General features: G+C 63.6%; 43 protein-coding genes, 1 pseudogene and 1 riboswitch (1 of these 45 only partly in view). Of the genes and pseudogenes, 32 read left to right on the forward strand and 12 right to left on the reverse strand.

The window, feature by feature from the left end; all coding sequences use genetic code 11:
- Positions 1-97 carry the end of a 16S rRNA (guanine(966)-N(2))-methyltransferase RsmD gene (gene rsmD / locus AB0N72_RS12670; RefSeq protein ID WP_363930723.1) on the forward strand. The gene continues 470 nt to the left of window position 1, outside the view, so 97 of the gene's 567 nt are visible here — the last part of the coding sequence; the start codon falls outside the window, past its left edge; it ends in the stop codon at positions 95-97.
- A gap of 21 nt (positions 98-118) precedes the next feature.
- On the opposite strand, the gene AB0N72_RS12675 is transcribed toward rsmD, so the two are convergent.
- A complete protein-coding gene (locus AB0N72_RS12675; protein WP_363930724.1) occupies positions 119-907 on the reverse strand; it encodes a fused MFS/spermidine synthase in 789 nt (262 codons plus the stop codon).
- Positions 904-2,157 carry an aminotransferase class I/II-fold pyridoxal phosphate-dependent enzyme gene (locus tag AB0N72_RS12680; protein ID WP_363930725.1) on the reverse strand — a complete coding sequence of 418 codons (1,254 nt, stop codon included), beginning with the start codon at positions 2,155-2,157 and terminating at the stop codon, positions 904-906. Before AB0N72_RS12680 ends, AB0N72_RS12675 begins: the two co-directional genes overlap by 4 nt.
- Before the next feature lie 35 nt (positions 2,158-2,192).
- Between AB0N72_RS12680 and coaD the strand changes: the two genes are divergently transcribed.
- The 8 genes from coaD to AB0N72_RS12720 all read left to right on the forward strand — a co-directional run bounded on the left by coaD (position 2,193) and on the right by AB0N72_RS12720 (position 8,486).
- Complete coding sequence (gene coaD, locus AB0N72_RS12685; RefSeq protein WP_363930726.1) at positions 2,193-2,693, forward strand: pantetheine-phosphate adenylyltransferase; 501 nt, start codon at positions 2,193-2,195, stop codon at positions 2,691-2,693.
- Positions 2,694-2,858: 165 nt separating this feature from the next.
- Positions 2,859-3,386, forward strand: a complete 528-nt coding sequence (locus AB0N72_RS12690) for a YceD family protein (RefSeq protein ID WP_079582429.1) — start codon at positions 2,859-2,861, stop codon at positions 3,384-3,386.
- Positions 3,387-3,419: 33 nt separating this feature from the next.
- Positions 3,420-3,623, forward strand: a complete 204-nt coding sequence (rpmF, locus tag AB0N72_RS12695) for a 50S ribosomal protein L32 (protein WP_011775139.1) — start codon at positions 3,420-3,422, stop codon at positions 3,621-3,623.
- 23 nt (positions 3,624-3,646) lie between these two features.
- Complete coding sequence (rnc, locus tag AB0N72_RS12700; RefSeq protein WP_363930727.1) at positions 3,647-4,357, forward strand: ribonuclease III; 711 nt, start codon at positions 3,647-3,649, stop codon at positions 4,355-4,357.
- Positions 4,358-4,363: 6 nt separating this feature from the next.
- Positions 4,364-5,323: a bifunctional DNA-formamidopyrimidine glycosylase/DNA-(apurinic or apyrimidinic site) lyase gene (gene mutM / locus AB0N72_RS12705; protein ID WP_363930728.1), complete on the forward strand. Its 960-nt coding sequence runs from the start codon at positions 4,364-4,366 to the stop codon at positions 5,321-5,323.
- A 108-nt stretch (positions 5,324-5,431) separates the two neighbouring features.
- On the forward strand, positions 5,432-6,151 hold the full coding sequence (locus tag AB0N72_RS12710; RefSeq protein WP_363930729.1) for a hypothetical protein: 720 nt from the start codon (positions 5,432-5,434) through the stop codon (positions 6,149-6,151).
- A gap of 86 nt (positions 6,152-6,237) precedes the next feature.
- Entirely contained in the window at positions 6,238-7,461 is a 1,224-nt protein-coding gene (locus tag AB0N72_RS12715; protein WP_363930775.1) for an MFS transporter, read from the forward strand.
- Positions 7,458-8,486 (forward strand): hypothetical protein, encoded by a 1,029-nt coding sequence (locus AB0N72_RS12720; protein ID WP_363930730.1) that lies wholly within the window; start codon positions 7,458-7,460, stop codon positions 8,484-8,486. Before AB0N72_RS12715 ends, AB0N72_RS12720 begins: the two co-directional genes overlap by 4 nt.
- 9 nt (positions 8,487-8,495) lie before the next feature.
- Here the strand turns inward: AB0N72_RS12720 and AB0N72_RS12725 are convergent, their stop codons facing one another.
- Complete coding sequence (locus AB0N72_RS12725; protein WP_363930731.1) at positions 8,496-13,412, reverse strand: DUF4082 domain-containing protein; 4,917 nt, start codon at positions 13,410-13,412, stop codon at positions 8,496-8,498.
- Between the two features lie 346 nt (positions 13,413-13,758).
- On the opposite strand from AB0N72_RS12725, the gene smc reads away from it, so the two are divergent.
- Both smc and ftsY read left to right on the forward strand, forming a co-directional pair.
- Positions 13,759-17,334 carry a chromosome segregation protein SMC gene (smc, locus tag AB0N72_RS12730; RefSeq protein ID WP_363930732.1) on the forward strand — a complete coding sequence of 1,192 codons (3,576 nt, stop codon included), beginning with the start codon at positions 13,759-13,761 and terminating at the stop codon, positions 17,332-17,334.
- Positions 17,335-17,354: 20 nt separating this feature from the next.
- Entirely contained in the window at positions 17,355-18,560 is a 1,206-nt protein-coding gene (ftsY, locus tag AB0N72_RS12735) for a signal recognition particle-docking protein FtsY (protein WP_363930733.1), read from the forward strand.
- Here the strand turns inward: ftsY and AB0N72_RS12740 are convergent.
- Complete coding sequence (locus tag AB0N72_RS12740; protein WP_363930734.1) at positions 18,553-19,776, reverse strand: MFS transporter; 1,224 nt, start codon at positions 19,774-19,776, stop codon at positions 18,553-18,555. The genes ftsY and AB0N72_RS12740 overlap by 8 nt on opposite strands.
- A 262-nt stretch (positions 19,777-20,038) precedes the next feature.
- Between AB0N72_RS12740 and AB0N72_RS12745 the strand changes: the two genes are divergently transcribed.
- Positions 20,039-21,370 (forward strand): ammonium transporter, encoded by a 1,332-nt coding sequence (locus tag AB0N72_RS12745; protein ID WP_363930735.1) that lies wholly within the window; start codon positions 20,039-20,041, stop codon positions 21,368-21,370.
- Positions 21,367-21,705, forward strand: coding sequence for a P-II family nitrogen regulator (locus tag AB0N72_RS12750; RefSeq protein WP_017199639.1), 339 nt, complete (start codon positions 21,367-21,369; stop codon positions 21,703-21,705). Before AB0N72_RS12745 ends, AB0N72_RS12750 begins: the two co-directional genes overlap by 4 nt.
- Positions 21,706-21,786: 81 nt before the next feature.
- Here the strand turns inward: AB0N72_RS12750 and AB0N72_RS12755 are convergent, their stop codons facing one another.
- Complete coding sequence (locus tag AB0N72_RS12755) at positions 21,787-23,187, reverse strand: glucose-6-phosphate dehydrogenase (protein ID WP_363930736.1); 1,401 nt, start codon at positions 23,185-23,187, stop codon at positions 21,787-21,789.
- A gap of 170 nt (positions 23,188-23,357) precedes the next feature.
- Between AB0N72_RS12755 and ffh the strand changes: the two genes are divergently transcribed.
- Positions 23,358-24,938 carry a signal recognition particle protein gene (gene ffh / locus AB0N72_RS12760; RefSeq protein ID WP_363930737.1) on the forward strand — a complete coding sequence of 527 codons (1,581 nt, stop codon included), beginning with the start codon at positions 23,358-23,360 and terminating at the stop codon, positions 24,936-24,938.
- 82 nt (positions 24,939-25,020) lie between these two features.
- Positions 25,021-25,743, forward strand: a complete 723-nt coding sequence (locus tag AB0N72_RS12765; protein WP_363930738.1) for an alpha/beta hydrolase — start codon at positions 25,021-25,023, stop codon at positions 25,741-25,743.
- Here AB0N72_RS12765 and thiC read toward each other — a convergent pair.
- Positions 25,726-27,546: a phosphomethylpyrimidine synthase ThiC gene (gene thiC, locus AB0N72_RS12770; protein ID WP_363930776.1), complete on the reverse strand. Its 1,821-nt coding sequence runs from the start codon at positions 27,544-27,546 to the stop codon at positions 25,726-25,728. The genes AB0N72_RS12765 and thiC overlap by 18 nt on opposite strands.
- A riboswitch (TPP riboswitch) is annotated at positions 27,542-27,649 on the reverse strand. It overlaps the preceding gene by 5 nt.
- Before the next feature lie 85 nt (positions 27,650-27,734).
- Between thiC and AB0N72_RS12775 the strand changes: the two genes are divergently transcribed.
- The 17 genes from AB0N72_RS12775 (at position 27,735) to AB0N72_RS12855 (ending at position 41,135) form a co-directional block, all read left to right on the forward strand.
- Positions 27,735-28,817 (forward strand): amidohydrolase family protein, encoded by a 1,083-nt coding sequence (locus tag AB0N72_RS12775; RefSeq protein WP_363930739.1) that lies wholly within the window; start codon positions 27,735-27,737, stop codon positions 28,815-28,817.
- Between the two features lie 76 nt (positions 28,818-28,893).
- Complete coding sequence (locus AB0N72_RS12780; protein WP_363930740.1) at positions 28,894-29,766, forward strand: VOC family protein; 873 nt, start codon at positions 28,894-28,896, stop codon at positions 29,764-29,766.
- A 118-nt stretch (positions 29,767-29,884) separates the two neighbouring features.
- Positions 29,885-30,322 carry a hypothetical protein gene (locus AB0N72_RS12785; RefSeq protein ID WP_363930741.1) on the forward strand — a complete coding sequence of 146 codons (438 nt, stop codon included), beginning with the start codon at positions 29,885-29,887 and terminating at the stop codon, positions 30,320-30,322.
- 237 nt (positions 30,323-30,559) lie between these two features.
- Entirely contained in the window at positions 30,560-30,982 is a 423-nt protein-coding gene (gene rpsP / locus AB0N72_RS12790; protein WP_018776208.1) for a 30S ribosomal protein S16, read from the forward strand.
- Between the two features lies 1 nt (position 30,983).
- Positions 30,984-31,226, forward strand: coding sequence for an RNA-binding protein (locus AB0N72_RS12795; RefSeq protein ID WP_011775119.1), 243 nt, complete (start codon positions 30,984-30,986; stop codon positions 31,224-31,226).
- A 126-nt stretch (positions 31,227-31,352) separates the two neighbouring features.
- On the forward strand, positions 31,353-31,907 hold the full coding sequence (rimM, locus tag AB0N72_RS12800; RefSeq protein WP_363930742.1) for a ribosome maturation factor RimM: 555 nt from the start codon (positions 31,353-31,355) through the stop codon (positions 31,905-31,907).
- Positions 31,908-32,708: a tRNA (guanosine(37)-N1)-methyltransferase TrmD gene (trmD, locus tag AB0N72_RS12805; RefSeq protein WP_363930743.1), complete on the forward strand. Its 801-nt coding sequence runs from the start codon at positions 31,908-31,910 to the stop codon at positions 32,706-32,708.
- Positions 32,709-32,972: 264 nt separating this feature from the next.
- Positions 32,973-33,326: a 50S ribosomal protein L19 gene (gene rplS / locus AB0N72_RS12810; RefSeq protein WP_014922079.1), complete on the forward strand. Its 354-nt coding sequence runs from the start codon at positions 32,973-32,975 to the stop codon at positions 33,324-33,326.
- 81 nt (positions 33,327-33,407) lie between these two features.
- Complete coding sequence (gene lepB, locus AB0N72_RS12815; RefSeq protein WP_363930744.1) at positions 33,408-34,085, forward strand: signal peptidase I; 678 nt, start codon at positions 33,408-33,410, stop codon at positions 34,083-34,085.
- A complete protein-coding gene (gene lepB / locus AB0N72_RS12820) occupies positions 34,086-34,949 on the forward strand; it encodes a signal peptidase I (protein WP_363930745.1) in 864 nt (287 codons plus the stop codon).
- A complete protein-coding gene (locus AB0N72_RS12825; protein WP_363930746.1) occupies positions 34,949-35,725 on the forward strand; it encodes a ribonuclease HII in 777 nt (258 codons plus the stop codon). The genes lepB (AB0N72_RS12820) and AB0N72_RS12825 overlap by 1 nt, the downstream gene beginning before the upstream one ends.
- An 89-nt stretch (positions 35,726-35,814) precedes the next feature.
- Positions 35,815-36,159, forward strand: a complete 345-nt coding sequence (locus tag AB0N72_RS12830; RefSeq protein WP_018776202.1) for a DUF2469 domain-containing protein — start codon at positions 35,815-35,817, stop codon at positions 36,157-36,159.
- Between the two features lie 111 nt (positions 36,160-36,270).
- A complete protein-coding gene (locus AB0N72_RS12835) occupies positions 36,271-36,636 on the forward strand; it encodes a YraN family protein (RefSeq protein WP_363930777.1) in 366 nt (121 codons plus the stop codon).
- Positions 36,637-38,178, forward strand: coding sequence for a YifB family Mg chelatase-like AAA ATPase (locus AB0N72_RS12840; RefSeq protein ID WP_363930747.1), 1,542 nt, complete (start codon positions 36,637-36,639; stop codon positions 38,176-38,178). It abuts the gene before it with no gap.
- Between the two features lie 37 nt (positions 38,179-38,215).
- Positions 38,216-39,406, forward strand: coding sequence for a DNA-processing protein DprA (gene dprA / locus AB0N72_RS12845; RefSeq protein ID WP_363930778.1), 1,191 nt, complete (start codon positions 38,216-38,218; stop codon positions 39,404-39,406).
- A 61-nt stretch (positions 39,407-39,467) separates the two neighbouring features.
- Positions 39,468-40,394: a tyrosine recombinase XerC gene (locus AB0N72_RS12850; protein WP_363930748.1), complete on the forward strand. Its 927-nt coding sequence runs from the start codon at positions 39,468-39,470 to the stop codon at positions 40,392-40,394.
- 237 nt (positions 40,395-40,631) lie between these two features.
- Positions 40,632-41,135: a DUF3145 domain-containing protein gene (locus AB0N72_RS12855; RefSeq protein WP_018776197.1), complete on the forward strand. Its 504-nt coding sequence runs from the start codon at positions 40,632-40,634 to the stop codon at positions 41,133-41,135.
- Between the two features lie 132 nt (positions 41,136-41,267).
- Here the strand turns inward: AB0N72_RS12855 and fabF are convergent, their stop codons facing one another.
- From fabF to AB0N72_RS12885, 6 genes and pseudogenes are all read right to left on the reverse strand, one after another.
- Positions 41,268-42,503 (reverse strand): beta-ketoacyl-ACP synthase II, encoded by a 1,236-nt coding sequence (fabF, locus tag AB0N72_RS12860; RefSeq protein ID WP_363930749.1) that lies wholly within the window; start codon positions 42,501-42,503, stop codon positions 41,268-41,270.
- A gap of 128 nt (positions 42,504-42,631) precedes the next feature.
- Positions 42,632-42,877: an acyl carrier protein gene (locus AB0N72_RS12865; protein WP_011692310.1), complete on the reverse strand. Its 246-nt coding sequence runs from the start codon at positions 42,875-42,877 to the stop codon at positions 42,632-42,634.
- A 114-nt stretch (positions 42,878-42,991) separates the two neighbouring features.
- Complete coding sequence (locus AB0N72_RS12870; protein WP_363930750.1) at positions 42,992-44,053, reverse strand: beta-ketoacyl-ACP synthase III; 1,062 nt, start codon at positions 44,051-44,053, stop codon at positions 42,992-42,994.
- Positions 44,050-44,979 (reverse strand): ACP S-malonyltransferase, encoded by a 930-nt coding sequence (locus AB0N72_RS12875; RefSeq protein ID WP_363930751.1) that lies wholly within the window; start codon positions 44,977-44,979, stop codon positions 44,050-44,052. The genes AB0N72_RS12870 and AB0N72_RS12875 overlap by 4 nt, the downstream gene beginning before the upstream one ends.
- 88 nt (positions 44,980-45,067) lie before the next feature.
- Positions 45,068-46,312 (reverse strand): helix-turn-helix domain-containing protein, encoded by a 1,245-nt coding sequence (locus AB0N72_RS12880; RefSeq protein ID WP_363930752.1) that lies wholly within the window; start codon positions 46,310-46,312, stop codon positions 45,068-45,070.
- A gap of 183 nt (positions 46,313-46,495) precedes the next feature.
- Positions 46,496-47,461: pseudogene (locus AB0N72_RS12885) on the reverse strand (pyruvate dehydrogenase (acetyl-transferring), homodimeric type); the annotation flags it as partial.

Consider the following 47,461-nt stretch of genomic DNA (forward strand, 5'->3'; position numbering starts at 1 on the left):
TTCCCGCAGTCCCGAACCTGAGTGGCCGGAAGCCTTGGAGTGTTTCGCCGACAAGAAGTACGGCGAAACGAAGCTCTGGTTCGCCGAACCTGCCTAGCCTTATGCCTCCAATGCGCTGCTAGTCGCTGATTCCGTCCAGGTCCACGCCCTGGAGGACGCTTGCCGGGTGTGGTCCCCGGTTCAGGAGTTCCGTTGTCCATTCCGCGGGCCATGGCTTGCGGGTGCCAACCAGGATGATGTTCCCCGGATAACGGCCTGCGAACATCCCGGTTTCCGCGAAGGCGGCGACGTCAGGCATGGCCTCCCGCAGCGCCGCTACCTGGCTGCGGACAAGGGTAAGGGCAGGTTCGTCACCCACGTTGACTATCAGGACGCCATGGGGAGACAGCCGGGCGGCAGCCTCGTCATAGAACTCCCGGCAGGCGATGTGCGCAGGCGCCTCTGGCCCGGAGAAGATGTCAAGGATCACGACGTCGAACCCGGGTTCGGTGGGCAGCTCCGCCAACGCGTCGCGGGCGTCGCCGATGTGGGTGTTCAGCTTTGTCCCTGCAGGCATGGGCAGTTTTTGGAGGACAAAATCCAGGAGCTCGCGTTCCAGTTCAACGGCGTACTGTTCGGAGCCGGGCCGTGTGGCTTGGATGTAGCGGGCCAGCGTGAGTGCTCCGGCGCCAAGATGCAGGGCCCGGATAGCTTTACCGGGTTCGGCGGCCAGATCCACCACGTGGCCGATCCTGCGTAGATATTCGTAAAAGATCTCGGCAGGTTCTGCCAGGTTGACGTGGGATTGTTCAGCGCCGCCGATGCTCAGGATGAAACTGCCCTCCACCAGGGGATCCGGTTCGATGGTGGCGTGCTGGCCTGTGGTGCGCAGGAAGCGCGCGGAATGACCGGGATCCTGGGGTTTCACAGCCGGTCCCTGAGCGTGGCAAGGCGTCCGGCCGCATCTTCGAGGACATCGATCTTTTTGCAGAACGCAAACCGCAGCAGGCTCCGGGTGCGTTCGGCACCTTCCGGATGGCAGAAGACGGGAACCGGGATGGCGGCCACGCCAACAAGTGCGGGCAGGCGCCTGGCGAGGTCGACGGAGTCCCGGATGCCCAGTGGCGAGGTATCGACGTTGATGAAGTAGGTACCGCTGGGGTTGTAGACGCCGAACCCGGCTTCACGGAGGCCTTCGGCCAGGATGTCGCGTTTGTGACGCAGGGTATCGGCAATGCCGGTGTAGAAGGTATCGGGAAGGCCAAGTCCCACCGCGATGGCACCCTGGAAGGGCGTTCCGGAGCTGTAGGTCAGGAACTGCTTCACAGTGCGAACTGCGGCCACCAGGTGTGCCGGGCCGCTGAGCCAGCCGATTTTCCAGCCAGTGAAAGAGAAAGTCTTTCCCGCGGACGAAATGGTGATGGTCCGTTCGGCGGCACCGGGGATGGTGGCCACGGGGATATGCGGCACCCCGAAGGTGAGATGCTCGTACACTTCGTCACTGACGATGATGGCGCCGTACTTGGTGGCCAGCTCGACGATCCTGGAGAGCACGCTCTCGGGAAAGACAGCACCGGTGGGGTTGTGCGGGTTGTTCAGGAGGACAATTTTCGTCCTGCTGCTGAAGGACTCTTCAAGCGTGGCGTTATCGGGCAGGAAGTCGGGAGCCAGCAGGGGAGCGGTCACGTGCGTGGCCCCGGCCATACCAATGATGGCGCCATAGGAGTCGTAGAAGGGCTCGAAGGTCAGGACTTCGTCTCCGGGTTGGACAAAGGCCAGCAGTGCTGCTGCGATGGCCTCGGTTGCCCCGGTAGTGACCAGGACTTCGGTTTCGGGATCGGGATCAAGCCCATAGAAGCGCTGCTGGTGCGCGGAGATGGCCTCGCGCAACGCGGAAACACCTTTCCCCGGTGCATACTGGTTGGCGCCTGCTGCGATGGCATCCTGCGCAGCAGCCTTTATCTCGGCGGGGCCGTCCTCGTCCGGAAAGCCCTGCCCCAGGTTGATGGCACCGGTGGACATTGCCAGGGTTGTCATCTCCTCGAAGATGGTGACTCCGAGGTCGCCGGCGGGCGAAAGCAGGTTGGCTCCAACAGCGGCCCGTTTCCAGGGTGCCGGAGCCCCGGCTGATGTTCCGGTGAACGGTGTGCTGCTGCCTGCTGATGCCATGGGAGCCATGGTATCCCGGCAAAGCGATGGGGTAGGTTCGTCTCATGAGACGCGCGGTATGCCCTGGATCCTTTGACCCTATCCACAACGGACATCTCGAAGTCATTGCCCGGGCCGCCGGCCTGTTCGATGAAGTCATCGTTGCCGTGTCCACCAATTACGCCAAGAAGTACCGGTTCAGCCTTGAGGACCGTATGGAGATGGCCCGCGAAACCTTGGCGTCCCTGCGGGGCATCATCGTCGAACCCATGGGAGAAGGCCTGCTGGCCGAGTACTGCCGCCACAGGGGGATTTCGGCAATCGTCAAGGGCCTGCGCTCTTCCTCGGACTTCGACTACGAGTTGCCCATGGCCACTATGAACCGCCAGTTGACCGGCGTCGAAACCGTCTTTCTGCCCGCCGAAGCCCATTACGTGCACCTGTCCTCCACCTTGATCAAGGAAGTCAGTGTCCTCGGCGGCGACATCTCCGACTTCGTGCCCAAATCGGTGTTGAAGCGGCTCCTTGCAGGCGAGCCGCCCATTGAACCGCCCCGCAAGGGGTAGGCTTATGGGGTACCTGCGCCCTCACGCAGAGTTCCCCAAGTTGAAACCAGTGCGCTTTTGCGCGCGCCCGGTGTCGGTTTGAGTCCTCAAGCGTGATCAGGCTAAGATGGTACGTCGGTCATATGTTCTACAGGAGTTCTCATTAAGCGAGATGCAAGTTCGCCCTTGGCGCTGGTAGTCAAGGACCTTGGACGCAGTCCAGGGACCATGCGGACACTCAACGAGCATGTACCTGCGCCAAGTGACCTTGGTGTGGCGCTCATTGGCGTAAAAGAAGGCTCGGACATCGAGCTGGACCTTCGTCTTGAGGCCGTACACGAAGGAATTCTGGTATCCGGATCCGCGATCGTCGAAGTAACCGGCGAATGCGGTCGATGCCTGGATCCCCTTGCGTATGACCTTGAGGTCAATGTGCAAGAACTTTTCTTCTACGAAGGCGCTGAGCTTTCCGCTGAAGAAGACGATGAAGAGCAACGTCGAGTCGAGTACGATCTAATCGATCTTGAGCCGGTGTTGCGGGACGCAGTTGTCACTATGCTGCCGTTCCAGCCGGTGTGCCGGGAAGACTGCCAGGGTCTGTGCTCCGAATGTGGAGCGCGCCTGGAAGACGAGCCGGGGCACCACCACGAGGTCATTGACCCTCGCTGGGCTGCCCTAGCTGATCTGGCTAAGACTGACCGGCAAACCGATTAGTAAGTGTTCGTCTAAGAGAGAAATGAGATAGCCGTGGCTGTTCCCAAGCGGAAAATGTCTCGCGCAAATACACGCGCCCGCCGTGCCCAGTGGAAGGCAACTGCCCCCAACTTGGTCAAGACCATCGAAAACGGTCAGGTTACCTACAGCCTGCCGCACCAGGCAAAGGTCGTTACTGACTCTGCCGGCACCGCGCTGTTCCTTGAATACAAGGGCCGCAAGGTCGCAGACGCCTAATCTGCCGTAGAGGCTGACTAAGGATGTCTTCAACTGAAGAGCTTCTGAAGCGTCTCGGTGTCTCCATTGACACCGAGACGCTTCGTCTTGCTCTGACACATCGCTCATACGCGTATGAGAACGGCGGGATCCCGACCAACGAGCGCCTCGAGTTCCTCGGCGACTCCATCCTGGGTTTTTCCGTGACCGATTCCCTTTACCGTGAGAACCCCACGCTGCCCGAAGGCGAACTCGCCAAGCGGCGCTCCGCCGTCGTCAGTACGCGTGCCTTGGCCGGTATCGGCAGGGAGATCGGCGTCGGCGAGTTCATTTACCTCGGGCAGGGCGAAAAGCTCACCGATGGCAAAAACAAAGCCTCCATCCTTGCTGACACCATGGAGGCGCTGATTGGTGCGACGTATCTGTCCAACGACATGGAAACCGCACGCCAGCTCGTGATGCGCCTGGTGGGACCGCTCCTGAAGGACGCTGGCGCCCTGGGGGCGGGGACTGACTGGAAGACAAGCATCCAGGAGCTCACTGCCAGCCGGCAGCTGGGTGCCATCCACTACGCTGTGGAAGGTTCTGGTCCGGACCATGCGCGGACCTTCGAAGCTGTGCTGAACATCGGCGGAACGCCGTACGGTCGCGGTTCCGGGCACTCCAAGAAGGAAGCCGAGCAGGAAGCGGCCGCTGACGCCTGGCGCGCCCTGACCGCCCTGGACAGCAGTCCTGCCGGTCCCGCTTCCGCCTGAGCGCCCATGCCTGAGCTTCCCGAAGTAGAAGTGGTGCGCCGCGGGCTGGCCAAGTGGGTCCGGGGCCGGACCATCACCGCCGTCGAGGTTCTCGATCCACGCTCCATACGGCGCCATGCCCTGGGGACCGAAGACTTTGTGGGGAACCTCGAGCACGCTACGGTCCTTGACGTCGTTCGGCGCGGAAAGTTCCTTTGGATGCCGCTGTCCATGGACGGCGTGTCCGCCACCGATGATGAGCCCCTGCCCAAGGTGGCGCTCATGGCGCATCTGGGAATGAGTGGGCAACTGCTCATGCAGGACCCGGACGTGCCGGACGAAAAACACCTCAAGGTCAGGATCTCCCTGAGCCCTGTGGAGGGCATGCCCGAGCAACTGAGGTTTGTGGACCAGAGGATCTTCGGCGGACTCTTCGTGACCTCGCTTGTGCCGACCCAGGACGAAGGGCCCGGGGGCTTGGGCGAGACGCCCCTGCCGGAGATCGCCGAAGAGGCCTCGCACATAGCCAGGGATCCCTTGGACCCCTTCTTCTCCTTCGACGCATTCTACAAAGACGTCAGAAAACGGAAGACCGGCCTGAAGCGTGCCCTCTTGGACCAAGGCGTCATCTCGGGTATCGGCAACATCTACGCCGACGAGGCCCTCTGGCAGGCGCAGCTCCACTATGCGCGGCCTACCGACACCTTGCGGCGGGCAGATGCAGAGCGGCTCATCACTGCCGTCAAGGACGTCATGCACGCCGCTTTGGCTGCCGGCGGGACCAGCTTTGACTCCCTTTATGTCAACGTCAACGGCGATTCCGGGTACTTTGCCCGCTCCCTCAACGCCTACGGGCGGGCCGGTGAATACTGCACGCGATGTGCCGCCAAGGGCGTCCAGAGCGTCATCAAGAGGGAACAATTCATGAACCGTTCCTCCTACACTTGCCCGGCCTGCCAGCCACGGCCACGGAACGGGCGTTGGTAGCGCCAAAACTGTTCCGGAATCGGGGCGTGAATGGCAGACTGTCCCCATGAAACGCTTGGCGCGGTACATCGCCACAGCAGGGCCGGACGCCGTCCTTGCGGAGACGCCATGATGACGCGGCGGTTGGTCATTGCGGGCATTTGCCTCGCTGTGCTGATCGCCGCCGTCGCAATCCTCTTTGACCAGATGGCGGTGAAGACAGGGCCCTCGGCGCAGGTTACTGCCTCCTCCAGCCCAAGCCCCGGCTCCACCAGCCCCGGGTCCACCGCTTCCGCCGGGTCCACTTCGCAAGGCGCCGAGGCGCCGGCCTCCGGCAGCCCGGCGTCGGACCCTTCAGCGGGCGGGGGTGCTGGAGGCGGTGGCGACGCCGGTTCCCCGCCTTCCGGGGGCCAGCCGCTGGAAGTCCTTCCCCCCGTTACCGCAACACCTACAGGGCTGCCCGAGCCCACTGCTCCCGCCCCACTCATCACTGGAGCCCTGCCGGCACCCGGTACCGCCGCGGGTGAAGTGGTGGACGGTTGGCCCGCCGGGGTCCTCACCCTGCCGGCCGGTACCACCATTGGTTCAACCTCGGTGTCGACCTCCGGAAACACCCTCCAGGTCGCGGCTGACGGGATTATCGACAAGCCACAGGCCCAGGTGTTGGGTTCCTTCCGGGACTCACTGGTGTCCCATGGATTCTGGTCTGAAGATGCTCCCGCTGCAGAGGGTGCCATGGCTGCCCGGTTCGTGAGGGGAACAGATACCGTGACGGTTTCGGTTTTGACAACGGGGACCGGCAGCTCACGCTTCCAGCTTTTGGGTAGCCTGCACACGACGGCGGACTGAGGGCACCGATGTACATTTCCCTTTCGGACCGCAACGGCGGTAAACGGGACAAGCCGAACGGCATGGGGACGGCACTTTCCAATGAGGTGCCGTTCCGCTTGTCCCCGGTCATTTTGTGGCTTGGCATTGTCAGCATGGTGACCGACGTTTCCTCGGAATCCGTTTCGGCGATCCTGCCCCTGTATGTCACGGGTTTCCTGGGTCTGTCCACCATCGCCTTCGGATTCATTGACGGCATCAACCAAGGTGCCAGTGCCATCGTCCGCATCGCTGCCGGCTGGGCCTCCGACCACAGCGGCCATCCGAAGCGGATAGCTTTGGCCGGTTACGGCCTGTCCATGGTTGCCAGGATCGGTTTCCTCTTCGCGGGGGGCTTTTGGGCGATCGCGGCGATCGTCACCGGTGACCGCATCGGCAAGGGAATCCGGACGGCTCCCCGGGATGCGCTCATTTCCGTTTCAGCGCAGCCCCAGCATCTGGCAAGGTCCTTTGGCGTGCACCGGATGCTGGATAACATCGGCGCAGCCGCGGGGCCGCTGATCGCCTTCTTCGTGCTTCTGCTGATTCCCAACGGGTTCAGCACCGTGTTCGTGGTGTCGTTGGCCTTCGCGGTGATTGGCGTTGCGGTCCTTGCCCTGGTGGTCCCCGACGTCCAGGCCCGTGCGCTCAAAGGAGCGGAGGCGCCGCAGGGGCGCCGTCTCTTCGCCTTCTCCTGGAGGCACTTGAAGGAACCAGGCTTGGGCAAGCTGCTGATCGCGGCAGGGCTCTTGGGCCTGGCGACCATTGGGGACGGGTTCATCTATCTGGTGCTCCAGGACAGGGATTCCTTTGCCGTCCAGTGGTTTCCGCTGCTGTTCGTCGGTACCAACGTGGTGTTCCTGGCGTTGGCCATTCCGATGGGCAGGCTGGCGGACAGGGTAGGGAAGGTTCCGGTATTCATCGCCGGGCATGGTGCGCTGCTGGCCGCCTACATGCTGGCGGCGGCACCCTTCGGGGGGCTGTGGGCAACACTGGGCTGCCTCATCCTGCTGGGCGCGTTCTATGCAGGCACCGACGGCGTCCTGGCCGCCTTGGCCAGCCAGCTGACGCCGTCCGGCAAGCTTGCTACCGGCATCGCTTCTGCACAGACTGTGGTGGCACTGAGCCGAATGACGGCATCCGCCGGGTTTGGGGTGCTGTGGTACGCGGTGGGTGCGTCGGCCGCGATGGTGGTGGCGGCCGTGCTGTTGGCCTGCGTTGTCGTAGCTGTGTTCTTCATCCTCCGTGGGGCCAAGCCCGCAGCCCCAGCCACCGCGAGCGACGGCGCATGAAGGATCGGGCTGCCGAAGGGAAGGTGCGGTGGAGCGCGCTTCTGGTGGTCACGGTGCTGGTGCTGGTCGCTGCCGGCGCCTATGCAGTGGGGGCGTACCAGCGATTCGAAGAGAGCCGGACGGCTGCCTCGTCCGTGGGGACCTCGGCGGGAGGGCAGCTTCCCGGAACCCCGTTCGTGCTGTTCCGGAACACCGCCTCCGGGCAGGGCTACGGAAACGCCGCAACGGTTCCGTTGTCGGATCCTGGTGGCAACAGGGCCATCAGCGGGGAGGAATGCGACCGCGTCTACGGTTCCCGGGACAGCGTCGTCTGCCTGCGCACGAACAGGGGACTGGTCACCACTTTCGAAGCTGAGCTGCTGAGCCGGACCTGGGAGCAACAAAAGTCCTGGCCGCTGCCCGGAATACCCAGCAGGACCCGGGTCAGTCCCGACGGCTCAAGGATCGCCACCACGGTGTTCGTTACGGGCCACTCGTACGCCACGGCAGGATTTTCCACTGCCACGGAGATCACCGTTCCCGGGGGTACGTCCGGTAACCTCGAGGACTTCGCCCTGCTGGTCAACGGTGAGCGGCTGCAGGCCACCGACCGCAACATCTGGGGTGTGACCTTCGTGCCGGGCCAGCCCGATGCCTTCTACGCCACGGCGGCCGCCTCCGGACGTATCTGGCTGGTGCGCGGAAGCTTGTCCGCCAAGACCCTGACCGCCGTCCATGACAACGTGGAGTGCCCCTCGATCTCACCTGACGGTACCCGGATCGCTTACAAGAAGAACGACGGCGGTGCGCTGGCGGCCCACTGGAACGTCGCGGTCCTTGACCTCGCTACGGGACGCGAAACCGTCCTTGCCGAAAAGCGCAGTGTGGACGACCAGCTCGAATGGCTGGATGACCGGACGCTTCTGTACGGGCTTCCGGATGAATCCACTGATGGTGACAGCAACATCTGGAAGCTGGGAACGGATCCCGCCGCGCAACCAAGCATGTTCATCGCCCATGCTTGGTCGCCCAGCGTTGTCCGCTGACACGGAACCTCAGCAGATTTGAAGCAATCCGCACACGAGGCCGCCTGATTGTGTTGGGCTGGTTGACGGACTTGGTAATGGAGTGGCAGTTGCTGTCGACGTCGCAGTTGCAGTCGGCGTCGGTGTCGGGGTGGGTGTTGCTGTCGCCGTCGCCGTTGGCGACGGTGACGGTGAGGCCGCCTGCTGTGCCGGAGCTGCGGTGGAGTACACCACATCCACGAAGTAGTTCGTGGCGTTCCAGGAGTTGGCCGGCATCACACCGCCGGAGCCGTACCGGTAGCGGCCATTGTTGGGTCCCGAAGCGGTGAACACTCCGCTGGTCCACGTCTGGTTGAAGAAACCCTGGGTGGAGGCGTAGTGGCCATTTGGTGCACGGTAGGACACCACATAGGTCTGGCCGGTCGACAACGCTACGGGAGTGGCCAACGTGGCGGTCTGCCAGCCCGTACTTGTCTCATTCGTAAATGTCACCTGCGCCAGCCGGGTACCGGCGGCGTTCCAGAGCGAGCCGACATGGGTTCCCGTGTTCCCGGTTCCCTTGTAGAAGCGGATGCCGGTCACGTTGCCGGTTTGGGACACCGTGAAGGCCGTGCCCAGTTCCACTGAAAGGGAGTCGGAATTGGCGGCAACCTGTGGAAGCAACGAGCCAAAGATCGTGGATTGCTGGACTGCTGCTGCTGCCGTGGTGAATTGCCATGTTGTCGGGGGCAGGGTTTGCCCTTGGGGCGTGGCAACGGCCGAGACATTGGCAGTGATCTGGGTGTTGGCGGGAAGGGCAGCGGCCGGCGTGAACGTGATGGTGCGCGCGTCAGCTGACAATGCTGCTGTTCCCGCCACGGAAGAACCGTTCGCGGTCAACGTGAACGTGGCACCCGGATTGATGGCGGTAGAGAACGTGATGGACGGCTTCACGTCCGAAGGAATCGCAGTGGCTCCAGGGGCAGGCACCTGCGCAGTGACTGTCAGCGGCGGGACGGCTACGGTGAAGACCAGGTCCACCAGGTAGTTCGCCGTGGACGCCGTGTTCGGGAAGTCGCTGCTGTAGGAGTATGCACCGGAGTCCGGCTGGGTCTTCAACGGTCCCCGCGTATAGCCATCGCCGAAGCCTCCGGAGGTGTAGGAGTACTTTCCGGTGGGCGTCTTGTAGGCAGCTACGTATTCGGTGTCAGCCTGGATGTTCACTGGCTGGCTGAACGTGGCCGTCTGCCAACCGGTGCTGGACTCGTTCGTGAACGTCACTGTCGCCAGGACCTGTCCGCCAACCGTGTAGAGGTAGCCGGTATGGGTGCCCGTGTTGCCGGCCGACTTGTAGAAGCGCACGCCGGTCACCTGTCCGGCCGTGTCACTGGTGAACCGGACCCCCAGGGTCAGCGGCACGCCGTCGTCGACTTCGAGGGTGGCCGGGGTCACCGTGTCCTCGTACAGGGTGCACGGGCACGAACCGGGCGTACCCGCAGCCTGGACCGTAGTGAACTGCCAGGTACCGCCGGAGGACATCGGTTGTCCGGACGCCGCCGTCGCAGTGACCGTAGCCGTGTAGGACGTACCCGCCGCCAAGGCAGCGGCAGGCGTGAACGTGACCTTGCGGGTGGAGGTGTCATAGGTGGTTGTACCGGCAACCGAAGCACCAGCGGCCGTCTTGAGGGTCAACGCGACGCTCGAGGCAACAGCTGCTTCGGAAAGAACTGCGCTGACAGTTGTGTTGAGCGGGACGCTCGAGGCGTTCGGGATCGGGGATTGGCCGCCGACGGTGAACGGAGGAGCCGAAATCGTGACCACCACATCCACCAGGTAACTGCTGGTGGACCGCGACGAGGGGAAGTCGCTGCTGTAGCTATAGGCCCCAGCGTCCGAGACTGTCCGCAGCGGACCCACGCTCATCCCTGACCCAAAGCCGTTGGTGGTTGCCGAGTAGGCGCCGGTGAGTGATTTGTAGCTGGCAATGTACTCAGTGTTGGCAGCCATCTGGACGGGTTGGCTGAACATGGCTGTCTGCCATCCGGAGCTGCTCTCGTTGGCGAAGGTCACCGTCGCCAGCTGCTGGCCGCCGGCTGTGTAGAGTGCGCCGGTGTGCGTCCCGGTGTTGCCCGCTGACTTGTAGAAGCGGACACCCGTTACCTGCCCGGCGGAAACACTCGTGAACCGGACACCAAGGGTCAGCGGCACGCCGTCCTGAATTTCCGCAATGCCGGGGGTGACGGAGTCGTCATAGAGACTGCACGGGCACGAACCCGGCACAGATGCCGTGGCAGCGGTGGTAAAGGTCCACGTGCCGCCGGAAGTGACCTGTCCTCCGGTGCTGTCGGTGCCCGCCAACGTGGCGGTGTAAACAGTGCTGAAGGCCAACTGCGAGCTTGGCGTGAATGTTGCCTTGCGTGTGGTCGCATCATAAGTCGTAGTGCCAGCCACGGGACCGCTCGAGGACTTCAGGGACAGCTGGACGCTGGACGCGGTAACCGGCTTGGAGAACGAGGCACTGACCTTGGTGGTCACTGCGACGGACGACGACGACGGGATGGGAGACTGCCCGGTTACGGTCAGGGGAGACGTATCCACAGTGCTGAAAACGGCATCGACAAAGTAGTTGCCGCCATTGAAACTGGTTGTCGGGAAGCCTTGTGATGTGTTGTAGACACCCGCAGGTTCGGCTCCGAAGCCACCGGCAACCTTCAGGGGCGGGTCATTGAAGCCGAAACTGGCCCACTGGTAGTCCTTCGTGGCGTAATGCCCCTTCGGAGCCCAGTAGGAGACCGTGTACTTTTGGCCGGCGGAAACGGAGACCGGCTGGCTGAACAGCACGCTCTGCCAGCCCGATGCGGTCTCGTTGGTGAACGTCGCGGTCGCCAGACGGGTACCGGTGGAGCTCCACAGGGAACCCGTGTGCGTTCCAGTGTTCGCCGTGCTCTTGTAGAAGCGGACGCCCGTGACGAAGCCATTCACTGAGGGCGTGAACTGCAGGCCCATTTCGTAGGCACCGCCGTCTCCGGAGTCCGTTGTCGCAGGAACCGTTTGGCCGAAGACGCTGTACGGTCCAGTGAGGGTCAGGTTCCTGGTGGCCACAGCCCCGATGTTGGCGCTGTCATCAACGGCACGCACCTGGATCGAAGCGGTGTCCAAACCCTTCTGGATGTAGCTGTAGGTCCAGCTTCCCTTGCCTTGGGCCGGATGCCAGGTGGTACCGCCGTCGGTCGAAACTTCGACGCCGGCCACAACGCCGCCGGTGTCCGTCGCTGTTCCGGTGACCGTCACGTTGGTGCCGTGTGCGATGGTTGCGGCGTTCGCAGGGGCGGTAATGGTCACGGTGGGGCCGGTCAGATCCGAGCTCGCGCTCGCGGCAACAAGTCCTGCTGCAAGGGTTGCCGGCTGCGCGCCCATATCGGCGAGAAGGTTCACCTGGGCCTGCCGCATGCGGATATCGGCCGCGGCGCCGGTACCATCGTGTTCCTGGTCCAGCCCCCACGTCCACTGGACGCTGCCTGCCGAGAAGACCAACGCCCCGCTGGCTGCCCGGTACATGGTGATGTGATGGGTGGTGGTTCCGGGCTTAACCGTGTTCCCGTAATCCTGGAGATACTCACTGACGCTGCCAACTGTCGTGGACAGCTGGATCAACCCTGATGGGCGGAAGCCGTTATCCAGGTCCTCGTCGGATTCGTAGCCCACAGTGTGTGGTGCCAGCGCGGCAGTGGAACCCGCAGGCAGGGAAGCCAACGAGGTATTGCGCCACAGCCGTGACTTCCCTTCAGCAGCAGAAACGGTCACAGGCAGGTCCGTGTAATTGGACATATACAGCGTGCCCGTCAACCCGTTTTCCGGCAGGCCGCCGCCATTGGCCTGGGATGCATAGCGGGGGTCCCGCCACGTGCCGGTCCATTGGCTGGTGGGATCGATCTTCCCGTTGCTCCAGGTTTCCTTGTAGCAAGTCAGGGTCCGGCCCGCGCCGCCGTCCACCGAGGAGGGCTCGAACCGCGTGCGCCAGTACATCTCATTGCCGGAGAGGAACTGGAGGTTGACGCCCGCATCGCGGGCTGCAGTAACACTGGCCCTCTGGGGGCCTGACCAGTATTCGTCATGGCCAACTGAAAGGAATACCTTGTGGTTCAGCAACTCCGCACCATTGCGGTCGACGTCAAGGCCGCTGATGTAGCTGACGTCATACCCGTTTTGTTCCAGGAACCGCACCATGGGGTATTCGTTGGCGAAGTAGAAGTCCCTGCCTCCAATGCCGTCGCGGGTATTCACGGGACGGTTGTAGCTGACCTTGTAGGCCCGGCCGTTGACGGCACCCTGGTAGAAGTCGGCGCCGCCATACGTGTTGTAGGCCTGCCACGTCTCGTCCGCGGTCTGGAAAACGATAGACGAGCGGTTCCCGTCATTGCGGACAATAAAGGTGATGTGGCTCTGTCCGCCCGTATCCGGTCGCGTCAACAGGGCGATATACACTCCGGAGACGGCGGTCGCGGGCACCTGCCAGGTCGCTGAGACAGCCCAGGTGCCGCAGTCATACAGTTCGGTGGTGACATCGCTTTTGCAAGCGGGCTGGGTCTGCCGGAGGATCGACGGCGTGACATCGGCGATCTTGCGGGCACCGTTGCCGCCGTACCAGCCGGTGCGGTAAATCGCGATGGTGTAGCTGGGAGCCTTCGTGTCGATCTTGAAGCGGATCGGCTGGCCGGCATTGACGCTGATCTCAGTGGAGAAGCCCTGGATGGTGCTGTCCCCAGCGCCATCAATGTCCCATTCCGAGGGTGGGCTGCCCGGTTTGGAGTTTTCGCACACCACAGCGTTGACAACGGGGTCGCAAGGACCTGCCGCCACAGCTGCCGGCGCGGACAGGGGCAGCAAGGCTGCCACCATTGCCAGCACCAAAGGGAAGAGGAAACCCTTGAGGGCCCGCTGCGATGGGGTTGCTGAAGGACCGGGCATGAGAACTCCTGGACTGGTACGCCAATTGCGATGACGGGCCTGCGTTGCACGCAGGCCCAGCTTGCCGCTCCCCAGCCAGGGTCAAACCAAGATCTTCAGTTATGCAAACAGGTTTCCCTTGCGGAAAGGCGTTCCTACTTCGGGACCGGATCCAGCCAAGGCCGAACACAAGTTCAAGCCGAAGCTGGATCACCGGAACGAATCCACCAAGTAACCCTTGGCAGGAGTGTAGGGGTGCGGCTTGCCTGCCGCAAGGCTTTCCCGCACCAGATCCGTGGATTCCGGCTGAACGGCAGTAGATTTGGGGGATACAAACACCCGGGCCACCCAGGAGAACCGAAGCGCCTTGCATTTGAAAAGTCTGACTGTCCGCGGATTCAAGTCGTTTGCGTCGGCCACGACGTTCGACTTCGAACCCGGCGTCACCGCCGTCGTCGGTCCCAACGGATCCGGCAAATCCAATGTCGTGGATGCCCTCGCCTGGGTGATGGGCGAGCAAGGTGCCAAGACACTGCGTGGTGGAAAAATGGAAGACGTCATCTTCGCCGGCACCTCCGGCCGTCCGCCCCTCGGCCGGGCGCATGTCTCCTTGACCATCGACAACGCGGACAACGCACTTCCCATCGAGTACAGCGAAGTAACCATCTCCCGGACCCTGTTCCGCACGGGAGGATCCGAATACGCAATCAACGGTGCGCCGTGCCGGCTCTTGGACATCCAGGAACTCCTCTCCGACTCCGGACTGGGCCGGGAAATGCACGTCATCGTCGGACAAGGCCAGTTGGACCGCGTCCTGCACGCCACGCCCGAAGACCGCAGGGGCTTCATCGAAGAGGCCGCAGGCATCCTTAAGCACCGCAGACGCAAGGAAAAGACTGTCCGCAAGCTCGAAGCCATGCAGGCAAACCTTGCGCGGCTTGGCGACCTTACTGCCGAAATCCGACGACAACTGACGCCCTTGGGCAAGCAAGCCGAAATCGCCCGTCGTGCACAAACTGTCCAGTTCGACGTCCGTGATGCCCGCGCCCGCCTCCTGGCCGATGACCTCGTGCAACTGACAACCACCCTTGAACAGGACGTCGCGGACGAAGCCGCCCTCAAGGAACGGCGACAGGTAGTGGAAGCCGGGCTGGGTGTGGGACGCCGACGACAAGCCGAACTGGAACAGCGGGCAGCGGAGGCAACCCCGCGCCTGAACGCCGCGCGCGATAACTGGTACCAGCTCTCCGCCGGCAGGGAGCGCCTGCGTTCCCTGGGCTCGCTGGCCGCCGAACGCAAGCGGCTGCTGGGGTCATCGGAAGCCGCCGCCGAATCTGGCCGCGATCCCGAACACCTCGAACGTCAGGCAGCGCGGGTCCGGGAAGAACAAACGGCCCTGGAACACGACATCCTCGCCAAACAGGCGGCACTCCTTGAAGCGACCGTCGCCAAGGATGCCGCTGAAGCGCTCGCAGCCGCCGAGGACAAACGCCTTACTGGCATGTTGCGGGCCGCTGCCGACCGCCGTGAGGGTCTGGCCAGGCTCGCCGGACAGCTTGCTGCCGCCCGCTCACGGGCGGAGGCTGCCGAGGCCGAGCGCGGCCGGCTGAGGGAGTCCTTGGGCGCCGGCGATGAGCGGCGCCGCCAGGCACAGAGCGAGTTCGCGGCCCTTGAAGCGCAGGTGGCAGGGGTTGAGGACGGCGAAGAGAGCCTTGACGCTGAATATGAGGAAGCCAGCGCGGCCCTGGACGCAGTCCTCGGGGAAATTGAGGAGCTCAAGGCTTCCGAGCGGGAGGCTGTCCGCGAACGGGACGCCCTGGCTGCCCGGCGCGATGCCCTCCAGCTGGGGCTCAACCGCAAGGACGGCTCCGGCCATCTGCTCTCGGCTCAAGGCGTGCTGGGGCCACTGGCGGGCTTGGTCAGCATCGAGCCCGGCTACGAGGCCGCCATAGCCGCAGCTTTGGGCAGCGCGTCGGATGCCCTTGTGGTTGCCGACGCGGACGCCGCCCTTGCGGCCATAGCCTTGCTGAAGGAAGACGACGCCGGCCGCGCAGCGTTGCTCCTGGCCGGTTCACCCGACGGGGACGCCGCCTCGGATACCGTCGATCTGCCCGCAGGCTGCCGTTGGGCGGCCGACGTCGTGAAGATCGCCGACCCGGCAGCGCACGGTACCTTGGGGCTGCTGGCCGGGACCGTCGTCGTCGATGACCTGCGGACGGCCGCGGCGCTGGTCGGCGGCCAGCCGACGCTCAAGGCTGTCACCCGCGAAGGCGACGTCGTTACAGCGCTGACCGTCCTGGGCGGCTCAGCGACGGCCCCCTCGCTGCTTGAAGTCCAGGCAGCCGTGGACGACGCCGATGCCCGCATCCAGGAGGTCACCGCCCGTTTGGAGCGGGGCCGCTTCGCCCTGGCCGGCGCCCAGGCCCGCCGCGCCGAAGCCCAGGACCGCGCGGATGCTGCCCTGGAACGGCTGCACGAATCCGACGCCCGGTTGGCGGCCGTGGCGGAACGCCTGGGTCACCTGAACTCCGTCCTTCGCAGCGCAGTGGGCGAGAGCGATCGCCTTGCGGCCTCCATGGCTAAAGCGGAAGCCAACATCGCAGAGGCGCAGCTGGACCTGGAAGTTGCCGCTGAGCGCCTTGCAGCCGCCCAGGAGGTCCCCGACGAGGAACCGTCCACCGATCGACGCGATGAACTCGCCGCTGAGGCAAGGACCGCCCGTGCCCTTGAAACCGAAGCCCGGCTGGCCCTTCGCACCGCCGAGGAGCAGTTGGGTGCCATCAGTAACCGTGCGGCCTCCTTGGAACGTGCCGCGGCCACAGAGCGCCGGGCGCGTGAAGAGGCCGCGCGCAGGGCGCTACGACGCAGGGCGCAGGCCCAACGTGCTGCCGCTGTGGTGTCGGCGGTGGAACAGAGCCTCCGCTACCTCGACGTATCCGTGGATCTGGCTGCCAGGGAGCGCGACCAGGCCGAACAAACGCGTGAGTTCCTCGAAAAGGAGCTTTCGGACGTCCGCTCCGGCAACGAAGCCCTGGCCCGGGAGCTGGCGGAACTGACGGATTCGGTGCACCGGGATGAGATGGCCCGAACACAACAACGCCTGCGGATCGAGGCCCTGGAAACCCGGGTGATCGATGAACTGGGCCTTTCCGCGGAGCAGCTCATTGCCGACTACGGGCCGGACAAGCCTGTTCCGCTTCCGGCAGGTTCTGCCACGGACAAGTGGGCCGAGCTCCGGGCACCCGTGGACGAGAATGGCGAGCCGGTGGTTGAAGGGATTCCCTTTGTGCGGGCAGAGCAGGAAAAGCGGCTCAAGAAGGCCGAACGCGAGTTGGCCGCGCTGGGCAAGGTCAACCCGCTGGCGCTTGAAGAGTTCGCTGCGCTGGAGGAACGGCACCAGTTCCTGAGCTCGCAACTGGAGGACCTCAAGTCCAGCCGCAAGGACCTGCTGGACATCATCAAAGAGGTGGACAACAGGGTCCAGCAGGTCTTCACTGAAGCTTTTGCCGACACCTCGGCCCAGTTCGACCACGTTTTTGCCCGGCTCTTTCCCGGGGGAGAAGGCAAGCTGGTGCTCACGGATCCGGATGACATGCTGACCACCGGCATCGAGGTAGAGGCGCGCCCCGCGGGCAAGAAGATCAAGCGGTTGTCACTGCTTTCCGGCGGTGAGCGCTCCCTGACCGCCGTTGCACTCCTGGTGGCCATCTTCAAGGCGAGGCCCTCGCCGTTCTACGTCATGGACGAGGTTGAGGCGGCATTGGACGACACCAACCTGGGCCGTTTGATCACCATATTCGAAGAATTGCGGGAGTCCAGCCAACTCATAGTGATCACCCACCAAAAGCGCACCATGGAAGTTGCGGACGCACTTTATGGTGTGACGATGCGGGGCGATGGGGTGTCCACCGTCATCAGCCAGAGGCTCGGTGCCGGGGCGTAGCTTTATGAGAAGGTAGGGGAGTGAACGATTTCCTACCCATAATTCTGTCCATTCTCGCTGCGCTCGTAGTGGTCGGCGGACTCGTGCCGGTACTGATGAAAGCCCGTAAGACGGGCGCAAAGTACCCCGGAACACGGGACGCCAACGATCCCCTGCAGTCCTCGGCAGCAAGCGGCGGGACCCTGGTGGAGGACCGCCCGGATGCCGTGAAGGCGCCAGCGCCCACCTTCGACGGAACAGTAGACGGCGCCGGCGTTCCGGACGACGCCGCGGGGCTCGAAACCATCGCCATCGACACACCGGCTCCGGTGGAGGGGCGGCTGACCCGCCTGCGCGCCCGCCTGGTCAAGTCCAACAACATCCTTGGCAAAGGCCTCCTCGCTTTGCTGTCCGGCGACAAGATTGACGAGAACGTCTGGGACGAGGTGGAGGAAACCCTCCTCCTTGCCGATCTCGGCACCGAGCCCACAATGCAGCTCGTTGATGCCCTGCGTGAGCGGGTCAAGGTCCTGGGCACCCGCAGTCCCGAGGACGTCAAGGCCATGCTCCGCGAAGAACTCATCAAGCTCGTTGACCCCGGCATGGACCGTTCCCTGAACGTCGACCGCAAAGCCGACCGTCCCGCCGTCGTGCTTGTTGTCGGCGTGAACGGCGTTGGCAAGACCACCACGGTGGGCAAGCTGGCACGTGTCCTGGTGGCCGAAGACAAGGACGTCCTGCTGGGCGCTGCCGATACCTTCCGCGCCGCTGCGGCTGAACAATTGGCGACGTGGGGCCAGCGTGTGGGCGTACCCACAGTCAAGTCGGACATCGACGGCGCCGACCCCGCCTCCGTTGCGTACGAGGCCGTGAAGGCCGGCATCGACCAGGAAGTCGATGTGGTCATGGTGGACACAGCAGGCCGCCTGCAGAACAAAACCGGCCTGATGGATGAGCTCGGCAAGGTCAAGCGCGTCATTGAAAAGCTGGCGGAGGTGGACGAGGTCCTGCTGGTCCTGGACGCCACCACCGGCCAGAACGGACTCAACCAGGCACGCGTATTCGCTGAAGTGGTCAACATCACTGGCATTGTGCTGACCAAGCTGGACGGCACGGCCAAGGGCGGCATCGTGGTGGCCATCCAGAAGTCACTTGGCGTCCCGGTGAAGCTTATTGGCCTGGGTGAAGGCCCGGATGACCTGGCTCCGTTTGAAGCAGAAAGCTTCGTTGACGCGCTGCTCAACTAGTGCGTGCTGCCAACGGCTCGCGGGCCAGCAACCAGCCCGCGGCCGTTAGCAGCAGCACGCCTCCGGTGATGCCGAAAGCCCAACCGTAGCCCAAGCGGTCGGCCATCAGCCCTGCCACGACGGGACCGATGATGGCCCCCGTGTCGGCAGCCATCTGGAAAACGGCAAGCACCTTGCCGCCGGAGCGTCCCCTTCCTATGACATCGGCGACGGCGGCCTGCTGCGCCGGGCCCAGCAAGCCGGAGCCGAGTCCCGCCACAGCGGAGGCAATGAGGAAGGCCGTGAGGTCGGTCGTCAGGCCAATAAGTCCAGTTGCCAGGCCGGTGATGACCAGTCCAGGGATCAGCAGTGGCTTCCGCCCCCACGAGTCGGCCAGGCGGCCGGAGAACGTCAGGGCAAGGGCGTTTCCGACGGCAAAGACAGCCAGGGCCCAAGCGGCCGTTTCAGGTCGCGAATCCAGGACGGCTACAGCAAACAGCGGAATGGTGGCCATGCGGACGCCAAAGGTTACCCAGCCATTGCCGAAGCTGGAAAATACGGCCGCACGGTAGGCGGAGTCCGCCAATGCCTCCTTCAGCGGCATCGCCGGCGCGTGTCCGGTGTCCTGGGCTGCGTTGCCGTCACCACGGAGCATTGTCCTGACCACCAAGGCAGCGGCAAGGAGTGCGCCGGCATAAGCCAGGAACGGAACCCGCAATCCGAATCCTGCCAGAAGGCCACCCACTACCGGCCCCAATACGCTGCCAATCAGGAATGCCGAAGCATAGGCGCCGGAGACGCGTCCGCGCCGTTCGGGCGGGGCGAGCCGGATGAGCAAGCCCATGGCTGCCACGGTGAACATCACAGAACCCGCCCCGCCCAGGCCGCGGAAGACCAGCAACTGCCAGTAATTCTGGGCGAACGCACAGGCTGCAGTGGACACGGCAACAATCAACAGGCCCGTGACGTAGACGTTCCGTTCTCCGAAGCGTCCGATCAACGCACCCCCAGCCGGCGCGAAGACCAGCCGCATGAAAGCAAAGATGCTCACGATCACCGCCGCAGCGGTGGCACCGACGTCGAATGTGGTGGCGAATTGCGGGAGCACGGGAGCTACCAGCCCGAATCCCAAGGCAATCAGGAAGGCTGCTGCCAACATCACCTTGATGTCCCGGGGCAGAGGGGCTTTTTCCTGCCGGATCCTTGGAGCTTTGATGGATCTGGGCAACTCGGTCATTCGGTGCTGGTCCTTCTGGTGGTTTTTGGGCGCTTCCAGGCCAAAAGGGCGTGGAGCTGGGCATTTCCCATGATGTCTGACGCCTGAAACATATCCGTAACGTCGGAGATATGCACCATTTACGTTGGGGAGGTTGTTGTAACCGGCCCGCAATATAAAACCCGCGCAGGTGAAACACGGCGGCACAAAACTCTTAAGCAGGACGCAAAAGGCGTCAGGACAGCGGTTGAACCGCAGATCTAGCAAGAGAGGAACGTGCACCATGGAACTTACCGCAGGTCACGTATGGGTCATGGTGGCGGCGGCGCTTGTGCTGTTCATGACACCTGGTCTGGCATTTTTCTACGGCGGCATGACACGCGCCAAGGCAGCCTTGAACATGATGATGATGAGCTTCATCTCCATCGGCATCGTCGGCGTCGTCTGGGTGCTGTGGGGCGCTTCCATGAGTTCGGGCGAAGGATTCCTCGGCCTCGTAGGCAACCCGTTCGCCACTTTCGGCCTTGAAGGAATCAGCACGCCGGACGGCCTCATCAAGGTCGGCTACGCGGCAACCTTCGCCATCATCACGGTGGCACTCATCAGCGGCGCGATTGCTGACCGCGCGAAGTTCGGCGCCTGGAGCCTCTTCGTTCCGGTGTGGGTCACGCTCGTTTACGCCCCCTTGGCCTACATGGTCTGGGGTGGGGGACTGTTCGGTCCTGAAGGCGCTATCGGAAAGGCCCTTGGCCCGGCCATCGACTTCGCCGGTGGCACCGTGGTCCACATCAACGCCGGTGTGGCGGCCCTTGTCCTGGTCCTCATCATTGGCAACCGTCGCGGCTTCGGCAAGGACCCGAACCACCGCCCGCACAACATCCCGTTCGTCATGCTGGGTGCAGCGATCCTCTGGTTCGGCTGGTTCGGCTTCAACGGTGGTGCGGCAACCACGGCTGAACAGGGCGGCCTGATCTGGGTAAACACCCTCGCCGCTCCGGCTGCAGCAATGATTGGTTGGCTCGTCACCGAACGAATCCGCGATGGCCACCCCACCTCCCTCGGCGCCGCTTCCGGTGTCGTGGCCGGCCTGGTCGCCATCACTCCGGCTTGTGCGAATGTCAGCCCTGTAGGTGCCCTGGGCCTCGGCGTGGTGGCAGGCGTGGCCTCCGCCCTGGCAGTCGGCCTCAAGTTCCGCTGGGGCTTTGACGACTCCCTGGATGTCGTTGGCGTACACCTCGTGTCCGGCATCATCGGTACTGTGGCACTGGGCTTCATCGCAGTCCCGAGCGAGGGCGTCACAGCTGGTGGCCTCTTCTACGGCGGCGGAATGACCCAGATGTGGGCCCAGCTCGCAGCAGCCGGCACCGCCATAGCATTCTCGGCCATCATGACGGCCATCATCGCCCTGGCCATCCACAAGACCATGGGCTTCCGGGTTTCCACGGAACAGGAGAACGTTGGTGTCGACCTCAGCCTCCACGCTGAGACGGCTTACGAGTTCGGCGTCAACGGCCACGGTGGCAGCTTCCAGCCGCTGCACGAGGCCATGACCGGCAAGTCCGAATCCAGCGCAACCAAGGCACCCGCAGAGGGCAAGGAGAGTGTCCAGGCATGAAGCTCATCACGGCGATCGTTCGTCCCGAAAAGCTTGAAGCGGTCCGCGAAGGCCTCGAAGCCTACGGAGTCCAGGGCCTGACGGTCAGCGCGGCCAGCGGTTATGGCCGGCAGCGCGGATATACCGAGGTATACCGCGGAGCTGAGTACAACGTGGATTTGCTGCCCAAGATCCGTATCGAGGTCCTGGCCACGGACGAGCAGGCAGACGACATCCTGGATGTCCTCATCGCCAGCTCCAACACCGGACGGGCCGGCGACGGCAAGGTGTGGACGGTGGACGTCTACGAAGCCGTCAGGGTTCGCACCGGTGAACGCGGCGCAGCCGCGATCTAGGACCTGATGCAGTCCAAGTAAGGCAAAAAGCGGGCCGGGTACCCATCAAGGTACCGGGCCCGCTGTGCGTTGCCGCTGGCTTCAGTCCTCGACGGCGGTGGGCCAGGCCGCCGGCCCTGCGCTGCCGGCGTCGTATTCTTCGAGGGGAACGTCGCCCTTCTCCCAGGCCTGGAGAACCGGTTCGATGATCCGCCAGCAGTCCTCGGCGGTGTCTCCGCGCACGGACAGCAAGGGGTCGCCGGTGAGGATTCCCTCCAGGACTTCACCATAGGGCAGCAGATCGGCCGCATTGAGTTCAGCCACCAAGCTGGCTCGGTCCAAGGTGAAGATATCTCCCGGACCGTTGACGTCGACATCCAACTGCAGGACATCCGGGCCGAATCCAATGCGGAGCTGGTTGGGGGAGTCCACGCCGGAAAATCCTTGCGGGAGGTGTGGCACCGGCCGGAATGTGATCACTGCTTCCTTGCGCCGGCGGCCCAAGGCCTTGCCTGAGCGAAGAATGAAGGGAACTCCCGCCCAGCGCCAGTTGTCGATCTCCACCTGGACCTCAGCCAACGTCTCAGTGTTGCGGCCAGGGTCCACGCCCTGTTCGGCGGCGTAGTCCGGCACGGTGCGCTCGCCCAGTTTCCCTGCCGTATACCTGGCCCGCCGCGTGGATTCGCCGTACGGGGCCTTGATGCTGCTGGCACGCAGGACCGTAGCCACGGCGTCACGCAGGTCGCGCTCCTCGATGGTAGCCGGGGCATCGATGGCGAGGAACGCCATGATGTGCAGCAGGTGGCTCTGGATCATGTCCCTCAGGGCGCCTGCCGTGTCGTAGTAGCGCGCGCGGCCTTCCAGTGCCAGGTCCTCGTCGAAGACGACCTCGATTTTTTCGATGTGGTCGCGGTTCCAGACGGGCTCCAGGAACCTGTTGGCGAAGCGAAGTCCGAGGATGTTCAGAACTGTCGCTTTGCCCAGGAAGTGGTCAACACGGTGGATATGGTCTTCGGGAACCAATGCCGCGAGGGTCTTGTTAAGTTCGCGGGCCGATTCAGTGCCCGAGCCGAAGGGCTTCTCCATCACAAGGCGCGTGCCGGCAGGCACTTGGTCCGGGTGCAGTATCTCGCACGCCTTTTGGCTGACGTGCGGGGGCAGGGCAAAGTACACGGCGACGGGTCCCTCAAGCTGCGCCAGCAGCTCGGCCAATGGGCCATCCGCCGTCACGTCCACCTGGTGGTAGGCGGTGCTTTCGGCAACGGCGGCCAGTGCCGCGCGTCCGGCGGTATCGGCTGACTTTGACGCGGCGTCGAAGGCGCCCTTCACCCGCTCCTGCCATTGTTCCGGTGACCATGGGTCCGAACCGGCACCCACCAGCCTCAGCCCGGGGGCCCGCCCGGCCGCCAAGAGTCCGGCAAGTCCGGGCAGGAGCAGCCTGCCTGTCAGGTCCCCGGACGCGCCGAGGATGAGCAGCGTTTTTACAGTTGTTTTACTGGTCACTGTGCCAGCATGCCACCTTGTCAGCGTGACTTGGTACCCTAGATAGTCGAGTCCCGTGGTTAAGGCAGATTTGTCGTGGTTGAGACATGTTTGCTGGGGCAGGAATCGTCAAGACTATGGTGAGCCGGACCGGCCACCATTCGCAGACCATCGAAAGAAGTGCGCGGCGCGTGTTCAATTCACTCTCTGACCGGTTGACAGCAACCTTCAAGAACCTTCGTGGCAAGGGCCGCCTCACCGAGGCCGATGTCGATGCCACCGTCCGGGAGATCCGCCGTGCCCTCCTGGACGCGGACGTTGCCGTGTCCGTGGTCCGCGAGTTCACCGGTCGCATCCGCGAGCGTGCCCTGGGTGCCGAGGTTTCCGGAGCGCTGAACCCGAGCCAGCAGATCGTGAAGATCGTCAATGAGGAACTCAAGGAGATCCTCGGTGGCGAAACCCGCCGCATCCGCCTGGCAAAGACCGGCCCCACCATCATCATGCTTGCCGGCCTCCAGGGTGCCGGCAAGACCACCCTCGCCGGCAAGTTGTCCAAGTGGCTCAAGGCCCAGGGCCACAGCCCCATGCTGGTGGCCTGCGACCTTCAGCGCCCCAACGCCGTGACCCAGCTCCAGGTTGTTGGACAGCGCGCAGGGGTTCCGGTCTTCGCACCGCACCCCGGCGCCACGTCCGAGCTCGAGCACCCTGCCGGTGACCCGGTGGCCGTCGCCAAGGCCGGCGTCGAGGAAGCCCGCCAGAAGCTGCACGACGTCGTGATCGTCGACACCGCAGGCCGCCTCGGCGTTGACGCCGAGATGATGGACCAGGCCCGCCGCATCCGCCAGGCGATCATCCCCAACGAAGTCCTGTTCGTCATCGACTCCATGATCGGCCAGGATGCCGTCAACACCGCGATGGCCTTCGATGAAGGCGTCAACTTCACGGGTATTGTGCTTTCCAAGCTCGACGGCGACGCCCGCGGCGGTGCCGCGCTGTCGGTTGCGTCGGTCACTGGCAAGCCGGTCATGTTCGCGTCCACTGGCGAGGGCCTGGATGATTTTGAACTCTTCCACCCGGACCGTATGGCTTCCCGCATCCTGGATATGGGTGACGTCCTCACCCTGATCGAACAGGCCGAGAAGGCCTGGGACAAGGACGAAGCCGCCCGGATGGCGAAGAAATTCGCCGACCAGGAAGACTTCACCCTGGACGACTTCCTGGCCCAGATGCAGCAGATCCGCAACATGGGCTCCATGAAGAAGATGCTCATGATGATGCCGGGTGCGCAGAACATTCGCCAGCAGCTGGAGAACTTCGATGAAAAAGAGATTGACCGCGTCGAGGCAATCGTCCGCTCCATGACGCCCCACGAGCGTGTGGCTCCCAAGATCATCAACGGTTCCCGCCGCGCGCGCATCGCCAAGGGTTCGGGTGTCCATGTTTCCGAGGTCAACGGCCTGCTCGAACGCTTCGCCCAGGCGCAGAAGATGATGAAGAAGCTGGCCCAGGGCGGCGGCATGCCGGGCATGCCCGGTATGCCTGGTCTAGGTGGCCCCGGCGGTGGACGCAAGAACGGGAAGAACGCTCCCAAGAAGAAGGCACGGTCCGGCAACCCGGCCAAGGCGGCCCAGGAATTGCGCGACGCCGAAGCCAAGCGGGCCAGCGCGGCCTCGGCTGCTCCCACGGGGGCTGCTTTTGGCCAGGGCGCAGCGGACTTCGACCCGTCCTCGCTCAACCTTCCCAAGGGCTTCGATAAGTTCCTCGGCAAGTAACCTCGCTGGCTTCCTGACGCCCGGTTGCAGCAGGGGCGTCCGGGATGGCCAGGATGTCGGAGCCGTGGAATAGGGTGAAGCAATGCATAAGCAGCGCGTAGTCTTCCTCCACGGCCTGGGCAGTTTCGGTGCTGCTGCGTGGCCGAAGCAGCATGGCATGGCGCTTGCCTACGATGCTCTGTTTCTCCGCAGGCACGGTTTTGATCCCGTGGCCGAGCCGGTGGAATCGGACGTCGCTGCCGATGTCGCCATCGTCATTCAAGCCTTGGCCGACTCCGGGGGCGGCCATGTGGTGGCGCACGAGCAAGGCGCCATCTGCGCGATGTTGGCAGCCGTTGAACGCCCCGACCTCGTCCACTCGCTGTCTTTGGTGGAGCCGGCCTGCCTGTCCTTGACGGCGGAACTGCCCGCGACGGCGTCTTATCGGGCGCTGATGGAACCGCTGTTCAATGTGCGGGGACAGCTTCAGGACGCCGATTACCAGCGTGAGTACTACCTGCGTGCTTTTTCTGCTGAAACGGGTGGGCTGGAAACCCTGGAAGCACAGCGCGCTGCGCGTCGCTTGAGGCTGCAGGCGCCGCCCTGGGAGGCGCCGCTGCACATTGTTCCCGGCGTCCCTACCTTGGTTCTTACAGGTGGTTGGGAGCCGCTGTACGAGGAAATTGCCGCATACCTCCAGGAAACCGGCGCCCTCCGCCGTGTTGCAGCAGGAGGGCACCGGCCCCAGGACTCAGTAGACGGCGATCACATCATCCGTTCGTTCGTGGCAGATGCCGGACGCGCAATGTCAGCCCAGGCGTCCTGAGTTCGCGGGCACCTGAAGCTCGGGCAGGTAGACCTTTCCGCCGGAGGCGAGGAACTCCGCACTCTTTTCCTGCATTCCGCTGTGCATTCCCGCAATCGCCGCTTGGGCTTCGGCTGAGCCGTACTCGTCGCGGATGTCCTGGCTGATGCGCATGGAGCAGAACTTTGGCCCACACATGGAGCAGAAGTGGGCAGTTTTCGCAGGTTCAGCCGGCAGTGTTTCGTCATGGAACGATTCCGCTGTGACGGGATCCAGGGACAGGGCAAACTGGTCCCGCCACCGGAACTCGAACCGGGCCTTGGACAGGGCGTCATCGCGTTCGGAAGCCCCCGGGTGCCCCTTGGCCAGGTCAGCGGCGTGGGCGGCAATCTTGTAAGTGATCACCCCTGTCTTGACGTCGTCTTTGTTGGGCAGGCCCAGGTGTTCCTTGGGCGTGACGTAGCAGAGCATGGCCGTGCCATAGCGGGCGATCTCTGTTGCCCCGATGGCTGAGGTGATGTGGTCGTAGCCGGGGGCGATGTCGGTGACCAGCGGACCCAGGGTGTAGAAGGGTGCGCCCTTGCAGAGTTCCTGCTGGCGCTCCACATTTTCGCGGACCAGGTGGAACGGAATGTGGCCGGGACCTTCCACCATGACCTGCACATCGAATTCCCAGGCCCGTTGCGTGAGCTCGGCGAGGGTGTCCAGTTCCGCGAACTGTGCGGCGTCGTTGGCATCGGCTATGGAGCCGGGACGAAGGCCGTCGCCGAGGGAAAACGCGACGTCGTACTTGGCGAAGATTTCACACAGTTCGTCGAAGTGCGTGTACAGGAAGTTCTCCTGGTGGTGCGCAAGGCACCACCCTGCCATGATGGATCCGCCACGGGACACGATGCCGGTGACGCGGTTCGCGGTCAGCGGTACGTACCTCAGCAGCACGCCGGCATGGATGGTCATGTAGTCCACGCCTTGCTCGCACTGTTCGATGACGGTGTCCCGGAAGATTTCCCAGGTGAGCTTGTTGGCTTCTCCATTGACCTTTTCCAGCGCCTGGTAGATAGGCACCGTGCCGATGGGAACGGGGGAGTTGCGGATCAGCCACTCGCGGGTGGTGTGGATGTCGTCGCCGGTGGACAGGTCCATGACGGTGTCCGCGCCCCATTGCGTGGCCCACTGAAGCTTGTCCACTTCTTCGGCGATGGAGCTCGTGACGGCCGAATTTCCGATGTTGGCGTTGATCTTCACCAAGAAGGCCTTGCCGATGATCATCGGTTCGGATTCCGGGTGGTTGATGTTGTTGGGAATGATCGCGCGGCCGGCGGCAACCTCGCTCCGGACCAGTTCGACATCGCAGTTCTCACGCAACGCGACGAACCGCATTTCGGGCGTCACCAGGCCTTGCTTTGCGTAATGCATTTGGGTGACGGTCCTGCCCTCGACGGCGCGGCGGGGCACCGGTTGCGCACCCTTCCACTCCGCGGAGGCGGCGCCACGGCGAACGGCCGACTTGCCGTCGTCGAGCAGGTTCCGCTCACGTCCGGTGTAGGCCTCAGTGTCGCCGCGGGCCTCAATCCACGGGGCCCTGAAGGCTTCGAGCCCCACCACGGGATCGCTCCCTGGGCCTGCCGTGCGGTACACCTGCAGTGGCGCGTTGGCTTGGCCGTTGGGGGAGGGCTCCAGCGCGATTTCAGTGACTGGTACGCGGATACCGGTGTCATGGTCTTCGAGGTAAGCCAGCGAATGGGACTTCAAGGACTGCGTCACAGGTTCGTTGTTGACAGAGCTGTTTTGGGCAGGGCTGTGCTGTGTTTTGGTGGTGCTCAAAGGATTACTCACTTCCTTCGCCGGCATTACCCGGACAGGTTCAACGGTCGCAGGCTGCCTCAGCCAGATCTCAGCCCCTGCAAGGGCCCCCGTGTGGTCGTAGACGAAGCTACCACAGCTCCCATTGGGCGCCCAGTCATATGAACGCGGCTGCGGCCGGCGTGCCCCTGGGGATTAGGATTTTTTCCATGGCAGACATCATCGAATTCAGCGGACCCGTGCTTGTGTCGGCAGATCAGGAGCGGAACGGAATGTGGTCCGTTGGCGGACTGCTGACGTTCGAGCGCCCCTTGGCACCGCCGGACAAGGTGCTTGACGGCTGGGTCCTCCCGGGATTCGTGGATGCCCACTGCCACATCGGCCTTGGCGCCGGTGGAGCGGTGGATGAGTCCACCACCCTCGCGCAAGCACAGGCTGACCTGGACGCGGGCACTTTGCTGATCCGCGACTGCGGATCTCCCAGCGATACACGTTGGGTGCAGCAACGGGCAGACCTTCCCCGGCTGATCCGGTCAGGCCGCCACATCGCCCGAAGCCGCCGTTACCTCCGCGGCCTGGGCCACGAAATCGAGCCCGGGCAACTGGTGGAGACTGTTCGGAAAGAAGCCCTCGACGGCGACGGTTGGGTCAAATTGGTGGGCGACTGGATCGACCGCGGCGTCGGGGACCTTGCTGCCTCGTTTCCCGCGAAAATCGTGAAGGATGCCGTCTCAGCGGCGCACGATGAAGGCGCCCGGGTCACCGCGCATTGCTTCGCGGAGGACACCATCGACGACATGCTGGACGCCGGCATCGACTGCATCGAACACGCCACCGGGCTGTTGCCGCGCCACGTTCCCAGGCTGGTGGAGCAGTCAGTGCCGATCGTTCCGACGCTGGTCAACATCGCGACCTTCCCGGATATCGCTGCCCAGGCGGCGCCGAAGTTCCCCGAATATGCCGCCCACATGACGCGCTTGTGGGAGCGCCGAAGGGAGCGGGTACTTGAAGCGTACGAAGCCGGCGTCGTGATCTACGCGGGCACGGACGCCGGGAGCGTGATCAGGCACGGCCGGATTGCCGACGAAATGCAGGAACTGCACGACGCCGGGCTGCCGCCGTCCGCGGTCCTCGACGCCGCAGCCTGGGGCGCGCGGAAGTGGCTGGGGGCCGAGGCCATCGGCGAAGGTGCCAGCGCCGACGTCGTGGTCTGCCATGACGATCCCAGGCGTGATCTGCGTACGGTTTCAACGCTCAAGCACGTAGTTCTACGCGGCCGGCTCATTCGCTAGGAATAAATTGAAGCTTCAAGTAATTTAGATAGGTAGAACGTGCCGAAAGGCGGCCACCTAACACCGGGAGCTTCACATGTCCGCATCATCCATCCAGGACCTCCTTCCTGCCGACCTCGCCATGGGCACCGTCATGCTCAAGGTGGGCGACATGAAAGTCATGAGTGACTACTATCAACGCGCCTTGGGCCTTGAAGTCGTGGCCGAACAGGATGGTGGCCTCTACCTTGGGCGTGTTGGCAAGCCCGTGGTCCACCTTGCCCCCGCCGCCGGCCTCCAGATCCCGGGACGGGGAGAGGCCGGCCTGTTCCATACCGCCATCCTCTTCCAGGACCAGCCCTCCTTGGCTGCCACGATCGCCACGGCTGCCGGGTATGAGCCCCGGGCCTTCGTTGGAAGCGCCGACCACCTCGTCAGCGAAGCGTTCTACTTCACCGACCCCGAAGGCAACGGCATCGAGCTGTACTATGACAAGCCCCGCGAGACCTGGCAGTGGGACGGCAAAAACGTCGTCATGGACAATGTGGCCCTCCCGCCCCAGCGGTTCCTCCAGCAGCACTTGAGCGAAGCGGCGGTCACGGGACAGCGCGAGGCCGCTGCCGGCGTCGGCCACGTCCACCTTCAGGTGGGTGACGTCGCCACCGCCCAGGACTTCTACGTTGGCACGCTGGGGTTTGAACGGACAGCGGGTTGGCATGGGCAGGCGCTGTTCGTTTCCGCGGGTGGCTACCACCACCACATGGCAATGAACGTTTGGAACAGCCGTGGTGCCGGCCCACGCAAGGACACGCTGGGGCTGGGGGAAGTGCTCATTGAGGTCCCCACCAGCGAGGACGTCGATGCCCTTGCGGATCGTTTGCGGGTGGCCGGAGTGCGCAATCACCACACTGGTGCCGAACTGCAGTTCGAAGATCCCTGGCGGAACAAATTGCGGGTGGCAGTTCGCTAGGACCCCCGGCCGCGAAGCCCGTATGGGCCCTGCGCTGCACTAGGCTGGGCAGTGACGGCCCGGACCTTCCGGTTCCGGCCGCACGCCCCGTCAGCACGAAGGATTGAGAGTACTTTCAATGGGCTTTGCCGAAATTTTTGTAGCCACCCACGATGAAGCACTCAAGCGGGCCGCGGCCTTGGGTAAGGGTGCGGATGCTTCCGGGCCCGCGGTCCGGATCGAAGGCATCACGGACTTCGAGGTCGAGCAGCTGGGCGATCTTGCCGGCCAGGCAGTCCATGCAGCGGGCGCAGACTATGAACTTGCGCTGGTGGATGTCACCAGCGACGCACTCCTCGGCGTTCCCGAAGCCATGGTGAGGGCACTTGCCGAACTGCTCACGTACGAGAGCGAAGGGGATGCCAACGTCCTTGACGACGTCGCTGCCGCGTGGGCGGAGCAGGAGGACATGCCCTTCGACGCCGCGCAGTCCCGGCAGTATGTCCAGCAGCTGGCCGCCCTTGCCGCGGACGTGGAAAAGACGGAACGCGCGGGGCTGTACGTCTGGTCTGAATGACCGCTGTTCCGGCTGGTTCCGGGGAGGACTGAACCGTTGGTGTGACCAACAACTCACCGAGCCGAACGGCGAAAGTCGTATTTGCCCCGGGCATCTGGCACAATGGACAGGTACTTGATCGGTACGGCCCCTCTCTCCGTGCTCGTATCTTGTCCTTCGAACCGTCCAGTATGGCCCGCCCCACGGGTGCAGAACGTCGGGTTCAACCTCGTTTCAGAAACAGGAGTGACCACAAAAGTGGCCGTAAAGATTCGCCTTAAGCGCTTCGGTAAGATGCGCGCACCGTACTACCGCATTGTCGTCATGGATGCCCGCGCCAAGCGCGATGGCCGTGCCATTGAAGAAATCGGCAAGTACCACCCCACCGAAGAGCCGTCGTACATCGAGGTCGCTTCCGAGCGCGCCCAGTACTGGCTCTCCGTTGGCGCCCAGCCGACCGAGCAGGTTGCCGCGATCCTCAAGATCACCGGTGACTGGCAGAAGTTCAAGGGCCTGCCGGGCCAGGAAGGCACCCTGAAGACCAAAGCTCCGAAGGAAGCTTTCGTAGCTCCGGAGAAGGGTTCCGTCATCATCCCGGAAGCCATCACCAAGAAGGCCAAGAAGGACGACGCTGCCGAGGCTCCGGCCGAAGCTGAAGCAGAGACCACCGAGGCTGAGTAAGTTGCTGGCAGAAGCGCTCGAGCACTTGGTTCGTGGGATCGTTGACAGCCCTGAGGATGTCAAGGTCAGTGCCAAGAACAACCGCCGCGGGGAGTCCCTTGAGGTGCGCGTTCACCAGGAGGACCTCGGACGGGTGATCGGCCGTCAGGGACGTACTGCACGTGCACTGCGCACTGTGGTTGCGGCCCTGGCTGGTGGCGAGCAGGTCAGGGTCGACGTCGTCGACACCGACCGCCGCCGGTAACGCGCTCAGCACTGCTTGTCTTAGGTCCGGCCCCTTCACCGAATATGGTGGAGGGGCCGGATTGCTTTGTCCAACACTTCACCACCGTGCCCGGTGGTGCGGAAACAACAGAATTCAGAGGAACCCATGCAGCTCCAGGTGGCCCGGATCGGCAAACCCCATGGCATTCGCGGCGAGGTAACGGTACAAGTACTCACCGACGCACCCGCAGAGCGCTTCGTCGCCGGAACCGAGTTCGTCGTGGAGCCGGCCTCCGCCGGACCGCTGACAGTCCGTAGTGCCCGATGGAACAAGGACATACTCTTGCTCGGTTTCGAAGAGATCGCAGACCGGAACGCCGCTGAGGCCATCCGCGGTGCGAAGCTCTACATCGAAACCGAAGAACTCGACGACGAAGACGACGACGAGGGCTGGTACGAGCACGAACTCGTTGGATTGGAAGCGCGTGTAGGGTCGCAGGTTGTTGGCAAGGTAACAGCGCTGACTACGTTGCCGGTGCAGGACCTGCTGACGGTCACCACCCCCGAGGGCAAAGAGATCCTCATTCCCTTCGTCGACGAAATCGTTCCGGAGGTCGACATTGAGGACGGGTATGTCCTGATCACCCCGCCTGCCGGACTCTTTGAGATCAACGACGACTCCAGCAACGAAGCAACGGACGCGGCGGGGGATGACGCCTGAATGAGGATCGATGTTGTCAGTATCTTCCCTGAATACCTTGCTCCGCTTGAGCTCTCGCTCATAGGCAAGGCACGGCAGGACGGATTGCTGGAACTGAACGTCCACGACCTCCGCAGCTTCACAACTGACAAGCACCGGACGGTGGACGACACTCCATACGGCGGCGGCGCCGGGATGGTCATGAAGCCCGAACCCTGGGCGCAGGCCCTGGAATCCGTTGCCGGCGGGCGCGAAGGTGCCAAGCGGGTACTGATCGTCCCCTCACCGGCAGGGGAACGCTTCAACCAGGCGCTGGCCTATGAGCTCGCTGAGGAAGAGCAGCTGGTCTTTGCCTGTGGTCGCTACGAAGGCATCGATGAACGCGTCATGGACTGGGCCCACGATCACTTCATTGTGCGTCCGGTCAGCCTGGGTGACTACGTTCTCAACGGCGGCGAAGTTGCTGTCCTGGCAATGGTGGAAGCGATCGGCCGCCTCCTTCCGGGTGTCGTCGGCAACCCCGAGTCCCTCATTGAGGAATCCCACTCAGACGGCCTGCTGGAATACCCCGTTTATACCAAGCCTTCATCCTGGCGGGACCACGACGTGCCTCCGATCCTGCTCAGCGGCAACCACGGCAAGATCGCGCAGTGGCGCCGCCACGAGCAGTTTCGCCGCACCGCCGAACGCAGGCCGGACCTTCTGGCGGATTTCGACGCCGGCACGCTGAGCCGCGCGGACCGCAACGCACTCGCTGACCTCGGGTACGACGTCGTGGATGGTCGCCTGCGCGCCAGGGCCGGCGGCGACGCCGCCAACTAAGGCCGCCGCCCGCCGTCGAGCACTGGAGGTCCAGCCAGTTGGCTGGATGGCTGCGCTTATGGCAGAATTAACCCTTGTGTCTGCTGGGCTGGCACCTGCCACAGGGGGAGTTCAGCCAACAGTCGGACAACCCGGCGACGCCAATCAGTGGCGGAGCCGGACACCAAGAAACTTCGGCGGAGATTTCCGGTGGCCTTGTGTGCCCCGGGCTTGTCCGCCGTAACCCAAAGTGAATGACCTGTGGCGTTCACCAGGAGTGGATTAATGCATATCCTCGATAGCGTAGATGCAGCCTCGCTGCGTAACGATGTTCCTGAGTTCCGCGCGGGCGACACCCTCAAGGTTCACGTCAACATCATCGAAGGCAAGAACTCCCGTGTCCAGGTATTCCAGGGCTTCGTCCTGGGCCGCCAGGGTGACGGCGTTCGCGAGACCTTCACCGTGCGCAAGGTTTCCTTCGGCGTCGGCGTAGAGCGTACCTTCCCGGTACACTCCCCGATCATCGACAAGATCGAGGTCGTCACCAAGGGTGACGTCCGCCGCGCCAAGCTTTACTACATGCGCGCACTGCGCGGTAAGGCTGCGAAGATCAAGGAAAAGCGCGACTTCGCCAAGTAAGTCCTGCGACTTACGCAACGGGTCCAGGATTCGTGCCCGGTTGTTTCCGGAGCAATCCGCAACGCAACAGGGATACGAATCATGGAAACATCAGAACGCCAGCCCCGGAAACAGGGCTGGCGTTTTGTTTTGCTCGCGCTGGTCCTGGCGATCGCCATCAGCGGGCTGGTCCGGTCCCTGTGGCTGGACGTCTACTACATTCCCTCAGAGTCCATGGAGCCGCTCCTGGTGACTGGCGACCGGATCCTGGTATCGCGAACCGACTTCAGCGCTGAACCGATCCGGCGAGGCGATGTTGTGGTCTTCGATGGACGAGGTTCCTTTGCGCCGCTGAGCAGCGGGCGGGGTCCGTTTGTCGACGCCGTGTCCGCGGCAGGGCAATGGTTTGGACTCACGGGCAGCGACACCACGTACGTCAAGAGGGTCATCGGGGTCTCCGGCGACCACGTTCAGTGTTGTGATGCCACCGGACACCTCACAGTGAACGGTCAGGTACTTGAGGAACCCTATCTGTACCCGGGTGATGAACCCAGTGGGCAGAAGTTCGACGTCGTGGTACCCCACGACCGTCTCTGGCTGATGGGGGACCACCGATCACGTTCTGCCGACTCGCGCGGCCTCCTAGGAGCTCCGGGGGGCGGCATGGTTCCGACGGACCGCGTTATCGGCCGACCGGTCCAGATCATCTGGCCACTTGATAGATTTGCAGGGATGCCTCGCTCCACGCAGGCCGAAACATCATCGAAGAACGGACAGTAGATGCCGGACAAAGCTCCTGGGACCCCCGAGCGGTACGACGACGACGCGCGGCTCTCGGACGGGACGGCAAGTACCGACGAAGCGGCCGAGCCCGGTGGAGCGGACGGTGCGGTGTCCGCAGGGAATGGTGCTGGCAGCAACTCCGGCGATCCTGACGGCGGTGCCCACGCCGCGGAGAAACCGCGAAAAAACCCTGCCCTGGTATGGGCCAAGGAGATTGTCACGGTCGTGGCCATTGCCCTGGTGTTGTCCTTCCTGCTGAAGACGTTCTTGTTCCGGGCGTTCTACATCCCGTCCGAGTCGATGGAAAAGACCTTGGATGTCTACGACCGCATTTTCATCAACCTGCTGGTTCCCGGACCGTTTGACCTTTCCCGCGGGGATGTAGTGGTGTTCAAGGACACCCAGGCCTGGCTGCCGCCCGTGGCCCAGAAACCCGCGGGTCCCATGGACTGGGTGGGTGACACCCTGGAGTTTGTAGGCTTGGCGCCGGACGCCAGCGAGCAGCACCTGGTTAAGCGGGTCATAGGCCTTCCCGGCGACCACGTCAGCTGTTGCGATGCCGAGGGACGCATCAGCGTTAACGGCGTTGCGCTTGACGAAACCTACATAAATCCCGCGGAAGCGCCTACCTCGGAGGCCTTCGACGTCGTCGTTCCGGAAGGTAAAGTGTGGGTCATGGGCGACAACCGCAACCACTCGGCAGACTCGCGGTCCCACCAGCAAATCAATGGCGGTTTCGTCAACATCGAAGACGTTGAAGGCAAGGCAACCGTCATCGCGTGGCCGATCAACCGGTGGACCGTCCTGGATAACTACCCGGACGTCTTCCGCAATGTTCCCAAAGGCACGCCGGCGAAGTAATGGCAACAACAGCTACTGGTCCCAAGGCCAAAGCTCCGGCCAAGGGCAAGCCCCAGGCAAAGGGGAAGTCCCAGGCCAAAGCGAAGCCCAAGGGCCCGCTCGGGTTCCCCACCTTGGACGTCGAGAGATCGTTCCTTGCCCAGGGTGTCCGCTTGCTTGCAGGGGTGGACGAGGTAGGACGCGGTGCTTTGGCCGGCCCGGTCAGCGTGGGAATCACGGTGATCGACCTCTCCGATCATGGCCTTCTGGCCGACGTTCGCGACAGCAAACTGCTAAAGCCAGAGGACCGGGACCGGTTGGAACCCTTGGTTCGCGAGTGGGCCCTGGCTTCAGCGGTGGGGCACGCGTCCTCGCAGGAAATCGATGAGATCGGCATCATTGCAGCCCTCCGCCTGGCCGGAACCCGTGCCTGGTGTGAAATTCTCGACGACGGCGTCACTCCGGACATGGTCTTGTTGGATGGCAGCCACAACTGGCTCTCGCCGGACGTGCAGGCGTCGCTCTTCGACACCGCGCCGTCAGGTCCCCTCTGTGAGGCCCCCGTCCACACCAGGGTAAAGGCCGACATGAGTTGCCTGAGCGTAGCTGCTGCCAGTGTGCTGGCCAAAGTGGCACGCGACCGGATTATGGTCGATCTCCATTCCGAGCTGCCGGCCTATGGCTGGAATGTAAACAAGGGCTATGCCACCGCCGCGCACCGGGACATTATCCGCCTTCAGGGTCCCAGCGCCTACCACCGGACCAGCTGGCACCTGACAGGGCCTGACCAGGATTAAACAGGGCCTGGCCAGGAGTACAGGCAATCTTGCCGGGTGCAGCGGTCCACCTGGCGCGAGCCAGCCGTCAAATGGTGCAAGATGGAACCATGAGTGCCGAGGACCTTGAGAACTATGAAACCGACATGGAGCTGCAGCTCTACCGTGAATACCGGGACGTTGTCGGTCTGTTCAGCTACGTTGTCGAGACGGAGCGCCGGTTCTATTTGGCCAACCATGTTGACCTTCAGGCCCGTAGTGCCGATGGCGAGGTCTACTTCGACCTGACCCTGCAGGATGCCTGGGTCTGGGACGTGTACCGTTCTGCGCGATTCGTCAAGAACGTCCGCGTCATTACGTTCAAGGACGTCAATGTCGAAGAACTGCCCCGCAGCGAAGACCTGGCCTTGCCCAAGGACGGCGGCCTGGGAGACCTGGGAGACCTCGGCAACTAGCCCGTAGGGCGGGGACTGTTCCTCCACAGCATTGATTCCGGTGCGTTTACCCACATAGCACCTGGCCGCCCTGCCACCCTCTGCTTCCAGCCTGAATGCTGGTCAGTGGAGGTGATGGTCATGAGAGCAAAAGACCTGCTGGGCCAAAACGGCGAGGCACTGGCGGCAGATTTCCTGGCGGGCCAGGGGATGCGGATCGTTGATCGCAATTGGCGGTGTGCCGATGGGGAGATCGACATAGTCGCGATTGACGGAGACACCTTGGTGGTGGCCGAAGTCAAGACCCGGCGGAGCCTTGACTATGGGCATCCGTTCGAGGCCGTGGGGGAGGCCAAACTGGCGCGTCTGCACCGACTCGTCTCATCCTGGTGCCGCGCCCACGAGTTCAGGGCGCCCCGCAAACGAATCGATGTTGTGTCGGTGCTCGACAACGGCGTCGGGGATCCCGTGATGGAACACCTTAGGGGTGTTGGCTAGATGGGGGTGGGCCGCAGCTACTGTGTGGCGCTGGTAGGCCTGAACGGCTACATCGTGGAGGTCGAGGCCGACATCGGCCAAACACTGCCTAATTTCGTGATCCTGGGGCTCCCGGACGCTGCCTTGAATGAGGCGAAGGAACGCATTCGATCGGCCGCGCAGAACTCCGGAATACCCCTGAGTCGCAGGAAGATCACGGCAAACCTGATACCTGCCTCATTGCCCAAGCGGGGATCGGGCTTCGACCTCGCCATCACCATGGCAGTACTGCGTGCGGCCAAGGACATCAGGTCCATCGACGGAACAGTGTTTATCGCTGAGCTTGGCTTGGACGGCAGGCTGAGACCGGTCCGCGGAATGCTGCCCGCCGTGATGGCGGCCGTCCAGGCCGGATATCCGGACATTGTGGTGGCTGAGGCGAATGTGTCGGAGGCATCGCTCGTGCCCGGTGCAAACGTGCGCGGCTACAAGACGCTCGCCCGGCTTGCATACGACTTCGGCGCGGACCCGAAGGATCTCGCCTTGGACTACGACCCCGTGGACGGGGACGAGCCCGGGATGGACGTGGAATCCATGTCCATAACGCCGGATCTGTGCGATGTCTCAGGGCAAGGAGAGGCACGCCGCGCTTTGGAAGTGTCCGCGGCGGGTGGGCATCACATGCTGCTGACGGGTCCGCCTGGAGCCGGCAAGACCATGCTGGCCGAGAGGTTGCCCGGATTGCTCCCGGACTTGTCCGATACGGCAGCAATGGAAGTGACAGCCATCCATTCCCTGGCGGCCGTCCAGGCATCTGCCGTGCGGTTGCTGCGGCGGCCTCCTTTTGAGAATCCCCATCACAGCGCAACGGCCGCGGCCATCATAGGCGGCGGTTCGGGACTGCCCAGGCCGGGCGCAGCATCACGGGCGCACCGAGGAGTGCTGTTCCTCGACGAGGCTCCGGAGTACGAACGCCGGGTCCTTGATGCTCTTCGCCAGCCCCTTGAGAGCGGAGAGCTGGTGATCCACCGATCAGCAGGTACTGCTGCCTACCCAGCCCGTTTCCAGCTTGTCTTGGCGGCCAACCCCTGTCCCTGTGGGAAGGCATCAGGCAAGGGCATGGACTGCACCTGTACGGCGATGATGCGGCGCCGCTACTTCGGGAGGATGTCGGGCCCGCTCCTGGACCGTGTGGACATCCAGTTGCACGTGGAGCGGGTTTCCTTGGCAGATTTCGGCCATGCGGGGAAAGAAGAAGACACGCGCACTGTAGCGGCACGGGTCCTGGCGGCCAGGGAACGGCAGTTGGATCGCCTGCAGGGCTTCGGGCTGGAAACGAATTCGCAGGTGACCGGACGTATCCTCCGCGGTGAATTGCGTTTGCTTCCGGGCGCCACCCGGATCCTGGACACAGCACTGGAACGGGGGGTCCTGACAGCACGTGGATACGACCGCGTCCTCCGGCTCGCTTGGACGCTCGCGGACCTGGACTGCAGCGACAAACCGGATTTTGACCACATTGGCCAAGCTCTCGGCCTCAGGCAGGCTGCGGTAGCTACATGAGCACAACCAACCTGAAAGGAAAAGCAGCGTGACGGCAATGAGCGTGCAGGACAAGGAGAGAGTTGCCAGGGCGGCTTTGGCCCGGTTGATGGAACCCCAGGACTCGGTGGGACTGGCCTTGGTCCACGTGGCCGGAGCTGTGGACGCACTGGGCGTTGCGACAGGCGAACTGGGGACCGGTCCTGCCCTGGAACAGGAAATCTCCGCGGTACTCCGGGAGGGGGGAGGGCCCGCATCGTGGGCAGGGCTTCAGGAAAGCCTCAGGCGATGGGCTCCGCGTATTGCCGACTTGGCTCCTGACCGCGACCTGGAGACCATGCGGCGGCTCGGTGGCCGTTTGATTGTTCCAGGGGATGACCTGTGGCCGGAACAACTTTCTGATCTTGGACTTCAAGAACCGCTATGCCTGTGGTGGCGGGGGCACGAGCAGGAGTTGCCGTCGGCACCTCACACTATTGCCCTTGTGGGCTCCAGAGACAGCACGAGCTATGGTGCCTCGGTCACCGGTGACTTTGCCTACGGCTTGGCCCAGCGAGGTTTCAGCGTGGTCTCCGGCGGTGCCTACGGCATCGACGCACACGCACACCGTGGAGCGCTCAACGGAGGGGTAGCAGGGCTGCCTACAATCGCGGTCATGGCCGGGGGAGTTGACCGGTTCTACCCCTCAGGCAATGAGGACCTCCTCCGGGCGGTATGCACCCAAGGAGCCGTGATCTCGGAAGTTCCTCCGGGGTCCGCGCCGACGCGTTACAGATTCCTGCAGAGAAACAGGCTCATTGCGGCCCTTGCTTCGGTCACCGTCGTGGTGGAGGCGCGGTGGCGATCCGGGGCGCTTAATACCGCCCATCACGCAGAGGCGCTGGGCCGTGTGGTGGCTACGGTTCCCGGCTCCGTCCACAGCGCCAACTCGGCTGGCTGTCATCGCCTTCTCAGGGAAGGGGGAGCCGTTTGCGTCACCGACGTCGGCGAGATCGCCGAGCTGGCAGGGGCCATCGGGGAAGAAGCCGGCGAGGATCGGGAACCGAGTGCGGCGGTGCACGATGGCTTGTCCTTGGAAGACCTGATTCTTCTGGATGCACTGCCGCTTCGATCCACCAGCTCCGTGGAGAAGCTTACGGTGGTGGCGGGCCTGAGTCCCGAGGCGGTTCGGGCTGGACTTGGCCGGTTGGGGCTGCTGGGGTTGGCCATCTCTGAGCGGGGTGCATGGAAGCGCGCAAAGAATGCCTAGAACGCCCGGAAAAGCATGTTGATGCAAGCGCGGGACGGGGGAGGCTGGCACAGTTGGAAGGGTGGACGGACGATCACTACCAACAGCCCTGGCCGGCGTCGTCGAGGGATTTCGGCGCTACCTCGAGGGCGAACGCGCAAGGTCGGCACACACAGTCCGGGCGTATATCGCTGATGTCGAAAGTCTCCTGGGTTTCGCGGTTCAGGAAGGGGTGGAGGAACTCGGCCAGCTGGAGTTGGGGTCCCTTCGGCGGTGGCTTGGCGCGCAAAGTGAAGCGGGCATGTCCAGGGCCACCCTTGCCAGGCGTGCAGCAACCGCCAGGTCCTTCACGGGCTGGGCGCTCAGGGAAGAACTGATTCCATCCGACCCGGCGGTCCGTCTCCAAGCGCCCAAACGCAGCAAGTCCCTTCCGGGAGTCCTGCAGCAACAGCAGGTCACTCGAATGGTCGATGACCTGAACGTTGCTGCCGAAGAGGGCGGCCCAATGGCCATCCGCAACCGTGCCATGGTGGAGCTGCTATACGCCACGGGTGTCCGGGTGGGAGAACTTGCCGGGCTGGACATTGATGACGTGGACCAGGATCGAAGGACGTTGCGGGTGCTGGGTAAGGGAAACAAGGAGCGCACCGTGCCGTTCGGGGTCCCGGCTGCCGTGGCAGTGGACGACTGGCTAAGGCGTGGCCGTCCCGCCGTCGTAACCGCTGCAAGCGGCCCCGCTTTGTTCCTGGGCGCCAGGGGCAACCGTGTGGATCCGCGACAGATCCGGTCCGTGGTGAGTGACCTGCTTCAGGCCCTGGGCGATACGTCAGCTACTGGTCCGCACACCCTCCGGCACAGCGCAGCGACACACCTGCTGGACGGCGGTGCGGACTTGCGTGCCGTTCAGGAGATTCTTGGACACAGCAGCCTCGCGACGACCCAGATTTACACCCATGTCTCCGTTGATCGGCTGAGGAACAGTTATCAGCAGGCCCACCCCCGGGCCTGAACGTGAACCGTTGCTTCTGCTGCACTGGCGGAAACCGGGAGTGTACGGCAAAATGAAAGCACCACGGGGAAACCTTCAATTCATACTTGAGGGTTAGATCTGTGCCAATATCGTTACAAGTACTCCATAAGTGAATAGCCTGCAGGGCCCACATGAGATTCATGGCATCCGGCAGCATCGGCAAACATCCAGGCAGAGGTCGTTGGGGAAGACGTACCTACAGCTATGGAGGATGGAATGTCTGTTGCAACAACCCGCGGTGTCCTGTTCGTGCACTCGGCCCCTACGGCACTTTGCCCGCATGTCGAGTGGGCCATCGGATCGGTCGTCGATAAGCGGACCGATCTTGAGTGGACCCCTCAACCGGCCGCGCCCGGAATGTTCAGGGCTGAGCTCTCTTGGACGGGTGCCCCTGGAACCGGTGCCCAATTGGCATCGGCTCTGCGGGGTTGGGCACATTTGCGCTACGAGGTCACCGAGGAACCGAGCCAAGGAGTGGATGGCGCCCGTTGGTCGCACACGCCGGAGCTTGGAATTTTCCATGCCGTCACTGATGTGCACGGCAACATCATGGTGACCGAGGACCGCATCCGCTACGCATATGAGTCAGGCGCCGGAGATCCCTCTGCGGTTTACCATGAGTTGTCGTTGGCCTTGGGCGAGGCATGGGACGAAGAGCTCGAGCCGTTCCGGCACGCGGCAGAAGGCGCCCCCGTGCGTTGGCTGCACCAAGTGGGCTGACAATCTGGTTAGCTGACAATCAAGTCGGCTGACAGCACGACCAGCCAAGCCACGCCATAGCAATGAAGAGGGCCCCACCATCCGGTGGGGCCCTCTTCATATTGAGTAAGGACTTGCGGGGTTAGTCCGCGTTCAGACGTTCCGTACCGCAATGACGGCATTGTGGCCGCCGAAGCCGAACGAGTTGCTCAGCGCCACGATGTCGCCCGAAGGCAGGTCGCGGACGGAGGTTACGACGTCGAGGGGGATCTCAGGATCCTGGTTCTCGAGGTTAATGGTGACCGGTGCCTTGCGCTCGTAGACTGCCAGCACCGTCAGTACGGCCTCCACGGCGCCTGATGCGCCCAGGAGGTGGCCCATCTGGGACTTGGTGGCGGAGACCGCCACGTTGTCCACGTGGGCCCCGAGGGCCGCACGGAGGGCCGTGTACTCCGGCTTGTCGCCTACCGGTGTCGAGGTAGCGTGCGCGTTGACGTGCACAACGTCCTCGGCCTGGATGCGGCCATCGAACATTGCGGCCTTCAGGGCGCGTGTAGCGCCCAGGCCTTCGGGGTCAGGTGCGGTGATGTGGTACGCATCAGCGGTGACCGAGGTGCCGGCGAGCTCGGCGTAGATGCGTGCACCACGTGCGATGGCGTGCTCCTCGGCCTCAAGGACCAGGGCGCCTGCGCCTTCACCCATGACAAAGCCGTCACGGTCGCGGTCGTACGGGCGGGAGGCTCGCTCGGGTTCGTCGTTGCGACGCGACAGCGCCTGCATGGAGGAGAAAGCAGCGAGCGGCATCGGGTGGATCGCGGCTTCGGCACCACCACAGACCACGACATCTGCCTTGCCGGACCGGATCAGGTCCAAACCAAGGTGCAGGGCTTCGGTACCCGATGCGCAGGCGGAAACCGGAGTGTGGGCTCCGGCACGTGCACCCAGGTCCAGGCTGACGGCTGCAGCTACGCCGTTGGGCATGAGCATCGGCACGGTCATGGGAAGTACCCTGCGGGGACCCTTGTCCCTGAGCGTGTCCCAGGCATCCAGGAGCGTCCAGACGCCACCGATGCCGGTAGCGAAGGCAACGGCAAGCCTGTCGTGGTCAATCTCGTCGATGCCGGCGTCGGACCAGGCTTCGCGGGCGGCGATGACGCCAAACTGCGTGGACGGGTCCATGCGTTTGGCCTCTACGCGGCTGAGGACCTCAAGGGCAGGGGTCGAGGCGCGGGCAGCAAAGTGGACGGGGAGGTCGTACTTGGACACCCACTCGTCTTCGAGCGTGCGGGCGCCGGAGACCCCTTTCAGCGCGTTCTGCCACATTGTGGGTACGTCGCCGCCGATGGGAGTGGTGGCCCCCAGACCGGTTATGACTACTTTGCGTGCCATGCGATCACTCTCTGTCGGATCAGCCGCCCGTTCGCGTTCAGCGCGGGCGGCAGGAAAACTTTGGGCGTTATTGCGGCTGTGCCGGGCTCAGGGACAGAAGCCCCGGCCCGGCACAGCTGGTGTCAGGACTAGGCCTGTGCGTTGGCGATGAAGCTGACGGCGTCGCCGACGGTCTTGAGGTTCTTGACCTCTTCGTCGGGGATGCGGACGCCGAACTTCTCTTCAGCGTTGACAACGATGGTCATCATGGAGATGGAGTCGATGTCCAGGTCCTCAGTGAAGGACTTGTCCAGCTCGACGGCTTCGGTGGCGAGGCCCGTCTCTTCGTTAACGATTTCAGCCAGGCCGGCCAGGATCTCTTCGTTGCTAGCCATTGTTGGCTCCTTTTCTTGTTGTACCGGCTGCTGCCGGAAAGGGGGCAAACCGCGGTTACGGTTTGGGTTTGTAAGTCATATTCAGTTGGCTGGAGGCCAAGGGCCGGTCCAGGTCTATGGCAGGACTACAACCTGGGCTCCGAAGACCAAGCCGGCACCGAAGCCGATCTGCAAGGCAAGGCCACCGCTCAGGCCAGGGTTCTCCTGGAGCAAGCGATGGGTTGCAAGGGGGATGGAGGCCGCGGACGTGTTTCCGGCCTGCGCAATATCGCGGCCGATCACAACAGACTCGGGAAGCTTCAGCTTCTTCACCATCTCGTCAATGATGCGCATGTTCGCCTGGTGGGGAACAAACGCAGCGAGGTCACTGGCTTCGATGCCGGCAGCGTCCAAGGCCTGCTGGGCCACCTTGGCCATTTCCCAAACTGCCCAGCGGAAGACGGTCTGGCCGTCCTGGCGCAGGGTGGGCCACACATCCTGGGTTGCGGAAAGGATGGCGGGGTCGTCAATCTCGTCGGAGTGCCGTGCGGATTCCCCGAGCTTCTTGACGTCTTCAAGCGAGTGGGTCATGCCGATGGCGTCCCACTTGCTGCCATCGGAGCCCCATACGGAGGGTCCGATGCCGGGTGTCTCGGACGGGCCCACCACTACTGCGCCGGCCCCATCACCGAGGAGGAACGAGATGGTGCGCTCGTGGTTGTCGATGACGTCCGAGAGCTTTTCGGCGCCGACCACAAGGACGTACTGCGCCGCGCCGGAGCGGACAAGCGCATCGGCCTGGGCAACGCCGTAGCAGTACCCGGCGCAGGCGGCAGAGATATCAAAGGCGGGTGCCGGCGTCGCGCCCAAACGCTCGGTGAGAGCAGCGGCAGCCGAGGGCGTCGCATAAGGGTGGGTGACGGTGGAGACGATCACAGCTCCCAGTTGGGACGGCTCGATGCCGGCCTGCTGGATTGCTTCGCGTGCTGCGCCTTCGGCCATGTCGATGACGCTGACATCGGCGGCGGCGCGGTGGCGGGTGATGATGCCGGTGCGCTGGCGGATCCACTCATCCGAGGAATCGATCCACTGGCAAACGTCCTCGTTGGTGACGATGACGTCCGGGCGGTAGGCGCCGATGCCCAGAATACGTGCATTCTCGTTGACGGCGGCTTTGTTCAGTACCGGTGTGCTCATGCCTGTCCCTCCAGTTCAGCAAAGAGTGCCAGAGCCGCGGACAGGTCATCCGGGGTTTTGACTGCAACAGTTTTGACGCCGGGCATGCCCCGTTTGGCCAGCCCGGCGAGAGTCCCGGCGGGAGCAAGTTCAATGACGCCGGTAACGCCGCGCCCAGTCAGGGTCTCCATGCACAGGTCCCAGCGGACGGGGCGGGATACCTGGGCGATCAGGCTTTCGACGGCGGCGGGTCCCGCCGTGACTTCCTTGCCATCGTAGTTGGACAACAGCGGGACAGCCGGGCTCTGCGGCGACAACGACGGCTTGAGGGCTTCAAGGGAGCTGACTGCCGGGGCCATGTGCGAGGTGTGGAAGGCGCCGGCAACCTTGAGGGGAATCACCCGTGCCTTGGCAGGCGGGTTGTCCGACAACGCCTTCAATTGCTCGAACGTGCCTGCGGCTACGGTCTGGCCGGCACCATTGACGTTTGCCGGGGTCGCGCCGGAAGCTTCGATGGCAGCCAGGACGTCGGCGGGATCGCCGCCCACTACGGCGCTCATGCCGGTGGGAGTCACTGCAGCCGCTGCAGCCATGCTGTTGGCCCGTTCGCGGACGAAGGTCATGGCCTCAGCCTCGGTGAGGACACCGGCAAGCGCGGAAGCCGTAATCTCACCAACGGAGTGTCCGGCGAGGATAACCGGCAGGGTGCTCAACTCGACGTCGAACAGGGACTGCGCGGCCACGAGGCCGGCTGCGACGATCAGGGGCTGCGCAACTGCAGTGTCCTTGATGGTCTCTTCGTCCGAGGTGGTGCCGTGGGCCTTGAGGTCAATGCCTGCGATTTCGCTCAGGGTGGCCAATTGGCCTTCGACGGAGGGGAGTTCCAGCCAAGGGGCCAAAAATCCGGGGGTCTGGGAGCCCTGTCCAGGGCAGACGATTGCAAGCACGTATCCAGCTTTCCAAATTGCCACGTGATCCACTGGTGTTTTCGTACACCAAGCTCACTGGGTCAGTTTGTAGGAAGTCTACAACGGTTCAGTTCTGTGAACGTGACGCATGACGTTCGGGAACGGCTTTCGGCGGGGCCGAAAGCCGGCCTACCACCAACGCCGTTTGAAGCACAAAGGCCTCCCGTGGAAGGAGCGGATCCCAGCCCGTCACGTCGCAGACACGCTTCAAACGGTAGCGCACCGTGTTGGCATGGACGAACAGTTCCCGGGCGGTTGCCTCCAGTGAATGGCCCAGTTCCAGGTATGTCCCCAGGGTTTCCACGAGGCCGTTGGAGGCTGCCAGAAGGGGCCTGTAGATGTTCTTGATCAATGATCGCCGTGCTGCATCATCCCCGGAAACCACCCGCTCGGGGAGCAGGTCGTCGGCGGACACCGGACGGGGAGCCGAGGGCCAGGCGCGGGCGGCGGTGAGGCCGGCGAACGCTGCTTGGGCAGAACTGCTCGCTTCGACCAAAGATCCCGCCTCGGGTCCGTAAACCACGGCGCCGGGGGCGAAAAGTTCACTGAGTTTGAGGTACGCGGTGTCCCGGTCCTGCACCCCGCCAAGGATCAGGATCAGGCGGTCGCCCTGGATTCCCACGAGCGCGTCCTCCGCGAACCGGCCGGCGGTGCGGCGCAGTTCGCTGACATAGCTTGCGCTGGGTTCAGACGGGGAATTACCCACCATGACGGTGAATCGCTCCTGCGCTTTCCAGCCCAGGGCGGCAATCCGCGACCGCAAAGCATCTGTGTTCTCGCCTCGAAGGATCGCATCAACAATCAGTGCTTCGAGGCGGGTGTCCCAGGAACCGCGCGACTCGGCGGCGCGGGCATAAACATCTGCCGCGGCGAAAGCGACCTCACGTGAATAGCGCAGGACGGCTTCCCGCAGCGACGGCTGGTCGGACTCCGGGGCGATTACCGGCACCTGGTCTTCCACCACTTCCACCACGATGCGGATCAGTTGCAAGGCCTTCTGCAGGCTGATGGAGCGGGTGAGTTCAGTGGGGGCGTTTCCAAAGACGTCAGTGAGGATCCAGGACGGCGAACTGGGGCGTTCGTACCAGGTGACGAAGGCGGCGATGCCATTCTGCGCCACCAGGCCCAGTGCCGAACGCTCGTCGGAACTCAGCCGGCTGTACCAGGGAAGTGACTTCTCCAGTTTGCGCATGGTGCTGGTGGACAGCTGCCCGACGTTGGCGCGGAGCTGCCGCAGAGTTTCCGCCTTTTCCGGCGACAACGCCTGGGTCGCTGCCTTGCGCTTTGAAGTTGTTTTGGTGGGCTCTGCCATGGAACGAGCATACGGCCCAGTCCGGGGAAGCTCCATTTGTGAGAAGGCTACAACTCGCGTTGTCGCCCGTCACGTTGCTCGCAGTGTCCGGCAGCCAAGTTAAAGCCCGACGGCGACCCCCACCTTTTGGTGGGAGCCGCCGTCGGGCTTATTGCTGGTAAAGCGTGATGTCCCCGAAGGATCCTAGGCGTCTCCGCCTGCTCCGCCGGTGGTGCCGGCGTTGACATCCAGGAGCCGGTACTTATCGATCGCCTTTTCCAGGGCACCTTCTTCAACTTCTCCCTTGGCGGCGAGGAGTTGCAGGGTTTTGGCGACGATGGAGTGGGTGTCGTTTTTGAAGTAGCGGCGGGCGGCTTGGCGGGTGTCGGAGAAGCCGAAGCCGTCTGCTCCGAGGGAGGCGAAGTCGTTGGGGATGAATTGTCGGATTTGGTCGGGGACGGCTTTCATGTAGTCCGAGACGGCGATGACTGGTCCGGTGTGTCCGTTGAGTTGTTCGGTGATGAACGGGGTGCGGGTGGGTTGGCCGGGGTTGAGGAAGGCGTGTTCTTCGGCGGCGAGTCCGTCGCGTCGGAGTTCGTTCCAGGAGGTCACGGACCAGACGTCCGCGGCGACTCCCCAGTCTTCGTTGAGGATCCGGGCGGCTTCGAGGGCCCAGGGCACGGACACGCCGGAGGCGAGGATTTGTGCGGTGGGCCGGTTGTTATCGCCCTCGGGGGCGTTGGCGAGGTGGTAGATGCCTTTGAGGAGCCCGGTGGTGTCGAGGTTTTCGGGTTCGGCGGGTTGGGTGATGGGCTCGTTGTAGACGGTGAGGTAGTACATGACGTTTTTATCGTCGGAGTCTTCGCCGTACATTTGCTCGAGTCCGTGGCGGATGATGTGGCCGATTTCGTAGCCGTAGGCGGGGTCGTAGGTTTTCACGGCGGGGTTGGTGGAGGCCAGGATGGGGGAGTGCCCGTCGGCGTGTTGGAGTCCTTCGCCGGTGAGGGTGGTCCGTCCTGCGGTCGCGCCGATGATGAAGCCGCGGGTCATTTGGTCCGCGGCGGCCCAGAAGGAATCTCCGGTGCGTTGGAAGCCGAACATGGAGTAGAACACGTAGATCGGGACGAGTGGTTCGCCGTGGGTGGCGTAGGCGGTCCCGGCGGCGGTGAA

Origin of the sequence: Paenarthrobacter sp. NPDC089307, from assembly GCF_040685055.1 — a bacterium.
Taxonomy (GTDB): Bacteria; Actinomycetota; Actinomycetes; order Actinomycetales; family Micrococcaceae; genus Arthrobacter.

What these genes read in the sequence shown, in the direction of transcription:
- AB0N72_RS12780 (WP_363930740.1), top strand. Translation starts at nt 28,894, where the DNA reads ATGTCCGCATCATCCATCCAGGACCTCCTTCCTGCCGACCTCGCCATG.
- AB0N72_RS12830 (WP_018776202.1), top strand. Translation starts at nt 35,815, where the DNA reads ATGAGTGCCGAGGACCTTGAGAACTATGAAACCGACATGGAGCTGCAG.
- lepB (WP_363930744.1), top strand. Translation starts at nt 33,408, where the DNA reads ATGGAAACATCAGAACGCCAGCCCCGGAAACAGGGCTGGCGTTTTGTT.
- rplS (WP_014922079.1), top strand. Translation starts at nt 32,973, where the DNA reads ATGCATATCCTCGATAGCGTAGATGCAGCCTCGCTGCGTAACGATGTT.
- AB0N72_RS12740 (WP_363930734.1), bottom strand. Translation starts at nt 19,776, where the DNA reads ATGACCGAGTTGCCCAGATCCATCAAAGCTCCAAGGATCCGGCAGGAA.
- rnc (WP_363930727.1), top strand. Translation starts at nt 3,647, where the DNA reads ATGTCTTCAACTGAAGAGCTTCTGAAGCGTCTCGGTGTCTCCATTGAC.
- coaD (WP_363930726.1), top strand. Translation starts at nt 2,193, where the DNA reads ATGAGACGCGCGGTATGCCCTGGATCCTTTGACCCTATCCACAACGGA.
- AB0N72_RS12725 (WP_363930731.1), bottom strand. Translation starts at nt 13,412, where the DNA reads ATGCCCGGTCCTTCAGCAACCCCATCGCAGCGGGCCCTCAAGGGTTTC.
- AB0N72_RS12765 (WP_363930738.1), top strand. Translation starts at nt 25,021, where the DNA reads ATGCATAAGCAGCGCGTAGTCTTCCTCCACGGCCTGGGCAGTTTCGGT.
- lepB (WP_363930745.1), top strand. Translation starts at nt 34,086, where the DNA reads ATGCCGGACAAAGCTCCTGGGACCCCCGAGCGGTACGACGACGACGCG.
- AB0N72_RS12710 (WP_363930729.1), top strand. Translation starts at nt 5,432, where the DNA reads ATGATGACGCGGCGGTTGGTCATTGCGGGCATTTGCCTCGCTGTGCTG.
- AB0N72_RS12680 (WP_363930725.1), bottom strand. Translation starts at nt 2,157, where the DNA reads ATGGCTCCCATGGCATCAGCAGGCAGCAGCACACCGTTCACCGGAACA.
- fabF (WP_363930749.1), bottom strand. Translation starts at nt 42,503, where the DNA reads ATGGCACGCAAAGTAGTCATAACCGGTCTGGGGGCCACCACTCCCATC.
- AB0N72_RS12865 (WP_011692310.1), bottom strand. Translation starts at nt 42,877, where the DNA reads ATGGCTAGCAACGAAGAGATCCTGGCCGGCCTGGCTGAAATCGTTAAC.
- AB0N72_RS12870 (WP_363930750.1), bottom strand. Translation starts at nt 44,053, where the DNA reads ATGAGCACACCGGTACTGAACAAAGCCGCCGTCAACGAGAATGCACGT.
- AB0N72_RS12745 (WP_363930735.1), top strand. Translation starts at nt 20,039, where the DNA reads ATGGAACTTACCGCAGGTCACGTATGGGTCATGGTGGCGGCGGCGCTT.
- AB0N72_RS12750 (WP_017199639.1), top strand. Translation starts at nt 21,367, where the DNA reads ATGAAGCTCATCACGGCGATCGTTCGTCCCGAAAAGCTTGAAGCGGTC.
- dprA (WP_363930778.1), top strand. Translation starts at nt 38,216, where the DNA reads ATGAGCGTGCAGGACAAGGAGAGAGTTGCCAGGGCGGCTTTGGCCCGG.
- AB0N72_RS12855 (WP_018776197.1), top strand. Translation starts at nt 40,632, where the DNA reads ATGTCTGTTGCAACAACCCGCGGTGTCCTGTTCGTGCACTCGGCCCCT.
- trmD (WP_363930743.1), top strand. Translation starts at nt 31,908, where the DNA reads ATGAGGATCGATGTTGTCAGTATCTTCCCTGAATACCTTGCTCCGCTT.
- AB0N72_RS12775 (WP_363930739.1), top strand. Translation starts at nt 27,735, where the DNA reads ATGGCAGACATCATCGAATTCAGCGGACCCGTGCTTGTGTCGGCAGAT.
- AB0N72_RS12880 (WP_363930752.1), bottom strand. Translation starts at nt 46,312, where the DNA reads ATGGCAGAGCCCACCAAAACAACTTCAAAGCGCAAGGCAGCGACCCAG.
- AB0N72_RS12840 (WP_363930747.1), top strand. Translation starts at nt 36,637, where the DNA reads ATGGGGGTGGGCCGCAGCTACTGTGTGGCGCTGGTAGGCCTGAACGGC.
- AB0N72_RS12785 (WP_363930741.1), top strand. Translation starts at nt 29,885, where the DNA reads ATGGGCTTTGCCGAAATTTTTGTAGCCACCCACGATGAAGCACTCAAG.
- AB0N72_RS12720 (WP_363930730.1), top strand. Translation starts at nt 7,458, where the DNA reads ATGAAGGATCGGGCTGCCGAAGGGAAGGTGCGGTGGAGCGCGCTTCTG.
- mutM (WP_363930728.1), top strand. Translation starts at nt 4,364, where the DNA reads ATGCCTGAGCTTCCCGAAGTAGAAGTGGTGCGCCGCGGGCTGGCCAAG.
- AB0N72_RS12825 (WP_363930746.1), top strand. Translation starts at nt 34,949, where the DNA reads ATGGCAACAACAGCTACTGGTCCCAAGGCCAAAGCTCCGGCCAAGGGC.
- rimM (WP_363930742.1), top strand. Translation starts at nt 31,353, where the DNA reads ATGCAGCTCCAGGTGGCCCGGATCGGCAAACCCCATGGCATTCGCGGC.